Source organism: Aeromonas sp. QDB23 (assembly GCF_027707745.1).
Classification (GTDB): Bacteria; Pseudomonadota; Gammaproteobacteria; order Enterobacterales; family Aeromonadaceae; genus Aeromonas; species Aeromonas allosaccharophila.
This window is the reverse complement of sequence record NZ_JAPCJA010000010.1, coordinates 57672-102039: the sequence shown is the minus strand read 5'-3', so window position 1 is coordinate 102039 and position 44368 is coordinate 57672. Positions and strand designations below refer to the sequence as shown.

The window sequence follows — 44368 nt, the reverse complement described above, 5'->3', positions numbered from 1 at the left end:
AGAAGGATTCGAACCTTCGAAGGCAGAGCCGTCAGATTTACAGTCTGATCCCTTTGGCCGCTCGGGAACCCCTCCACAAGTGCGAGGCGCATACTAACAGATCTTCTGGTTTTGTGAACCCCCAAGCAGGATTTTTCCATTAAAAGAATTGGATTTGTGGCCGATAACCAGTGAAATCGCCATTTTCGAGAGTTATCTCATGCTGCCCAGTTCAATCCGTAATCACCTGCTCGTTGATGAGGGCCAGTTGGGGCAGCGCCTCAACCGTGACCTGCAGCATGGCGATCGGGCGGATTTCCGGTTGCATCTGGCCTTGCTCACCGACGCGGTGGAAGAGCAGCCCTGGTTTGATGCCAAACCGGCGGTCAGTTCCCAGAGCCGTGACTGGCGTCCGCACTTTGACTTGAGACCGGCAGAGGTGCTGGTGGCTGAAGGGGCTGGGAGTGACTGCAGTGCCATCAATGAGCGGTTGCAACAGGGGGGAAGCATGGTGGATGTGCGGCTCTGGCTGGCGCTGCAAACGCCGCCGCTGGCGGTCAAGCAACCGCTGCTGGATGAGGCTGTCTACGACAACCTGTCGCCGCTGGCGCGGGAGCGGTTGCAAGGAAAGCTGGCCGATATGCCACGCCAGGAGGATCCGTTGGTACTGTTGCCGATCCTCGACCGTTTGCAACAGGGGGTGGATACCCGGTTGCACTGGCTCAGTTGATGGCGCCTGCTCACTGGTGTAACGCGGTGCTTATCGGGCAAATCACAGGCAACAAAAAGGCGGGTAACCCCGCCTTTATGCTCGCTGAATTTTTAGCCTTGCGGCATGCTATCAAGCGTCGGCTTCATCCGGTTGCGGCTGCTCTTTGAGGGCGGCGTTGGCGCGACGGGCAATCGGCTTCTCGGTGTGACGATTGAGTTGGCGCTCCAGCTTTTGACCCAGTTCGTTGATGGCGGCGTAGAGATCCTCATGCTCTGCCTGGGCAAACAGTTTGCCGTTGGGGATGCCAGCACTGGCTTCGACAGTGAACATCAGACGCTCTTTGGAAACAATCACATGGGGTGTGATGAGAGGCACCTGAAGACGTTCGAGCTTTTCAAAACGGGATTCGATGCGCTCGCGGATAGCCGGGGTGATGTCGATGATTTTGCTGGTAATTTCGATTTTCATATTGGCCCCCTTCGGGTCGTCTTGCTTGTGTCTTCACCTTCAGATTACTCATTGGTAAAGATTGAAATGTGATCTATGTCACATAACATTCCCTTGGCTATTCAGCAACTTATAAATTGTGATCTTTTCCGGTTTCGTGCCAAAAACAGCTTGAGCTCCATGAAACTGGCAGGCAGTATGACGGGAATAGGATCGTTTCTGTCCCTTCTTGGCAGCACTTCGTGTCGACCTCATGTCCGGTTTCCACTGCTTGATATCGCATGTTTGTACTCTTCCCTCGCAACCGCTGATCTGATGAGTGGATGCAGGGGGCGTTGCTGTGCCCGATGGGACATCAAACGTGGTTGGTTGTTGTGTTGGAGTGGTAAATGAAGCAGCAAGCCACGCAAGTCATGTGGTTTTTCGATCGGCAATATGATCAGTGGAGTCTCTCTGATCAGGGGGCCTACCAGCAGTGGCAAGGGGAGGGCAATCATCCCTGGGCCGCTCGCCTGTTACCGGAAGATGAGGCAGGCTTTGCCGACTTTCTCGTCCGGCTTCATGAATCACATCTGCCAGAGCAGTTCATCGGTCATCTGAAAGATGATCAGGGGCAGCTCAACCATGTGCTCTGGAGCGGTCAGTTTGTGCCCACCCAGCAGATCTGCTGTGGTTGGCTGGCCCCGCTCGATACCGCCAACAGCGCGGTCTCCTCCCTCAATCTCTCGCTGCCGTTGCTGCAAACCACCCTGCTCACCCAGCTGGCGCAGGCGCTCTCTGCCCGCACCGGGCTCGACTTCTTCAATACCCTGGTCAGCCAGCTGGCTCATATCCTCAAGGTGGATGCGGTCTGGGTGGGTGAGCTGTGCGGTGCCGACCGGGTCAGGGTGCTGGCTGCCGACGGGCTGGCGCAGAAGGACTACCCGCTGGCGGGCTCCCCCTGTCAGGAGCTCTACAAGCAAGGTGCCATCTGTTTCGAGGTGATCGACGAGTCGCAGGAGTATCAACCCTGGCTGGCGGCCGGGCAGACTTACTATGGTCAGCCGCTGTTTGATGCCAGAGGTCAACTTCTGGGTCATCTGGCGCTGCTCTATTCGGCCCCGGCAGATACCAGCAACCTCACCTCGGTGCTCAATACCTTCTCGGTACGGATGGTGGCCGAGCTGGAGCGGCTGCAATCCGATGCCCAGATGCGGCTCTCTGCCGTTGCATTCGAGACCCACGAAGGGATCATTATCACGGATCCGGGGTTCAAGATCCTGCGGGTCAACAACGCCTTCAGCCAGATCACCGGCTTTGACAGCCAGTCGTTACTGGGCCTGCACCTGGAAGAGGATCTCTGGCCCAATCTGGGGGGACTGGGCTACGAGCTCAACACCCTCAGCCGCTGGCAGGGGGAGACCCAGCGTCGCCACGTCGATGGTCACACCTATCCCCAGTGGGAGATAGTGACGCCGGTGCAGGATGAGAAAGGGGTGATCAGCCACTTTGTCATCTGCTTCGAGGATATCTCAGAGCGCAAGGCGGCCGAGCGGCGCATTCAGGATCTCGCCTATTACGACGAGCTGACCGGATTACCCAATCGCCGTCAGCTGCACGAAACCCTGGTGCAGACCTTCAACGAGTCGGTCCGCGACGGCCTGATTGGTGCGCTGCTCTTTATCGATCTCGATCACTTCAAGACCATCAACGACTCCCTCGGCCACGCCACCGGTGACTGGCTGCTCAAGGAGGTCGCCGCTCGCCTCAAACGGCTGGTGCGCCAGGGGGATTGTCTGGCACGCCTCGGCGGTGACGAGTTTGTGCTGTTGCTGCCGTCGCTCTCGGCCAGCCCGCCCCAGGCGGAGATGCAGGCCGATATTATTGCCGAGCGCCTCATCACCGAGATTGCCGCTCCTTATACCTATGTGGGACAGGTGCTGCACATCGGCGCCAGTGTCGGCATTACCTTGTTTCCGGATCGGGAGCAGGGGGTCGATGATCTGCTCAAGCAGGCAGATACCGCCATGTATCAGGCCAAGTCCGCTGGCCGCAAGACCCGTCGCTTCTTCGATGCCTCGATGCAGCAGCAGGCGGATCGCCGTCTGCTTATTCACAACGAACTGCGCAACGCCCTCAGCCAGCAAGAGCTGACCCTCTACTATCAGCCCCAGCATATGGTCGATGGCGGCGATATCATCGGCGTCGAGGCGCTCATTCGCTGGCAGCCTGCCGGTCGCTCTCTGGTCTCGCCGGCCGAGTTTATTCCCATCGCTGAGGAGACGGACCTGATTGTCGATATCGGCAACTGGGTGCTGCACGAGGCGTGCGCCCAGTATGTGCTGTGGGAGGAGAACGGCATCCATATTCCGCAGATCTCGGTCAACGTCAGTGCCAAGCAGTTCCATGCCACCGACTTTGTCGAGCGGATCCACGATGTGCTGGCGCAAACCGGCATGGATCCGGCTTGCCTCAATCTGGAGATCACCGAGTCTGTGGTGCTGGGTCACGCCGAGGACACCATCAGCAAGATGACCGAGCTCAAGGAGCTCGGCATCAGCTTTGCCATCGACGATTTTGGCGCCGGTTACTCCTCCCTGAGCTACCTCAAGCGGCTACCTGCCGATGAGCTCAAGATCGACCGCTCCTTCATTCAGGACATCCCGAAAGATGGCGACAACATGGCCATCGTCGAGGCGGTGATCGCCATGGCGCGCCATATGGGGTTCAACGTCACGGCGGAAGGGGTGGAATCCCGTCAGCAACTGGAGTTTCTCAAGGCGCAGGGGTGCAGCTTCTATCAGGGCTATCTTGCCTCCAAGCCGCTGCCGGTGCCCTATCTGGAGAAATATGTACAGCGGCTGACCAGACCGGAACCGCTGCGCGAAATGCAGCTGAGCAGTGCAGAAAAATAGTCCCTGCTCCCCGCTGTAGCGCTGCCCGGCAACGGGTAGAATGAGAGGCAGTAGACCCACCGCCATCGGGCGGTGTATTGCCCTCAATGGAGATGTTCAGTGAAAGCTGTATGGGGAATTGTTTTGTCGGCGCTGTTCGTGCCGACCCTGATGGCGCAGACTGCCGACCAGACGCTCTACCGTCAGGCGTATGACGCCGTACGGGCCAATGATCAGGCCCGTTTCCAGCAAATTCGTGCCCGGTTGACCCATTATCCGCTGCTGCCCTATCTCGATTACTATCAGCTCGCCTTTCGTCCGGGGGCGGCCGATTACAACGATGTGACCCGCTTTATCCGCCAGCATGGAGATACCCCCCAGTCCAACCGGCTGGAGCGCAGCTATCTGACCTATCTGGCCCAGAGCCAGCAGTGGTCGCAGTTCCTGCGTTTCTATCCGGCCAAGCCGAGCTCCACCGATCTGCTCTGCATGCACTATCAGGCGCTCTATTACACCGGCAAGCCGAAAGAGGCGTTGCAGGGGGCGGGCAAGATCTGGATGAGCGGCCAATCGCGCCCCGATGCCTGCTCCCCGCTGTTCCAGCTGTGGCAGGTATCCGGTCAGCGTACCCAGGAGAAGATCTGGCAGCGGATGACGCTGGCGTTCGAAGCGGAAAACCCCAACCTGATCCGCCACCTTGGCGCGACCCTCGGTAGCGGTTTGCAGAGCTATGGCGATCAGATGGTGACCCTGTTCGAGCAACCCGCCAAGGCGATGAACCCGGCCTATTTCAGCAGTAACCCCTATTCACGTAAGCTGCTCTCCCTGGGTTTGACTCGCTATGCCAATCAGGAGCCGGAGTCGGTGCTGCGCCAGCTTGCGCTGTTTCGTAGCCGTTTCGGCCTGACCCAGGCCGAGGTGAAACCGGTGGAGCGTGCCATTGCCCGCCGCCTGCTGCTGGATCGCGCTATTGCCCAGCGCAGCTGGGTCGATAGCACGGTGAAAAAACTGGCGGATCCCGACATTACCGAGCTGCGGGCGCGACTGGCCATCTGGGAGCAGGATTGGCGTGGCCTCTCCGGCTGGGTGAAGATGATGCCGATGGCCCGTCAGAAAGAGGATCGCTGGCGCTACTGGATGGCGCGCTCCCTTGAGGTACAGGGACAGCAAAAACCGGCGCGAGATCTCTATCTGGAGACCGCCAACCTGCGCGGTTTCTACGGCTTTATGGCGGCCCAGCGCACCGGCGTGCCCTATCGCATGAAGAATCAGAGCGTCAAGCATGTACCGGACTGGCGTACGGCCAGCCAGCGCTGGCCCTTCCTGTTGCGGGTGCGCGAGCTGTTGTCGATGAACGAGATTGCAGCGGCCCGCTCGGAGTGGATCCACAACATGGATCGCAACCCGGTAGCCCAGCGCATCGAGTTTGGCCATATCGCCCTCAATCAGGGGTGGCACGAGCTGGCCATTCTCGCCAGCATTCGCGCCGAAGCGTGGGATGCCCTCGATTTGCGCTTCCCGCTGCCGCTCAAGCGCACCTTCTCCCAGATGGCGCAAGAGCGCACCATGAACACCAGTCTGCTCTATGCCATCTCCCGTCAGGAGAGTGCCCTCTATCCGCTGGCCCAGTCGCCGGTGGGGGCGCGCGGCCTGATGCAGCTGATGCCGGCCACCGCCAAGGAGACCGCAGGCAAGCTGGGGGTGCCTTATCGCAACGAGCAGCAACTGTTTGATCCGGCAATGAATATTCGCCTCGGTAGCGCCTATCTCAAGCGCTTGCTGGATGTCTATGACGGCAACCGGATCCTGGCGGCGGCCGCCTACAACGCCGGGCCGGGCCGGGTAAAACGCTGGCGTGATCAGAGTGATAACAAGCCGATGGATGTGTGGGTCGAGAGCATCCCGTACAAGGAGACCCGCAACTACGTCCAAAACGTGTTGTCGTTCGATCTCATCTATCAGCACAAGTTGCAGCAGCCGCTGCGCTTCATGTCGGAGCGGGAGCTCAATCACGCCTATTGAGTCGGGGGCCGCCCGCGGCCCCTGTTTTCAAATTTTTCTGACGCCGGGTATCATCGGGTAAGGTTCTGTTACCAAAGGAAACATGCCCGGTGACCTGGCTCAGGGAATTACATCAGGCCGCAGGGTATACTCAGGCGTCGGCACCGACAGGTTCCCCCACAATAAAGGAATGGATAGTGGCAACGATTAAAGATGTTTCTCAGCTGGCAAATGTGTCTATCTCCACCGTGTCGCGCGTTATCAACAACACGGCACAGGTAGCACCGGAAAAGCGTGAGGCCGTATTGGCGGCCATGAAGGAACTGAATTTTCGACCCAACAGTTTTGCTCAGGCACTGGTCAGCAAGCGTTCCAACTGCATTGGCGTGCTGGTCGGCGACCTCTGCGGTGGCCCCTTCTTTGCCCAGATGATGCGTGGCATCGAGACCATGGTCGATCAGGCCAACAAGTTCACCATCGTCATGTCTGGCAACCATGATATCGCGCGCGAGCGTCATGCCATTCAGGCGCTGCTGCAGCGCCAGTGCGATGCGCTGATCCTCCACAGCAAGGCGCTCCCTGACGAGGAGCTGAGCGAGCTGGCGGCAGGCTCTACCCCCATTGTCTTTATCAACCGTCAGGTACCCGGGGCCGAAGATCGCTGCGTCTGGCTGGACAATAAGGCCGGGATCACCACCGCGTGCCAGCACTTGCTGGATGCCGGTCATCGCAAGATCGCCTTTATCACCTCCGATGATGAAGAGTTTGTCGATGGCTTGCAGCGGATGGCGGGCTATACCCAGACCCTGGCCAGAGCCGGAATTCCTCTGGAGTCCGCATTGATTGGCCGTGGCTTTGCCGACGAGAACGGCGGTTATGTGGCGATGTGCGAACTGCTGGCGCGCGGCGTCGAGTTCACTGCCGTGCTCGGTTTCAACGATGCCATGGTGGCGGGGGCTATCTCCTGTCTGCTGGAGCGCGGCTACAAGATCCCGCAGCAGGTGTCGGTGGTGGGGTTCGACGATATCCCCTACGCCCGCTACATCTATCCCAAGCTCACCACGGTGCGTTACCCCATCGAGGAGATGGGCAGCCGCGCCGCCGAGTTGGCGCTGCGCCTGCTCGATCACAAGCCGGTTGACGGCCTGGCGCTCAAGTTTGAAGCCCAGCTGGTGGAGCGTGAATCGGTCGCCTGATGAACGTCAAACCGCGAATAACAACGTGGCCCCAATGGGGCCACGTTTGTTTTTGCTTGTTGTCTGCCTGTCGGCCAGTTTAGAAGCGGGCCGAGCCGCTGACGTAGTAGCTGCGACCCGGTTCGACGTTCTGGAAGACGATATCTTTCTCTTGCAGGCGCACGTCGGTCAGGTTGTTGATCCCCAGTCGCAGGTCAAAGTTCTCGGTGACCTTGAAGCCGGTGCCCAGATCGAAGGTTTGATAGCTGGGCAGCTTGTGCAGTACGACAACCTTGTTGACGGTCTGCTCGGCAAACTGGGTACCGGTGTAGGTGGTGCCGACAAAGGCATTGACCCGCTCGGTGGCCTGCCAGGTGATCTTGGCGTTAGCCTTGTGCTCCGGCCGCTCGGGCAGAGCCTGACCCTGATCGCCCTCAGCCTTGAGATAGGTGTAGTTGGCGCCGAGGTTGATATCGTCGGTCAGATCGAGCTTGCCGGTCAGCTCCAGTCCCTTGGTGGTGGCCTTCTCCAGGTTGTACCAGGTGCGGTCAGTGGAGTTCGGCAACGGCTTGAAGGTGAGCATGTCGTCGATGTCGGAGTAAAACAGGGTGGCGCTGGTTTCCCAGATCCCTTCTCCTGCGATCACTCCCAGCTCGTAGTTGGTGCTGGTTTCCGGCTTGACCTTGTCGCTGCCATAGATGCGGCAGCTGCCGCCGCAGCTCTCGATGCTGTAACCGTTGGAGTACTGGTGTGGTGCCGGTGCCTTGAAGGCCTGGCTGACACCGCCCTTGACGGTCACCAGCTCGTTCATCTCATAGACCAGATAGCCGCGCGGGGTGAAGTGGCTGCCGTAGATCTCGTGGTGATCGTAACGGCCACCCAGCGTGAAGGTCAGGCTGTCGGTCAGGCCAATTTCGTCCTGAGCGAACAGCGCCTCCTGAGAGTGACTCTCCTTGCCGCCGATATCCTTGTAGCTCACCGCATCCACCAGCTCCCGATCCAGATATTCACCACCCAGCGTCAGGTAGTGGTTGGCCAGCGCCAGGTTGGTATAGCCCTTGAGGGTCAAGGTGTTCTCTTCCAGCTCCCGCTGCTGCGGGGCTGAGTAGCTGGTGTTGAAGTCGTCGATCTGGGAGGTCTCGTAGTTGGCCATGACGGTGGTGTCACCCCAGCTCCAGTTCCCCTTGTGGGTCAGACCAAACAGGTTGCGATCGTTCTGCTGCTGGCGGCTGTGCACCTTGTTGCCGGTCTTGCGGAAGATATCGAGGGGCCGCTCATCCTGATTGTAGAGATAGTCAAACTCGAAGCGCTGCTGCTCATCCACCAGCCAGCTCAGGGTAGAGGCGAAGTTGCGGGTCTGTTTGGCTTCGATAAGGGGGATGCCGTCAGCAGCTTCGATGGGGGTCCAGGCTTGACGGTCATACACCTCGCCGTTCATCCGGATCAGCAGGTTGTCGGTCAGCGGGCCGGTAAAGCCCAGGTTGGTTCTGTGCTGATCGCCGCCATCCTTGCCCTCGATGGCCTTGAAGTCGGCATCGGCCGCCCCTTGCCAGGTTTTGCCCGGCTGTTTGGTGATGATGTTGATGACACCCCCGATGGCATCAGAGCCGTAAAGTGCCGACATGGGGCCACGGATCACCTCGACCCGCTCGATCATGCCAAGGGGGACAGGGGTATTGTCGAAGTTGCCGCCGCGCCACAGGGCATTGGAGGAGGAGAGGCGTTTGCCATCCACCAGCACCAGGGTGTACTTGCCGGACATGCCGCGAATGCCGATATCGCTGCGGCCATTGGTGTCAGCTTCAGCCTGAATGCCCACTTCGTGGCGCAGCAGGTCGGCAAGGTCATTGACCGGCGCGGCGGCGATCTGTTCGGCCGTGATGACAGAGATAGAGGCCGGTGCCGAGCGGGTATTGTGCGCCGTGGTGGTGACGGTGATCACCTCATCGGCTTGAGGGGCGTTGTTGGCGGCAATTGCTTGCTGGGTCAGCAGGGTGACTATGGTGGTGGCCAGCAGGCTGGGAGCGATAAAACGAGAGGCTGAGAATTTCATTATTTACATCTTCCATAATATTCAAATGATAAGCATTATCATTATCTCGGCTATCTTGTTCCGTTCGCAACACTTTTTTACTGACGAGCTGACGAGGCGGGTGCGGTGTAATGGCAACCAACACCCGTGATCGATGGCTGAGACGGGGGGGGGGAATGGATCTGGCCGCGATAACTGATGTCATCAATAAACGCGAGAAGCTGGTTGTTATGGTGGGCAAGAGCGAGGAGATAAACCTGATGCCGGGGATAGCGCAGGAAAGTGAAAACGTGGTCAGAGTAGTCGCCATGACTCCGATAGACGCCATCCGGGAAGCCTTGCAGGCGGGCAAGCTGGTGGGGCTGGGGGAGCCGCATTGGCACCCCGATTTTATCCGGCGCCAGCACGCCTGGCTGTGTGATCCGGCGCTCTGGGGATTCATGACCGATCTGGTGCTGGAGTGCGGCAATCGCCGCCATCAGGGCTTGCTTGATGCCTGGCTGACGGGGCAGGAGAGCTGGCAGGGTGAGCCGCTCACGCTGGTGCGGCTCTATCCGGTCTGGCTCGACTCCTGCGCCTTTCCCGCCTGGATGGCCCCCGAGTTTCCGGCTCTCTTTTCCGCTCTGCGCCAGAGCAATCTGGCGCGCCCCGAACATGTGCGGCTGCGGGTGCATCTCTGCGAGCCCTTATTCGAGTGGCAGGAGATGAGCCCGGAGCTATGGCAGCAGCACAACAGGGGGCGGGATCAGGCGCTGGCCGACTATCTTCTTGCACTTCCCGCCCGCGGCGTGGTGGTGCTGGCGGGGGCGCGCCATCTGCTCAAAGTCGCAGGGGATCCCCACTTTGCGCAGCCGACGCTGGGCCAGTTGCTGGAGGCCGCACGGCCGGGTTGGCTGCAGGTGCTTCACCCTTGGCCAATGGCTGATGGAAAGGGAGATGAGGAGGAGGAGCGAGTGTGCGAGCTGGCCGGGATCGCGACTGCCGACCTCTATCCCCACTGGCCGACGCATCCGCCGCTGGAGACTCTTATCGACAGGTTGGTGCGCGTGGCTGACCGGGGACGGGAGATGCGAATTTGCCCGACCTTGCTGGCCGAGCCCTGGCGCAGCCGCTTGCTGAGTCGCGCTCACTTGCTGCCAGCTGGCATGGCCAGCCAGCTGCAACACTGGCTGGCGTAACTGCTGGTTGGAGTAACGGCGGACCGAAGTAACAGCTAACTGAAGTAACTGCTGACTTGAGTAACTCAATGGGGGAGCCAGGCTCCCCTTTTTCACATTTTGCATCCTGCATTCAGCGCTGCAAAGTTGCACCATTTACGGCATACCTTGCCACTCATCGCCGAAAATTCAGCTCCTTCGCTACTTTAAAGAAGTTTCTACTGGTCTTACCTGAGTAAATCCCTTTGCTTTTTATTTAACAAGGTATTTACATCTAGGTGTCACCAGCATCGGCGACGCTCACAACGGCAAGGAGCCAGTTATGACCCATGTCGACATCCCTTTCCTTCGTTACCTCGATGCGGAAGGGTGCCCGGTCGCCACCTTACCGACCTGGCTGGACAAGGCGATACTGCACACCTTCTACCGCAATATGGTGATGGTGCGCAGCTATGACAAAAAAGCGATTGCGCTGCAACGAACCGGCAAACTCGGTACTTTTCCCTCCCATCTCGGCGCAGAAGCCGTGGGGATTGGCATCGGTCTCGCCATGCAGCCGCAGGATGTCTACGTTCCCTACTATCGGGACATGCCCACCCTCTATGTGCGGGGCGTGCCGATGGAGAAGAACCTGCAATATTGGGGCGGTGACGAGCGGGGCAGTTATTTTCTCAAACCCGATGGGACTCCCTCTGAAGATCTCCCCATCTGCGTCCCTATCGCCACCCAGATCACCCACGCCTGCGGTATTGCCTCTGCCTTCAAACTGCGTAATCAACCGCGGGTTGCCGTGGTCACTATCGGCGACGGCGGCACCTCCAAGGGGGATTTTCTGGAGGGGCTCAACTGCGCCGGTGTTTGGCATCTGCCGATGGTCATCATCGTCAACAACAACCAGTGGGCCATCTCGGTGCCACGCAAGCTGCAATCGAGCGCCCCAACGCTGGCCCAGAAGGGGATTGGTGCCGGGGTGCGCAGCCTGCAGGTGGATGGCAATGATGTGGTGGCGGTCTACGATGCCGCTCGCAGTGCCATCGAACGGGCCCGCAGCGGCAAGGGGCCGACTTTGATCGAGGCGGTCAGTTATCGTCTAGGGGATCACACCACGGCCGACGATGCCACTCGCTACCGCGATGGGGCCGAGGTCGAGGCTGCCTGGGCCAAGGAACCGGTCAAGCGGCTGCGCCAGTTTATGCACAGCAAAGGGTGGTGGGACGAAGAGCAGGAGCAGAGCCTGCTGGTGGAGGCCGCCCGAGAGGTAGAGCAGGCGGTCGCCCGTTATGAGGCGATGGCGCCCCAGCCTCCGGAGGCGATGCTCGATTATCACTACGCCAGCCTGCCCGCCGAACTGTTGCCCCAGCGCGAGCGAGTGATTGCCAAGGGGATGAAGCAGGAGGTTGGCCATGAGTGAGATCAGTTTGCTGGAAGCGGTCAACATGGCCCTTCACTACGAGATGGAACACGACCCGGATGTGGTGGTACTAGGCGAGGATGTGGGAGTCAACGGCGGGGTATTTCGCGCCACCGTGGGCCTGCGCGACAAGTTCGGTTTCAAGCGGGTGATCGACACGCCGCTGGCTGAAGGGTTGATCGCCGGTGTGGCGGTCGGCATGGCGACCCAGGGGCTCAAGCCGGTGGCCGAGTTCCAGTTTCAGGGCTTTATCTTCCCCGGGATGGAGCAGATCATCTGTCAGGCGGCGCGGATGCGAAACCGTACCCGTGGCCGCCTCTCTTGTCCCCTTGTCTATCGCTCTCCCTATGGCGCGGGCATTCATTCGCCGGAGCACCACAGCGAGAGCGTCGAGGCGCTGTTTGCCCATATTCCGGGGCTGCGAGTGGTGATCCCCTCCAGCCCGAGACGTGCCTATGGTTTGCTGTTATCGGCCATCCGCGATCCGGATCCCGTGATGTTTTTCGAACCGGATCGCATCTATCGCTCGATGAAATCCGAGGTGGTGGATGACGGTGTCGGCCTGCCGCTGGATGTCTGTTTCACCCTGCGCCCGGGCCGCGATATCACGGTCGTGGCTTGGGGTGCCTGCATTCAGGAGGTGATGCGGGCGGCGAACCTGTTGGCCGAGCAGGATATCCAGTGCGAGGTGCTGGATCTGGCCACTATCAAGCCGCTGGATATGGCGACCATCCTCACCTCGGTGCGCAAGACTGGGCGCTTGCTGGTGGTGCACGAGGCGTGTGGCAGCTTCGGGGTCGGGGCCGAAATTGTGGCGCGGGTGACCGAGCAGGCACTTCCCAGCCTCAAGGCGCCACCCAGGCGGCTGACCGGCGTGGATGCCGCCGTTCCCTACTATCGCAACGAGGCGTATTACCTCATCACCGAGCAGGATATCGCCGATGCAGCTCGCCAGCTGATGGAGAACCAGTGGCTATGAAATTTTTCAAATTACCGGATCTGGGTGAAGGGTTGGCCGAAGCCGAGATCGTCGAGTGGAAGGTGAGTGCCGGTGATACCGTTGCGGTCGATCAGGTGCTGTTGTCGGTGGAAACGGCCAAGGCGTTGGTGGATGTGCCCTCTCCGGTGGCCGGGGTGATTGCCCGTCTCTGTGGCGCCGAGGGGGATATCCTCCATATCGGCGCGCCGCTGGTGGAGTTCGAGGGGGGTGAGGATGATGGCACCGTGGTGGGCAAGGTGAGCGCCCATCAGCAACATATCGAGGATCACTTCGTGGTAGGGGCCATTGCCCCGGGTGGTGCGCTGGTACAAGCCATGCCAGCGGTGCGGCTGCTGGCGCAGAAGTTGGGTCTGGATATCGAACGGATCAAGGGAAGTGGCAGCGGCGGCATGGTGACCGAGCTGGATGTGCAGCAGGCGTTCGAGGTTCAGCAGAGCAGCGGCAACGAGTTCCTCAAAGGGTCGCGGCGGGCCATGGCCAAGGCGATGGAGCTCTCTCATCAGACGGTGGTGCCGGTCAGCATCACCGACGAGGTGGATTTGCGTCACTGGCGCTCTGATGAGGATGTGACGGTGCGCCTTATCAAGGCCATTGGTGTGGCATGTCGCGCCGAGCCGTCGATGAACGCCTGGTTTGATGGCGAAACCCTGTCAAGGCGGTTGTTCAAAGAGGTCAATGTGGCCATTGCGGTGGATTCCAAACATGGTCTCTATGTGCCGGTGATGGAGAACGTAGCCGAGCGCGAGGGGGCAGATATCCGGCAGGGGCTGGATCGGATGATCGCCGATGTGAAGGCGCGCGCTGTGCCTCGCGAAATGTTGCAGGGGGCGACCATTACGCTCACTAACTTCGGTGCTATCGCGGGCCGCTATGCCAGCCCCATCGTCACGCCGCCGCAGGTGGCGATCATAGGAGCAGGCAAGCTGTTCGAAAAAGTGGTGTTCATCCATGGGGAGGCGCGCCCCGTCAGGGCATTGCCACTGTCGATGACATTTGACCACAGGGCATGCACGGGCGGGGAGGCGGCCCGTTTTCTCAGAGCGCTGGTCGAAGCGTTGGAAGCGGCCACCTTATAACGGTTTGCGCCCTGTCATTGGCAGGGCACAAATTTGTTTGCGTAATCTACAAAGCCACGTATAATCCAAATCAGCTTGAAAGGGCGATAGTTATGTCAATGAATACGATGTTCTGCATCTTGTCCTGTTGTTCATAAGTTAATCCCGTTTTTTGAGCTTTACCCGCTGAAAAGCATAAGTAATTATTTTGAATACAGGTTTAAAGATATGTCTAACATGATCACCGGTACCGTTAAGTTTTTCAACGAAACCAAAGGTTTTGGCTTCATCCAGCAAGAAAACGGCCCGGACGTTTTCGTTCACTTCAGCGCTATTCAAGGTGCCGGTTTCCGCACCCTGGCTGAAGGTCAGCGCGTACAGTTCTCTGTGACCCAAGGTCAGAAAGGCCCGCAGGCTGAGAACGTAACTGCTCTGTAATTCTTACAGAATTTAAGAAAGCCGTGGTACCTCTGGTGCCACGGCTTTTTGTTTATCTGGCTCCCGCTACTGACTCACATGTGCTGAATCATGCTGCTATCGCTTCTGCTTGTTGCCACCCTTACTCCGATCTCTGACGCGCCGGTACCGGTTCAATCCGCGATGGAAGTGCAGGCTATCTGCCAGCAATTTGTCCAGGTCAGGATGGGGGCTGCTCTACAGCCCTATGAGGTCCATGCACGACTGGTGCCTGAAAGGGAAGGGGAGTGGCTGGTGGATGGCAAAGTAAAAGGACCCGAAGGTCCTTTGCTGTTTGCCTGTCATCTTCGCCAGGGGCCACATTGGGAGCTACTTAATTTTTCACTCTGGGCTCCACAGCCCATCAAAGCGGTTTGAGTGCGACCAGCAGGTGCTGCAGGTGTTCAACCATGGTCATGCCAAACGGGGTGAGATAGCCGCCATCTTCTGCGCTGATCAGTCCCTGCTGATGCAGACGAACCGCAGCTTGGCACAATTCATCAGACATATCGCTGCGTAATTTAATCCCTAGGCTCATGTTGGCCGGATCAAAGCATGCCAGTATTTTCAAATCGTTTACAAAGTCGTTAGAAACCTGGTCGATCCCAATCATGGATTTACTCCTTACGCTAAAGATGTATGCAAACTAGCATCCCCGGATCCACTTTAGTGGGCGCTGGCTCAAATTATTGATCTTTGGCTGGATGCTGCGTTTCAAATGCTGTTTTTTTCGGCGTAATCAGATGGTTGGCTAACAGCTTCGTCAAGGGCCGAGCCGGACCAAACGTGATAGGATAGGGCACTTATTTATATCGGACGGTCTATTGGTGGCTGTTCGCCCTGTTCAAGGTATCGCTCATGGTCAAGATCACTCTGGTATCCCTGCTGCATTCACTTTGTGCCCGCTTTCCTGTTTACCCCGCAGCTTCGTTGACGTCCCTGCTGGATGCCCATCAGGGCGAGGTGTGGTTGCCTGCCCGCAAGGGGGCCGACATTGCGCTGTTGCGCAAGCATGCCAAGGGGACTCATGAGCTGGCGTCACTTGATGCGGGCTGGTGTGATTTTGCCGCCAGCGACAGTGGCGAGACGCCCGAGCTGGATGCGCTTGCCAACTACGACAGCGAGATGATGGATAATCTACTGATGTACTGGCACAGCGCCGCCAAGATCAACAGCCCGATCACCGATAACCTGTTCGAGCTGCGCCGCGAAGTGGTGGATGAGGCCCATGGGGCCAAACTCGCTGCCGCCTGGGAGCAGCAACAACAGCTGCGTTTTGAACAGCTGATGGCGATGGCGGCCAAGGGCCGGGATCTGCTCTGCTTTGTCGAAGTGGAGTCTGCCTATTGGCTGCGGCAAAAGCTCAGCGAGCAGCCTGATGTGGAGCTGATCACACCTGCGTTGTAAACAGGGCAATATGACGGCTGGCGGTCTCGCTATCGAGGAGGCTGCTCTATCCTTATGGGCGTCATTGTCTGCCCCATCCGGTGCCAAGGGGCTACAAGCTGGACAAGCTGCCGACAAGATGTGAACATGGCGCCCTTTATCGAGAGAGAGACTTGGCCAATGAGCTATGAACTGAGCGACACCGAGCGCAATGCCGCGCTGCAACTGAACGCTGATTACCGTTACGAACACTTCATCAGCAAGCTGGTCGAGCATGAAGAGCTGTTTGTGCTGACTGACGAGCATGGCGTCATGATGCTGACCACCGACGATGAAGATTGCATCCCGGTATGGCCGCACCCGGAGTACGCCAAGGCGTGGGCCGAAGGCGAGTGGGCCGATTGCAAGCCACAGTCCATCACCCTGAAGGTATGGCTGGAGCGCTGGGTTGACGGTATGGAGCAGGACGAGCTGTGTGTTGCCGTGTTCCCGACCCCGGATCAGGAAGGCATCGTACTGGAGCCGGCCGACGTGGCTGACGCCATTGCCGAGAAGCAGGCCAAGCGCAGCTAATTGCCTCGTTTGCTTGCAAGCAACCCGGTTGCAAAACAAGACCCCGCCATTGTGCGGGGTCTGTCGTTTTTGGGGCAACCATCCTGTGCTCGCTGGAGCAGAGGAGGGCGGCCAAAATTACGGTTGCCGATAAGTGGTGTCAGTCAGGAGCACGACCGGGAACGTTTTGTCGGCCTTGATGGCCGCTTTGGTCTGTGTCTTTGCCTCTTCATCAATCCACAGCAGTCCACCGTAGCTGTAACCGCTGTTGTCGCCACCGAGGGGCCAGTAGAGCTGCTCGCTCTTGGGGGTTGCGGGCACCTTGGGCAGTTTTATCCAGCGCCATGCCCCTTCCCGGGTGTAGGGCACCTGATAGGCAGGGACGAAGCTGGCCAGCTCGTAGAGCCGCTGCTGGATCTGCCGTGACAGGGCCGCCTTTTTGGCAAAGTCGAACTCCTTGTCGTACTGCTCCACCAGCGCCGTGATGGCGTCATCATCGATGTTCATGATGTTGTTGGTCTGGGGTTTGTTGGCGTTGACCTTGTGGAAGAACTCCCAATAGGCGGGGTAGCGGCCGCCGCTCCAGGCCATCCAGGCGCTCTGATGCTTTTTCTCCAGCATGGATTTGAACCCGGCCGAGGCATCCATCAGGTTGAGCTCCAGATTAAGCCCCGCCTTCTTGGCCTCTTCCCGCAGCAGCGTGAGCCGCTGGGCGTGTTCTGCGGTGGTGTAGGTGATGGCGAGGGTCAGTGACTGCCCCTTGTCGTTTTGCAAAATCCCCTGCGGCCCCACCTTGTTGAAACCGGCCTTGGCAAAGTATTCCCGTGCCAGTTTGGGATCGAACGGACGGGCCTTGATGTCGCTGTTGGTAAACTCCCCCTGACCGGCGCCATAGCTGTTGAGGCGCTGGTAATCCCCCCGCAGCAGGGTGGTGAGCATCTTGTCGAGGTTGAGGGCGTGCTGGATCCCGAGCCGCACATCGAGATTGCTCAGCAGCGGATCGGCGGTGTTGAGATAGAGCCCCATCGGCGATTGCGGGGTCTGGTTGTAGAACCAGATACGCGAGATATAACCCTTTTCGAACTCCGACGTTTTGGTCTTGTCGTGCCACCAGTTGGGCATCACCAGCGGGAAGGTGTCGAGATCGCCGCGCAGGAAGTGCTGCCAGGCGATGTTCAGATCCCTGAGCACCTTGATCTCGATCCGCGCGGGATTGAAGCGATGCTGGAAGTAACGCTCGTCATCCCCCCACCAGTTTTCAATCCGCTTGAAGGTGACCGACTTGCCCTTTTTCACCTGATCGAGCTGATAGGGGCCGGTGACCGGCAACACCTTCCAGTTGTACTCCTTGACCCAGTTGGCGGTGAGCGTGATGGCGTGGCTCGGCTCCGGGCTGATGGGCAGTGATTCGAGCAGATCCTGCCGGCTCTTTTCGGTGCCGCTGGTGATGGCCAGGGTGTGATCATCAAACTTGGTGATGTCGGCTATCTGGGTGCTGTAGTAGTTGTTGTACCAGGGGTCGTTGATCTCCTTGCTGCGCATCATCTTGAGGGTAAAGAGCCAGTCATCGGCGGTGACCGGTTGGCCATCTGACCAGCGCGCCTTGGGATTGATGCGAAAATAGAGGGTCTTGTGGTCGGCGCCGAAGGCCCACTCGTTTGCCAGCATCGGCATGGGATTGCCGGTGACGGGATGAGTACTCAGCAGTGGCAGGTTGGTTTCCCGCACGTAACCGGCAAACCCGCCGTTGGAGTCGGGGCCATATTTGCGCAGGGTCAGGGGGAAGCTGGTCATAAAGGTGCGAAAGGTGCCGCCGCGCTTGGCAGCCGGATCGGCATAGAGAGGGTCCGTGTTGTTGCTCTCCCACTTCAAGCCAGCGGGCAGCGTGGCACTCCAGCCAAACGGGCTCCAGCACAGGGTCAGGGTGATGGCGGTGGCGCGAATGATAGGAGGGAGGCTGCGCCCCCCGGCAGTGATGGTCGATGGCATGTCCTTGCTCTCCTGAAAGTCTGCTTCCTGCAGATCACGCTCTGATGACGTCAGTCCCGATGGGACTGGCTCATCATGAAAATTTTATCCTGTCAGGTCAATGAAATAGCGCAAATTGGCAGGCGCTCATCATGTCGCGCTCTGTGGTTTCAACCCGCGCAGTCGGCCACCGAGCAGATGCACCACAAAGCCGAGCAGCACCAGACCTGAGCCCAGCCACTGCATGGCGGTCGGATGTTCATCGAGCAGCAGGGCGGCCGCCACCATGCCGACACAGGGGATCAGCAGGGAGAGCGGCGCCACCTGCGCGACCGGATAGCGCATCAGCAGTCGCCCCCACAGGCCGTAACCCAGCCAGGTCGCGACATACGAGAGGTAGAGCACGCACAATAATCCCTGCCAGCTGAAGTTGAGCAGGCTGCTGACCATCAGCGCCGGCCCCTCGAACAGCCAGGAGAGGGCGAAAAACGGCAGAATAGGCACCAGACCACCCCAGGCGATCAGGCTGGGCAGCGTGGTTTGGTAGCGCAGACCAATCTGGCGGTTGATGACGTTGCCAAGGCCCCAGCAGGCGGCGGCGCACAGCGTCAGCACGAAGCCGATCAGGGTCAGGTTGCCCTCACCGTGGGTGGCGATGAGATAGAGGCCGAGCCCCGCCAAAGGCAGCGCCACCCAGTGGTGGGGTTGCCAGCGCTCCCCCAGCCAGATCATCGCAAACAGCAGGGTGAACACCACCTGAGATTGCAGCACCAAGGAGGCCATGCCCGCCGGCATGCCGAACTTCATGGCACTGAACAGAAAGGCGAATTGACCGAGGCTGATGGCGCCGCCGTAGGCCAGCAGCCAGCGCCAGGGCATGGCGGGCCTGGGCACCAGCAAGATGGCGGGAAAGACCACGCCGATAAAGCGCAGTGCCCCCAGCAGTAGCGGTGGTATCCCCTCCAGTCCCCACTTGATGGCGATGAAGTTGAGCCCCCAGCAGAGGATGACCAGAGCGGCCAGACACTTGTCCTTGGTTTGCATGGTTGAAATCCCTGTCATCAGCAGTGCGGCGCGCGGGTTTACACTGCCCGGCGCGGTCGGCAAGGGTGGGAGCATACCCTTGAGCCGGTGGTGAGTGTCAAGGACAAAGGCCCGTTTGGATATTTCTGGTTGAGAGGCCCGTAGCTGCTTTTTGTTGCAAGGTCAGGGCAGATCAGGCCGTGACGCAGTGCAGCGCAATACCACGGTCGGTGATAGCCGCACGCATGGGGGCGGGCAGGGCATCGTCGGTGACCAGCACGCTGATCTGGCCCGGTGCGCCAAGCTGGCTCGGGTGAATGGCGCCAAATTTGCTGCTGTCGGTGATCACCACATTGGTCATCCCTTTGGCCAGCACGCTGTTGACCACATCGGCCCGCATCATGTCGCGACCGGTAAAGCCCACCTCGGGGTGAAAACCGTCGACCCCGATAAAGGCCTTGGAGAAGTGCACCTGCTCGATACAGAGGCGCGTCAGCGGCCCCACCACGCTTTCGCTCTGATGCTGGAACAGCCCGCCGAGCAGCACTACCTGAGCCGGGGTGTCTTTGAGCAGATGGGCGATATAGCTGCTGATGGTGATGATGGTGACCCGTTTGTGCAGGGCCAGATGGCGCGCCAGCATGGCGTTGGCGCTGCCCCCTTCGATAAAGACCGTCTCGCCATCTTCCACCAGCTGGGCGGCCCGCTCGGCGAGGCGCTCCTTGAGCAGGTAGTTGATGTTCATCCGGGCATCCGGGTCATCGGTCTCCAGCGCCATGGCCGAGCCGTGTACCCGTCTGAGCAGCCCCTGTTTCTCCAGCGCGGTGAGGTCGTTGCGCACCGTCACCTCCGACACGCCGGTGTGTTGGGCGAGCTCACTCACGCTCATCTTGCGAGCCTGATGGACCAGAGTGAGGATCAGTTGGTGGCGTGGATTCATGGTGCGCTCGCATGCAAGGTGGTGGATAGCGGCAAGCCACCCGAGGGTGGCTTGCCAATCATATGACGTCACAGGCGCCATGGGCGCGCCCCGTCAGAGACTGTGCTCGGTGCGGGCGATGATATCATCTTGCGCATCCGGGGATAAGGCGGTGAAGAAGGCCGAATAGCCCGCCACCCGTACCACCAGATCCCGGTACTGATCCGGATTGGCCTTGGCCGCCAGCAAGGTCTCCCGCGAGACGATGTTGTACTGCACGTGCCACCCCTTGTGCACCTCGAAGAAGGTGCGCAGCAGGCTCATCAGCTTGGTCTTGTCCCGCTCGTTCTCAAGGCTCGCCGGGCTCAGCTTCTGGTTGAGCAGTACCCCGCCGAGGATCGCCGCCGTGGGCAGCTTGCCGATGGAGTTGAACACCGCCGTCGGGCCGAGACGATCCGACCCCGAAGAGGGGCTGGCTCCTTCCGCCAGCGGGGTGCGGGCGTGACGGCCATCCGGGGTGGCCATAGTGGCCGCACCAAACGGCACGTTGGCGGAGATGGAGGAGGTGCCGGCATAGTAGGTGCCGCCAATGGGGCCACGGCCGAAGCGGGTGTTGTGCAGCCCCTTGAGCTCGTCGATGTAGCTCTGGTAAGCCTGCACCAGCAGCAGATCGACCTCGTCCAGATCGTTGCCATATTTGGGGGCGGCGTTGGTGAGGCGCTGACGCAACTGCTCCCCTGCCAGCCCGGCAAAGTCTTGCTCCAGCGCGGCAGCCAGCTCGTGCTGATCCACCACCCCCTGCTCGAACACCAGTTTCTTCAGGGCCGCCAGACTGTTGCCGAGGTTGGCGATCCCCACCTGCAGACCAGAGACCCAGTCATAGACGGCCCCCCCCTCCTTGATGGTCTTGCCGCGCTCGATGCAGTCATCCACCAGGGTGCTGCAGAGGATGTCGTGCGCTTGCGCCTCCAGCACGCTGTCGACCACGCAGTCGATCTCGATGGATTTGCGGGTGAAGTAGCGCACCTGCTCATCCCAGCGGGCCATTACCTCGTCAAAATTGCCAAAGGTTCCTTCCCGCAGTGACTGGGGCTGGGGCAGGAATACCTTGCCGGTGGTGGCATCGCGACCGCCATCGAGGGAGGCCAGCAGGATGCGGGCGAAGTTGATAAAGCTCATGCCGGTGCAGCGGTAGCCCCACTTGCCGGGCACCGCGGTCTCGATGCAGCCGATGGCGGCGTAGTGGTGGGCATCTTCCACGCTCACCCCGAGCTTGATGAACTCGGGGATCACCACCTCGTCGTTGTTGAAGGCGGGCATGCCAAAGCCGCAGCGGATCACCTGAATGCAGGCGTCGAGGAAATCCTCGCTCATCCCGGCGTGGTAGCGCACCGACAGGTTCGGCTGGGTGGATCTCAGCTGGCCGCAGGACTCCAGAATCGCGTAGGAGAGGCCGTTGACCGCGTCATGGGCCGCGCCATCCCGCCAGTTCTGGCCACCGATGGTGACGTTTTGATAGAGCGGGCTGCCGGCGGAGGCCTTGGAGTGGGTGCCGGAGCGGATCTTGTTCACCTCCAGCAATTTCAGCCAGCACCCTTGCAGCAGTTCGATGGCGCGGGAGCGTGACAGGGATTCTGACAGTTCCACCTCGCGGCGATACCAGGGGTAGAGATATTGGTCCATCCGGCCAAACGACACCGAGTGGCCGTTGGATTCGATCTGCAAAATGAGCTGGATAAAGTAGCAGAGCTGCAGCGCCTGCCAGAAGGTCTCGGGGGGCTGGTGGGCGATGTGGGCGCAGTTGAGCGAAATGGTCTCAAGTTCGCTTCGGCGTTCGGGGCACGACTCCTGCGCGGCCATGTCACGGGCCATATTGCTGGCGAGAGTGGCGTAGCGCCCGATATGATCGCTGACCGCCTCCAGGGTGATGGCGACGGCGTGCAGGAACTGCTCGCGCTGCAGATCGGCCCAATCCGCCAGATCCAGCCGACTGCGCCGCTCGGCCACCTTGGCCTTGAAGCCATCGAGACCCAGCGTGAGCAGCTCCTCATAGTTGACCGCGAGGTGAGCATCCCCCGAGGTCATGTTGCCCTCGGCCTTGATGATGCCGCTCTCCAGCAGCGCTTTCTGTTCGTCGGTAAAGAGGCCGAAGCAGCGATCCTGCACCGTCTGGCCGCGCCAGAAGGGGGTGAGGGCGTGGATGATCGCCTTGTCGGTTTCGCTGACTGCAAAACCGGCACCGGGTCTGTCCGCCAGCTCGTCGATCTCCTTCTCAATCCAGCTCACCGTGTATTCGGGAAACAGCGGCGCCGCCCGCACCTGACTGGCCTGATTGCCGACGATCAGCTCGTCGTGCTTGATCCAGATGGTGCGCTGCTTGAGGTGATGAGCCAGTGCCAGCGCGCGGCGCACCGGCAGCGGCCGGGCGAGGTGAGCCTGATAGGCCTCGGTGTAGTGGCGGGCCCGCTCGGTGCAGACCGGTGGCTGAACGATGTGGATCAGGCTCTCTTTGTGGGCGCGGATCCGCGGGCTGAGGGTATTGAGGTCGAGCTGGGTCATGATCTTATCCTCTGGTCACAGGGGTCAGCCCCTGACGTTGGGCGTATGCGTGGGCAAAGCGGAGTAAATCGGGATCGTCGAGCGGCGTGTCCGGTGCCTGATAGGGCAGATCCAGCAGGGCATATTTGCCCATCCCCAGCGTGTGGTAGGGGAGGAAGTGGATCTCCTGCACCGTGCCGAGGCTGGCGGCGGTGTCGGTGATGGCTTCGATCGATGCGCGGTCGGCATTGAAGCCGGGAATGAGCGGCACCCGGATCTGCATCGGCACGCCGTGTTCGGCGAGGCGTTTGAGGTTCGCGATGGGCAGCTCCACCTTGCCGCGGGTCCAGTGGAAGAAACGTTCTTTATCCACGTGTTTGAGATCCGCCAGCACCAGATCCAGTGAGGGGAGGCTTGGCTCAATCTGGTGCCAGGGCACATGCAGGCAGCTCTCGACCGCTGTGTGCAGCCCTTCTGCCTTGCAGCGGGCCAGCAGGGCAGCGGCAAAGCTGGGCTGCATAAAAGGCTCGCCACCGGAGAGGGTGACGCCACCGCCGCTGCGCTCGAAGAAGGGGCGATCCCGCAGTATGGTGTCTATCAGGGTGTCCAGGGTGTCATCCCGACCGCACACCTGCAGCGCTTCGCTGGGGCAGAGGCCGCGCAGCCGTTCCATATCGTCGGCCTTGAGGGCAGAACGGCTGAGCTGGATCCCCTCGCTGTCACGCAAGATTGCCGGACAAGCCTGGCTGCAGAGCTGGCATCCCTCGATGCACTGGCGCCGGTCGAGTAGTATGTCCGGCTTGGGAGAGCGGCTCTCCGGGTTTTGACACCACAGGCAAGCCAGCGAGCACCCCTTGAGAAACACCAGGGTGCGAATGCCGGGGCCATCGTGAGTTGAATATCGTTGCAGGTCGAAAATCATACCGCCTCCTTTTGTTTTTTCATTCTATTTGCTTTCATTCGAAAGTTGATTTGATTTCGATCAAGCAATTTGCAGATGTTTTATCGCTAGAATGGCGACATATTGAACATCCCGTTAAGGAGTTAGAGATGGAGCTGTATCTCGATACCGCCGATGTGGCGGCAGTGCGTCGCTGGTCACGGATCCTGCCGTTGGCCGGTGTCACCACCAATCCTTCCATTACTGCCGCCGGGGGCATGCCGCTCTCCGAGCTGCTGCCCGCCCTGCGCGACGTACTGGGGCCCAAGGCGCGCCTGTTTGCTCAGGTGATGGCTAAAACCGACACCGAGATGGTGCGCGAGGCGTTCGCCCTGCGTGAGCTGGACCCGGATCTGGTGATCAAGATCCCGGTATGCGCGGAGGGGCTGGCTGCCATCAAGAGCCTGACCGCTAACGGGGTGCCGACCTTGGGCACGGCGGTCTATACCCCGCTGCAAGGCTGGTTGGCGGCGGTGGCGGGAGCGGAATATGTCGCTCCCTACGTTAACCGGCTGGATGCTCAGGGGGGCGATGGCATCGCCACCGTGCAGGAGCTGCAACAGCTGCTTGAGCTGCACGCCCCGAACAGCAAGGTGCTGGCGGCGTCATTCCGCACTCCCCGTCAGGCGCTCGACTGCCTGCTGGCCGGTTGCCAGTCCATCACCTTGCCGCTCGATGTGGCGGAGCAGCTGCTAAACGTGCCTGCGGTGGATGCGGCGCTGGTGAAGTTTGATCAGGATTGGCAGTGCGCCTTCGGTCGCTGATTGCAGTGACAAGCGGATTGCTGTGATAAAGGGGGGAGGGTGAAGCGCAGGTTGTGGGGATTGACCGACTAGACTTGAAAGAGGGGGCCACGTTCGCTGGCCGCCCTGCAGTTTACCGGAGGTATCCCATGAGCGACCATTTGCTACTCCCCCATGGTGAAGATTTGCGTCGTGCGGTGCTTTGGCTCAGCGAGCATCACTTGCACGATATCTCTGCCATTGAAGAGGCCAGCCTGCGTTTTGATCTCTCGCCACTGGATGAGGAGTTTCTGATCCAGCACTGGCTCGACAGCCAGCGCCAATCATGAATATCTGAGGTGAGGGATTAGAAGAAGTTGGCGAGTTTGATGCCAAACTCTTTGGGATCGACCGTATTTTCAATGCTCTCCTGCACACCCGATTTGGCCAGATCCAGCCACTGCACCTCGAGGTAGTGACGCTGGGTGGCGTGATAGATCACCTTGACCACCGGCTTGAGCGGTTGCTGCTCGTTGCGCTGCATCACGATGGCCAAGCGCTGGTTCGAGAGTTGCACCAGCGTTCCCACCGGATAGACCCCCATGCACTTGATGAACTTGGTCACCAGTTCGGCATCGAAGTGCTGATTGATCCCCTTGAGCAGGATGCGAAACGCCTGGGTCGGCTGCATGCCCGCTTTGTAGACCCGATCCGCGGTGATGGCATCATAGACATCGACGATGCCGCTCATCCGGGTATAGAGCGAGAGCTGATCGCCTTTGAGCCGTTGCGGGTAGCCGGTGCCATCGAGTCGCTCGTGGTGGTTGGCGGCCACTTCCAGCATGGTGGGGGTGATGCCCGGGGTATTGCTGAGGATCTCGTAACTGTGCACCACATGCTGGCGCATGATGGCGAACTCCTCGTCGGTCAGCTTGCCCGGTTTGTTGAGCACCTCGTCCGGAGTCATGATCTTGCCTACGTCGTGCAGCAGGCCACCCAGGGTCAGCTCCTTTAACACGCTGCGTTCCAGTCCCAGATAGCGACCGAAGTTGGCGAGCAGAATGGCCACGTTCATGGAGTGCTCCATCAGGTAGGCATCCTTGGCGCGAATACGGGCCAGACAGAGCATCGCATCGCCGTGGCTGAACATGGTGTCTACCATCTCTTCGGCGACTTCGGCCAGCGGGGTGATGTCGATGGGTTCACCCGCCTTGAGCTGGCGAATGAACTTGCCTTGCAGCTCGCGGGCCTCTTGGTAAAGGCGGCGGATCTTCAGCTCCCGCCCTTCACCGTTGGCACTGGCCCGGCGTCCCGCCTGGGCGCTGTTGGCATTGAGGTCGGGGGAGATAACGGCGTCACTCTCGGCGCTGCCCAGCTTGCTGCGGGCCAGATCGATGCGCACCGTGAGCACCCCCTGGCGTACCAGATTGGCAATTTGTGCCACGCTGGTCACCATGCCCATCTGGGCGATCTCCATCCCACCTGTCTGGCTGGCGATAGCAATCACATACATGCCGGGTTTCAGCTGGTTGACGGGAATGACGGGATAGGATGCTTGAGACTTCATGAGGGCTTCCTGACTTTTATTATTATGAGTATCGTTCGGATGGGTCACACCGGAGAAGTGTAACATTGGATGACCACTTCGTCATAATTGGCAACCCCTTAACAGTGGCGTTGTCGCCCTCGCCCGATATAATGACGCCCCTTTACTTGTTGGACTCCGAGGTTGTGAATGCGGCTTGATAAATTTCTGTGCGATTGTTCCGATTTGACCCGCTCGCTGGCAGGCAAACTGATCCGTCAGGGTGAGGTCATGGTGGATGGCATTGTGGTCAAGCAGCCCGCCTTTCATATCAATGAGCAGAGCCAGATCGAGTTTGACGGCGTGGTGCTGACGCTGGAGCAGCGCAACCGCTATTTCATGCTGCACAAGCCGGAAGGGTATGTCTGCTCCAACGAGGATCCGGATCACCCGACCGTCTTCTTCCTGATGGATGAGCCGGCGATGGGCAAGCTGCACGTGGTGGGTCGCCTCGACCTCGATACCACGGGTCTGGTGCTGGTGACCGACGACGGCCAATGGTCCCACCGCATCACCTCACCGCGCCACGAATGTGCCAAGACCTATCACGTCTGGCTGGCCGATCCGGTGAGCCCGGATGCGATTGAGTTGTTCGCCGAAGGGGTCTACCTGCGTAACGAGACCGATAAAACCCGTCCTGCCCAGCTGGAGATCCTCGGTGAGTGCGAGGCCCGCCTGACCATCCATGAAGGCAAGTACCACCAGGTCAAGCGGATGTTTGCCTCCATCGGCAACAAGGTCGTTGGCTTGCATCGCGAGCGGGTGGGCGGCCTGACGCTGGATGAAGAGCTGGCCCCCGGTGAATACCGCGAGCTGACCGCTGAGGAAATCGCTCTGTTCTGATCAGGGATGGTGCCGGGTGTCAGTGAGTGCTGAAACCCAGCACCAGCGCCGTGCCCAAGGTGGCAATCAGTGCCCCAGCCCAGGCGGCAACGGATGGCCGCTCCCCCGAGTGCCACCACAACAGCGGCAGCAGCAATACCGGCGTGGTGGAGGAGAGAATCGCTACCATGCCCACCTCACCCTGCCGCAGTGCCATCAGGATCAGCGTCATGCCCAGCCCCATCGCCAGAAAACCGTTGGTGGCAATCATGGCGAGGATCTGGCGATTGACCGGTTTGAGCGGCATCGCCAGTGGCAAGCGTCCCAGCCGCAGGACGCAGTGGGCCAGCAGGGCACTGCCCATCCGGATACCCGATGCACTCACCGCATCCACCTCACCACTCATCATCACCGGCTTGGCGATGATGGCACCCACGCTCTGACACAGTGCCGCCGTCAGGCCAAGGCCAATCCCCAGCGCCAGATTGCCACGGATCTGCTCCCACTCGTTGCTGCTACTGCGTCTGCCAAACAGGATCGCCAGCATCACGCCGGCAAAGACCAGCATGGCCCCCAGCAGTCGCCAGCCCGTCAGCTGTTCATTAAAGAGCCAGAGCCCAAGCAGGGCGGAAAACAGCGCATGGCAGGAGAAGAGCAGGGCACTGCGTCTTGGCCCCAGCCGGTTCATGCAGGCAAACAGCGCCGTGTCGCCGATGAAGATGCCGACCAGCCCCGAGATGGCGAGCAGGGGCAGGGCGCTTGCGGTGAGGGTTTGCCAGCCGCCAGTGAGCAGACTCATGGTGCCGAGCATCAGGCTGACCAGAAACATGCGCCAGCGACTGTAGGCAAATGCGCCGAGATGACGGGCCGGTTTGACCGAAATTAGCGCTGCAACTGCCCATAAACTGGCCGATGCGAGGGCCAGCCACTCATAACCCATAAAAACTCCTGAAAAAATTAACCCGAAAGACTCCATCTCCCGGGCAAGCCCGATACAATACGGGGCGTTTTCGGGGATAACAAGAGCGGCATCAGGCATTCATCAGGCGCGCCGTCGGCCTTCCCCTCCTGCAGTGGTTTTATTCGAGGTTTTGTCATGAGGTATGGTTTCTTCCCCAAGCTGGCGCAACGCTGGCTCTCCCCGCTATTGCTTGCCGTGCTGACAGGGCCCCTGGCCCATGCCACCACCGTTGAGCAGCAGCCTCTGCTGGCCGATCGGCAAACCCTGGTCAAGGGCAACGGTGCCGAGCCGGAGTCGCTGGATCCGGCGCTAGTGCGATCCGGTTTTCCGGGGGAGGCGGTACTGGTCGATCTGTTTGAAGGGCTGGTCAGCGATGACGGGCAGGGGCATATCGTACCTGCTCAGGCACTGCGCTGGGAGGTGAGTGACGATGGGCTGGAGTGGCGATTTTTCCTGCGCCCCCAACTGAAGTGGTCCAATGGCGAGCCGCTGGTGGCCGCTGATTTCGTCTATGCCTGGCGCCGTCTGCTCGATCCGGCCATCAATTCCCCTTCTGCCGGGTTGCTGCTGGCGACGGGGATCAACAATGCGCAATCCATCTATGCCGGTGCGCTGGAGCTCGACAATCTGGGCATTGAGGCGCAAAGCGACCAGATCCTAAAAATCACTCTGGAGCGGCCCGCCCCCTATTTTTTGCAGCTCATCAGTCAGCGCCCCTTTGTGCCAGTCAATCAGAAGGCGATAGCCCAGTTTGGCAAGCAGTGGACCGAGCCCGGCAAGCTGGTCAGCAATGGTGCTTATCGGTTGGCAAGCTGGACGCCGAACGAGCGGATCGAAGCCGAGCGCAATATCCACTACTGGGACGACCTGCACACCCGTATCGGGCGGGTCACCTACCTGCCGATCACCTCGCAACATGCGGAGCGGCTGCGTTATGAGGCCGGTGAAATCCAGCTCACCAACAAGGTCTCCCTCGGCTATTACCAGAAGATGAAGCGTGAATCCCCGCAGCGGCTGTGGGGCTTGCCGCTGTTTGGCACCTATCTCTACGCCTTCAATTTGAAGCGCCCGGAACTTCAGGATGTGCGGGTGCGTCAGGCGCTCTCCATGGCGGTTGATCGACAGCAGCTTATTGGGGCAGTGAGCGGGCAGGATGAGCAGGCGGCATGGTCGCTGTTGCCGGAGATGCCGGGTTATCCCCGGGTGGTATTGCCTGTGGCGCTCGAAGATATGCCGACTCGGCAGGCCAAAGCGGCAGCCCTGCTATCTGCGGCCGGGTATAACAGTGCGAATCCACTCAAGCTGAGCATTACCTACAACACTGCCGACACCCACAAGCAGATGGCGATGGCCATTGCCGCCATGTGGCAGAAGCTGGGGGTGCAGGTCACCCTCAACAGTCTGGAGTGGGGCGCCTATCAGGTGGCCAAGGATAGCGGTGATTTTCAGGTGGCAAGAAGCTTCCTGTTTGGCGATTACGTCGAGCCGTCAGCCATGCTGGGCAGCTTCCGTTGTCAGGATCTGCGCAACGAGAGCGGCTACTGCAATCCCGATTTTGATTTGCTGCTGGAGCAGGCGGCCAACACGCTGGACAGTGCGAGCCGGGGTGAACTGTACCGCCATGCCGAACAGTTGCTGCTCGAAGAGGCGCCGATCATCCCCGTATATCATTACAATCAGATGAGACTGGTCGATCCCGCGCTGCGAGGGCTGCCCAGCCAGAATTTGAAAGGGACGATTGCCACCAAGGATCTCTATTTCAGCCCGCAGTGAGGAGCATTTCATGAAACTTGCCATCATTTCCGACATCCACGGCAGCATCATTGCGCTGGAGCGGGTGCTGACCCAACTTGAGCCCTGGCAGCCGGATCACTATCTGCTGCTCGGCGATCTGCTCAACCATGGCCCGCGCAATCCTCTACCGGAGGGGTATAACCCGGCTGCGGTGGCCGATCGGCTCAACGAGCTGGCACCGCAGATCATCGCGGTGCGAGGCAATTGTGATTCCGAAGTGGATCAGATGCTGTTGCGCTTTCCCATTACCGCCCCCTACAACCAGCTGCTGGTCGATGAGCGGCGCTGGTTTGTCAGCCACGGTCATCTTTACCGTCCGGACGAGGTACAGCTTCCGGCGGGCAGTCTGTTCCTGAGTGGCCACACTCATGTGCCGGTGCTGGAGTGGCAGGGGGATCGGGTATTGATGAACCCGGGATCGATCTGTTTCCCGCGCGGCGAGCTGCCTGCCAGTTACGGGTGCTATGAAGACGGGGTGCTACGCGTAAATGCGTGTGAGGATGGGCGAGAGTTGCTGCGACTGGTGTTTTAAAACGGACAGCAAAAATGCAAGGCCTGATAAGAGATGTCAGGCCTTGATACCGTAGGAGCGGGTGCCAGAGCGAGTGTTGCCCTTGGCGTCATAGGTCAGGCTGTTGCGATCTCGCAACTGACTCAGAAAGGTTGCCAGACGACGGTTGGAAACCATGCTCAATTCAAGCAATCGACCGTTGATATCATTTTGTGCCTGGCAGGCATCCAGTTTTGCACGAAGCTGCGCTATCTCGTCGGGATAGGCTGCCAGCTGCAGTGCCAGTTCCGGCATCTCTGCCAGCGTCTTGTCCAGGGTTTCTATCGCAGCAAGCAACTGCTGTTTGCGCTCGGTCAGTGCAGGCAGGGCCAGTGCCTGATGCTGCTCGAGCAAGCTGAACTCCTCTTCCAGAATGCCTTGCATCTGGCTGAGGTAATCATCTTGGGTGTGCAGTAACGAAGGTAAGTCCATCATCCCAGAACTTTGTCCAGATTGGCCTCGAAACTGAACATCTTCTTGGCAACAGCGTTGCTGTTGACCTGATATTCGCCACTCGCGACGGCTTTTTTCAGCCGTTCGACCTTGCTCTCATTGCCGGTCGAGGCGGTATTGAGGTTTTGTTGCATTTTTTGCAATTGTTGCGCCTCACTGGTCAAGGAGACGGAGTCCAGCTTGACAGTAGCCGCTTTGTTTTCGGGCGATGAGGTGACTGACTTGCTGCCTGTTCCCTGGCTATTAGCGGTATTTTGCAACCGATTGTTCGCCAAGTTGTTGATATTGTTGATGGCCATTTTAGTTACCTTCGTCTGCTTTAAGGTTTGCTTACCTGTTTATCGGTGCTGCAGGTCAAAACTTTAGAAAAAAGTTGTCAAGGATCCGAATTTAAAACGTGACCGATACGGCACCCACAGCACTGACTTTACCCTCAACGGTTTTGCCGGAGCGAATATTGACGAGTTTGATGATCTCTCCGAAGCTGCCATCTTGCAAGGCTCGGGCCATGGTTTTGATCTGGAAGTTGCTGTTTTCTGCCGTCAAAGTGACCTGATCCCCTTTACACACTACACAAACCTGGCTCAAACGGATGGGCTGCCCCGGTTTTAGCTCCCGCTTGCTGCGCACCCCGATAAGAGGAGCCGTGTCAGTCAGGTAGTCGCCGCGGATCAGGGTTTGATCCTGATAGGCCAGGACCAGCTGGCTTTCACTCAGCAGATCCCCCTTGGCAATGGGGTTGGCCACCGTGACATAGGGTTTTTGAATGCTGACCCGCACCGGGAGATAGACGTCCCAGGGTTTGTCTTCCTCACATTTAAGGTAAACTGTTGTATTGCGGCGAATTTCCATTTTTGCTGGTAAGCTGATAGTGAGCAGATCTTCGCAGCGGGTCAGTGGGAGCCGTTCATCCAGCGTGGCAGGGGTAACCTCGGCTCTGGCATCCAACGGAACATCCAGCTGGCTGTAAACGAACTCTTGTGCCCTTTCTTGCAGATAAGTAGTGACGTCCGAGGCGTAGCTGGAAGATATGCTGCTAAAAAAGAGGCTGATGAGTAAAAGTCGGTTAATCATTTTCGCTCGTTGGTCGATAAGTTGTTCACGCATATCACCATATTTAACTATGATTGCTTCAGAATCTGTTCGTTGTCACATCGATAGTCTGACGCAATCCATCACGCATGCATGATTAATGCCAAGCGTTTTTAGGGAGTGTTTATGGCCAGTATTCTGGACTCGGTCAACCAGCGTACCCAGCTCGTGGGACAAAACCGGCTGGAGTTGTTGTTGTTTCGTCTCAACGGACGTCAAAGATTTGGCATCAACGTATTCAAAGTGCGTGAAGTGTTGCAGTGCCCCCCCTTGACCGTGATGCCCAAACTGAACTCCTGCATTCGCGGGGTCGCCCACATTCGTGGCCAGACGATTTCGGTCATCGATCTCAGCATGGCGGTTGGCAAGCGTCCGATTGAAGATTTGAGCAAGTGCTTCATTATTATCTCCGAGTACAACCGCTCCATTCAGGGTTTTCTGGTGCATTCGGTCGAGCGCATCATCAATATGAACTGGGAGTCGATCCTGCCGCCGCCCAAAGGGGCGGGGCGCATCAACTATATGACGGCGGTCACCGAGGTGGACGGCGAGTTGGTAGAGATCCTCGATGTTGAACGTATTCTCAACGAGATCTCCCCGGTCTCTACCGAAGTGAGCAAAGAGCTGGTGGAGTCTAGTGTCGACCACCCGACCCTAGGACGTCCTGTGCTGGTTGCCGATGACTCATCTGTTGCGCGCAAACAGGTGCAGCGTGCGCTCGAAGCCATCGGGGTCGAGTGCGTGCTGGCAAAAGATGGTCGTGAAGCACTGAATATGCTGCTGGAAATGGCCAAAAATGGCCCCATCAAGGATCAGATTGCGCTGGTGATTTCGGATATCGAAATGCCGGAAATGGATGGTTACACCTTCACTGCAGAAATCCGGAATAATCCCAATCTCAAGGATTTGCATGTTATTCTGCATACCTCCCTCAGTGGGGTATTCAACCAGGCCATGGTGCAGAAAGTGGGGGCCAACAATTTCATCGCCAAGTTCCAACCGGATGAATTGGCCAAGGCCGTACAAAACGCACTCTAATAAAGAAGAACAGCTGCATGAAGACACTTTCGGACGACTTATACAAACAGTTCAGCAACTTTCTGGCGGTTCAGAGCGGGATCGTGCTGGGTGATAACAAACAGTATCTGGTGAAGAGCCGTCTTTCACCGTTGATGGCTCAGTTTGGCATCGAGAGTCTGTCTGATCTGGTTACCCGTGCAATGAGTGTGCGAGAGCGTGACCTGAAAATGGCCGTGGTGGATGCCATGACAACCAACGAGACCCTCTGGTTTCGTGATACCTATCCGTTTCAACTGCTTACCGACAAGATTTTCCCGGAATTGGGGAAAAGCGGCCGCCCCATCAAGATCTGGTCTGCGGCATCGTCGTCAGGTCAGGAGCCCTACTCCATCGCCATGACGGCGCTGGAGCAACAGATGAAAAAGCCGGGCACCTTGCCCGGTGGCGTCCAGATTGTCGGAACGGATATTTCGACGACTATGCTAAACCAGTGCAAGGAAGGCATTTATGACAGTCTTGCACTGGCTCGCGGGTTGTCACCCGAGCGCAAGAAGATGTTTTTTGAGCCTTACGGCGACAACAAGATGCGGGTAGTGGAGCGAGTCAGAAAATTGACCACCTTCCGGCCGATCAATTTGCTGGAAAGTTACAGCCTGCTCGGCAAGTTTGACATCATTTTTTGCCGTAACGTGCTCATCTATTTTGCGCCGGAAGTGAAATCGAAGATCCTCAACCAGTTTGCTGCCAGCCTCAATCCTGGTGGATATTTGATGTTGGGGGCGTCGGAATCACTGGCCGGATTGACCGACCGGTTCGAGATGATCCGCTGTAATCCGGGGATAGTCTACAAGGTCAAATAGGCCTGATAGCCTTGATATTCTGGGTTCTTGCCAGTTCATGTAAAGAGGGAAGCGATTAGCTTCCCTCTTTCTTTCTCTACAGCTCAATGTCTCTATTTGCCAGCCATTTCCAACCACTGCCAAGATGGTTAACAACCTGAGGTAGCCAGACGTTAGCTGGCTGCGGGAACGAGATACTCCCGTGGTTTCTGGTCTGCAATGTACTCATCCCCAGATCATCGAGTTGAGTGATTCGCTTATGGCACACCTCTTGCAAACAAAATATACCAAGCAGGAGGTGTGCTATGGCTCTTTCATTTGACAAGGCATTCGGTGTTCATCAACACACGATAAGCGTTCGCGCCAAGCGTGCTGAAGTGCTGTCCAGCAATATTGCCAACGCGGATACCCCGGGTTTCAAAGCCAGAGATATCAACTTCGCGCAGGCGTTGCAGGAGGCCCAGTCGCATCAGGGTTTTGGTCTGGCAACGACCAGCGAAAAGCATTTTGCCTTGAATATGGACGCTCCGGGTACCGTGCAATATCGCAACCCGCTGCAACCGGATACCGGTGACGGCAATACGGTCGATGTGCAGCAGGAGCGCAGCGAGTTTCTGCGCAATAGCCTCGAGTATCAAACCTCCCTTGAATTTATGAATAGCAAGATCAGTGGCCTGCTGAAGGCCCTGAAAGGAGAGCAGTGATGAGTTTGTTCAAGGTCTTCGACATAGCAGGCTCGGCTATGAGCGCACAGTCGGTGCGGCTCAACACGGTTGCCAGCAATATGGCCAACGCGGACAGCGTCAGCTCCAGTGTGGAAAATACTTACCACGCCAGGCGGCCAGTCTTTGCCGCCCAGCTCGATCAGGCGATGTCTGACAAGCAGGGCTCGGTCGGGGTTGAGGTGAAGGGGATTGTCGAGAGCAAGGCGCCACTGCTTAAAGAGTACAACCCCAACCACCCGATGGCGGACAAAGACGGCTTCATCTTCAAGCCGAACGTCAACATGGTTGAAGAGATGGCCGACATGATCAACGCCTCGCGCAGTTACCAGACCAATGTCCAAGTTGCAGATTCGGCCAAGAAGATGCTGCAGCAGACGCTCCAGCTTGGCAAGTCCTGATAGGAGGGATGCAGCATGGTCGATACAACCAATAATGTGAACGGTATCAGCCGTACCACGACCCAGACGACAGGCACCACAACGGCGCCGAAGAAAGAGCTGGATCAGGCTTCATTTATGAAACTGCTGACCATGCAGCTGTCATATCAGGATCCCTTCAAGCCGGTCGACAATGCCCAGATGCTTTCCCAGATGGCCTCCATGTCTACGTCGGAGGGGATCAGTAGTCTGTCTACCCAGATGGGCAAGCTTAATGACCAGATGATATCCAGCCAGGCTCTGCAAGCATCCTCCTTGGTTGGTCAAAATGTATTGCTGAACAGCAATATGAGTTATTTAGACAAGGAGGGGGGATTTTCCGGTGTAGTAGCTGTTGGCACTACCAATAAATACGCGAATATCAAAGTTACCATCGAAGATGAAAAGGGCCAAGTTATCAAAGAGTTTCCTCTGGAAGGAGACCAAAAAGGTAACGTTGAAGTGGCTTGGGATGGTACAGACAAGGCTGGTAAACGGGTTGCCGCAGGAAAATATGTCATCAAAGCCAGCGGCACTCTCGATGGCAAGTCTGAAAGTATTGGTGCATATGCCTATGCCAAGGTGGACAGTGTTGCCTTGGGTAATGCTGCTAATCCTACTCGCCTCAATTTGAGAGGCCTTGGTAGCGCGTTTTTGCAAGATATTCTGCAGATTTCAGGAAGCAATTCAAATCCGACGGTTACACCGTCAAAAACCACGTCGACAGCATCGATCTAAGGAGCTGGATATGTCATTTAACAATGCCTTGAGCGGTGTCAACGCGGCACAAAAAGACTTGAACGTCACCGCCAACAACATTGCCAACGTTAACACCATGGGCTTTAAAGAGTCCCGTGCCGAGTTTGCGGATGTCTACGCCAACTCCATCTTTGTCAATGCCAAGACCCAGGTCGGTAACGGTGTGGCAACCGGCGCGGTTGCCCAGCAGTTCCATCAGGGGGCGCTGCAATTCACCAATAACGCACTGGACCTGGCGATTCAGGGTAATGGCTTCTTTGTGACCTCTGACGGTCTGACCAACCTGGATCGCACCTACACCCGTGCCGGTGCCTTCAAGCTCAATGAAAACAGCTATATGGTCAACAATCAGGGGCATTATCTGCAAGGTTATGAAATTAATACTGATGGTAGCCCGAAAGCAGTTAGTATCAATGCAACCAAGCCGATCCAGATTCCGGATCGTGCAGGTGAACCGGTGAAGACGACTAAAATAGAAGCAAGTTTCAACTTACCTTCAACTTCAACAACCAAACCGCAATCATTCAATCCTTCAACATTTGATCCAAAAGATTCAAAAACGTATTCGTCATCCACCTCTGTGGTTATTTATGATTCTTTGGGAGAACCTCATACTATTACTCAATATTTTGTCAGGGATGCGGATACCGTTGATCCGACCAAACCAGCAGACCCACCTGCTTGGCGCATGTATCTTTATCAGGGTGACAAGCCTATTGATATCGACAATGGAACCGCCCCGACGATGGCTGCTGGCCTGAACCCAGCACCCAAAGCAGCCCAAATTACCTTTGGGTCTGATGGTAAAATGACGGGAATGATCCCTACTACGCTCAAAACTGAACCACTTGGGACTGTCGGTGCAACTGGTGCGGGCATTATTACTAATGGTGCCGACCCGACTCAGCAGATTGATATCAGTCTTGATTCGGTGACTCAATATGCTTCACCTTTTGAGGTCAGCAAATTGACACAGGATGGTTCTACTGTCGGCCGTTTGACCAAGGTGGAGATCACCCCGGATGGCATTGTGTCTGCAACTTACAGTAACGCTACCACCATCAAGGTGGCGATGGTTGCCATGGCCAAGTTTGCCAACTCGCAAGGGCTGACTCAGGTTGGCGATACCTCCTGGCGACAATCTCTGCTCTCTGGCGATGCTTTGCCGGGGACACCCAACTCGGGCACGTTTGGCACCATCAAGTCATCGGCGCTAGAGCAGTCCAACGTGGATTTGACTTCCGAACTGGTTGATCTGATCACTGCCCAGCGTAACTTCCAGGCCAACTCCCGTTCGCTGGAGGTCAACAGTTCGCTGCAGCAGACCATCCTGCAGATCCGTTAATCGCGCAATCCATGATCATGAGAGGGGGCTTTGCCCCTCTCTGTTTCTGTCGTATTCCCATCCTCCTTATCCCCCCCATATTTCTGCTGTTGGCACTCTAATTGCATTTCTCCTGTCAGAGTCATCTGTTTGACGGAGAATTCCATGGATCACCTGCTTTACATCGCCATGTCCGGGGCCAAAGAGACCATGAACAGCCTGGCTGTTCGGGGCAACAACCTCGCCAATGCCAATACCACCGGCTTCAAGTCCGATTTCGAGCAGGCCAGGAGCATGCAGGCGTTCGGTGAAGGCTTGCCAAGCCGGGTGTTTGCCATGGCAGAGCGTCCGGGTCAGAACCTGCAGCATGGCATGCTGATGACCACCGGACGGGATCTGGACGTGGCGGTGGATGGTCCGGGCTGGATTGCCGTGCAGGATCCCAAGGGCGGTGAAGCCTATACCCGCATGGGGAATTTGCAGGTCAATGCGACTGGCAACTTGCAAACCTCGACCGGCCTGAATGTGGTGGACGACGGGGGTCAGCCTATCGTGCTGCCGATGCCGATGGAGAAACTCGAGATCAATCGGGATGGCACCATCAGTGGTCGACCGGAAGGGGCTGCCGCCAACTTGCCGGAAGATTTCCAGCGGATCAAGCTGGTCAACCCGGCCGCCGATGCGGTGGAGAAGGGGCAAGATGGTCTGTTTCGCCGCAAGGATGGCCAGAATGAAGCCGCCTCGGCCAATGTCGGCCTGATTGCCGGCTCCCTTGAGGGGAGCAACGTCAATGTGGTGGATGAGATGACCAACCTGATCCGGCTGCAACGTCAGTTCGAAACCCAGGTCAAAATAATGAAGACGGCCGAAGAAAATGATGAAGCTCAAACCCAACTGCTGCGAATCAGCTAATCAAGGAGTTACCTATGAATCCCGCACTCTGGATCAGCAAGACCGGGTTGGATGCACAGCAGACCAATATTTCGGTCACCTCGAACAACTTGGCGAACGCCAGCACCGTGGGCTTCAAAAAGTCACGGGCCATCTTTGAAGATCTGCTTTATCAAAACATCAACCAGCCCGGTGGCCGCTCCTCTGCCGATACCGAGCTCCCCTCCGGCTTGATGCTGGGTGCGGGTGCCAAGGTGGTCGCGACCCAGAAAAACCACAGCCAGGGCAACGTGCAAACCACCGACAACTCGCTGGATTTGATGATCAGTGGCCGTGGTTACTTTGAAATTCAGCTGCCGGATGGCAGTGCAGCCTATACCCGTAACGGTCAGTTCACCCTCAACGATGAAGGGACCATAGTGACGCCGGGCAACGGTTACACCCTGCAACCGGAAATCCAGATCCCGGAAAACGCCCAGAGCGTCACGGTGGGCGAAGATGGCCAGGTCTCGGTGCAGCTCAAGGGCGATGGCGCATCTCAGGTGGTCGGGCAGATCACCTTGTCAGACTTTGTCAACGCCAGCGGCTTGCAGCCGATGGGAGAGAACATGTTCGTCGAGACCCAGTCCAGCGGTGCCGCCATTCAGGGCAACGCCGGTGCCGATGGTCTGGGGGTGGTCAAGCAGGGGATGCTGGAGACCTCCAACGTTAACGTGACCGAAGAGTTGGTGAACCTCATTCAGGCTCAACGGGTCTACGAGATGAATTCCAAGGTGCTCTCCGCTGTGGACGGCATGATGTCCTTCCTGATCCAGCGTACCTAATTAGGAGGCGCATGATGAAAGCCGTATGGATGCTGGGATTGCTGGTGCTGGGAGGGTGTAGCAGTACTCCCAATACACCCAAGCCTGATGATCCCGAGTTTTCCCCCGTTTATGGGGAGTCGGAGCCGGTCTCGGTGCGGCCGACAGGGGCGATTTTCCAACCGGATCAGGTCAATGGCATCTATTCGGATATCAAGGCGCACAAGGTGGGTGACATCATCACCATCGAGTTGGCGGAATCGACCTCGGCCTCGAAAAAAGCCAATACCCAGAGTGGCAAGGATAACAAGTTCAATCTGGACCCGGTCAAGTTGGGTGGCGTGCCCGTGACCGCCAGCCCCTATGATCTCTCGGCTTCCATTGCTCAAGACAGCGCGTTCAAGGGCCAGGCTAAGGCGGATCAGAGCAACAGCCTGCAGGGCAATATTTCGGTCAGCGTGGCCAAGGTTCTGCCCAACGGCAATCTGGTGGTGCGCGGCGAGAAGTGGATCATGCTCAACAATGGCAATGAATATATCCGGATCACCGGCCTTATTCGCCCGGAGGATGTGACGTCTGACAACAGCGTCTCGTCCCAGAAGGTGGCCAATGCCCGCATTTACTACGGTGGTACCGGCGATCTGGCCAATAGCCAGGAGCAAGGGTGGCTGACCAGCTTTTTCAATGGCCCCTGGTGGCCGCTCTAGGAGATGTTATGAAGTCACTCCGTCTTGTCACTCTGCTTTGCTGTTTGCTCCCTCTGGGCATGGCTAACGCTGCCCGGATCAAGGACATCAGCTCGGTTGAAGGGGTGCGCAACAACCAGCTGATTGGTTACGGCCTGGTGGTGGGGCTGCCCGGTACTGGCGAGAAGAACAACGCCTTCACCGAGCAGACTTTCCGCACCATGCTCAACAACTTTGGCATCAAGGTGCCGGATAACATCAAGCCCAAGATAAAGGATGTGGCGCCGGTGGCGATCCATGCCGACTTGCCACCCTTCTCCAAACCGGGCCAGACCATTGATGTCACGGTTTCTGCCATCGGCGAGGCCAAGAGCCTGCGCGGCGGTACCCTGCTGCAAAGCTTCCTGAAAGGGTTGGATGGTCGGGTTTATGCAGTCGCGCAGGGCAGTCTGGTGGTCGGTGGTCTGGGGGCCGAGGGGGCTGATGGCTCCAAGGTGGTGGTCAATACCCCGACCGTCGGGCGGATTGCCAACGGTGCCACCGTGGAGCGGGAGGTGCCCAACTCCTTCAGTCAGGGGGACACCATCACTTTCAACCTTAACCGGCCCGACTTTACCACTGCGCGCCGGCTGGCCGATGTGGTCAACGATCTGGTGGGGCCCAATACCGCTCAGGCGCTCGATGCCACATCGGTCAAGGTCTATGCTCCGCGGGATCCGGGTCAGCGCGTCTCCTATCTCGCCACCATCGAGAATCTGGAGGTGGATCCGGCCAATGAGGCGGCCAAAATTATCGTCAACTCCCGTACCGGCACCATCGTTATCGGCAGTCAGGTCAAGCTCAAACCGGCGGCCATCAGCCACGGCGGGCTGACGGTGACCATCGCCGAGAATAAGCAGGTCTCCCAGCCCAACCCGCTATCGGGGGGAGAGACGGTGGTGACCAACAACTCGACCATCAATGTCCAGCAAGAACCGGGGCGGATGTTCAAGTTTGATACCGGTGCGACCCTGGACGATCTGGTCCGCGCGGTCAATCAGGTCGGGGTCGCCCCCGGTGATTTGATGGCCATCCTCGAGGCGCTGCAGCAGGCAGGCGCCATCGAGGGGCAACTGGTCATATTGTAACAAGCGGCAAGTGGTTGCCACGGGTGGCAATGAGGTAAGCAAAATGGCGGAGTTTGACACCAACAGCGGCATGAATCTTGGGATGGTACAGGACATCAAGAACCTGGACCGTCTGCGCCAGATGAGCCAAAGCAAAGAAGGGCAGGCCGAAGCGCTCAAGAGTGCATCGCGCCAGTTCGAGTCAATCTTTACCCAGATGCTGTTTCAGAGCATGCGTCAGGCCAACGGGGTGTTGACTCAGGACAACCCGATGAACAGCAGCTATACCCAGTTCTATGAAGGGATGCTGGATGAGCAGCGGGTTGCCGACATGTCGAGCAAGGGGGGGCTGGGACTGGCTGACATGGTGGTCAAGCAGCTCTCTCCCGAGACCTTTACCCATCAGGATGGGCGGGTGCTCAAGATGCCGCAGCGTACCGAACGGACCTACAAACCCTATCAGCCACCCACGGCGGCGGCCGACGATTTGATCGCTGTATCAAAAGTTGGCAAAGATTTTGCTGAGAAAGAGATGGCGGAGGGGGCCAAGGAGAGCCACGGGCTCACGATGCCCCATCGACCACACCGCAGCATACCGCCCATGGGGCAGGTTGTCAGCGAAGAGGGCAGTGCCAGCGGGAGTGGGGGCAAGGAGTTCGATACGCCGGAAGAGTTCGTCAATCGCCTGATGCCGCTGGCCAAAAAAGCGGCCGACAAGCTGGGGCTAAGCCCGGCGGTACTGGTCGCTCAGGCGGCACTGGAGAGCGGTTGGGGCAAGCGGGTGATCAAGGATGGCGAGGGGCAGGTGACCCATAACCTGTTTGGCATCAAGGCAGATCCGCGCTGGGAAGGGCCCAAGGCGGTGGTCAGCACGCTGGAGTATGAGCAAGGCGTTGCCTCCCGTCAGAAAGCGGCATTTCGCTCCTATGAGTCGTTTGAAGAGAGCTTCAATGACTACGTGGACTTCCTCACCTCCGGCTCTCGCTACAAGGGGGCCCTGGCGAAGGTGGATAGCCCGGACCGCTACTTCGAGGCGCTGCAACAGGCGGGTTATGCCACCGACCCGCACTACGCCAGAAAACTGAAACAGGTATTGCGCAGTGATGCCATTGCCCAATACAACGAGATGGAGCTGTAACATATGGCAAGCGACCTGCTTGGGATTGGTTCATTGGGCGTGCTGGCGCAGCAACGCCTGCTGCAGACCACCAGTAACAACATAGTGAACGTCAATAGCCAGGGCTATGTGCGTGAGCGTACGCTGGTGTTTACCAATTCCATCGGGCTTGGTACCGGTGATATCAAGACCCAGCGGGTGATCAACGACTATATGCAGGGGGAGGTGCGCCGGGATACCTCCGCCTATCACGCCTCTGTGACCCATTACGAACAACTTGCGGGTGTTGACAGCTTGCTGGGGGATACCAGCAACAGTGTGGGGGCGGCCATTACCTCCTATTTCAAATCATTTCACTCTGCCAATGAATCGCCCGCCGAGATCGGTGGTCGCAAGGTGGCGATGACGGAGTTGAGCGGTATGGTCAACCGCTTCCATACCCTCTCGGCGCAGCTCGACAAGCAGAGCGATACTCTCAACACACGCATCGAAGATGAAACCAAGCAGGTCAACAGCCTGCTCACCAGCATCAATGATCTCAACCAGGCCATTATCCGCACCCAGGGCTCACCCGAAGAGAACCTGATGCTGTTTGATCAGCGGGATGAGGCGATCCGCCAACTGTCTGAGAAGATGGACATTCGCACCGTTGCCCAATCCAACGGCAGCATGCTGGTCAATATGAGCACTGGCCATTCGTTGATCCTCGATGGGGGCGTCGCCCAGTTCAAGCTGATTGCCGGGGATCCTGACTCCCGGGATCAGGAGCTGCAACTGACTCTGGGGGATAATCAGGCAACCATCGATCACGATACATTTGGTGGGGCCATGGGCGGGCTGTTCAAGGCTCGTACCGACCTCGAGCCCACCAAGCGCGAGCTGGGGCAGTTGGCCGTGGCGATGACTGATGCCTTGAACCAGCAGAACCGCCTAGGGATGGATCTGGATAACGAGATTGGCGGCGATATCTTCACCCTGCCGACCAGCAAGGGATTGCCATACGGCAGTAATACCGGGACGGTCGGGGCAAATGTCAGCTTCGTGCCGGGCAAGGGGACGTCAGTCACGCCATTTGATTACGAAGTGCGCTTTAGCAGCGCAACCGGTTATGAGGTGTTCTCGCTGGACAAGTCGGGCAATCGCACCTCTGTAGCGACTGGCACCACCCCTCCTGTAACGTTTGAACTCACCGGTCACGGTATTTCAATCGACCTCACCGGTACTCCGGCTGCGGGTGACAAATTGTTGTTGCAACCTACCAAGAGTGCTGCGGCGGGCCTTGGCCAGCTGATCACCCGGCCGGAAGATCTTGCTCTGGCTTCTCCGCTGAAAGCCGAGAAGACGACCAATAACATCGGCAGTGCTGATATCAAGCTGGGGGGGGTGTTCAATACAGGGGCGGGATCTGGCTTTGGCACCAATACGCTTGATCCCGCGGCACCTCAGGTGGTCAAAATAAACAACAGCGGCGACTACGAGGTCTATGACCAAGTGGGTACGTTGATGGGAGTAGCACCAGCAGCCAGCAAGGGCCAAAATTTGATGGCCGCCTTGCAACTCCCTCCACCTGCCATTGGGCCTGTCTACTCTAATCCCCAAAAGATCCCTGGCTACGAGTTCAGTATCACCGGAACGGTGAATGCTAACGATAGCTTCAAGCTCAGTTACAACAGCAATGGCTTTGCCGATAACAGCAATGGTCTGGCATTGGCCGAATTGCAAAACAAGGATCTGGTGCGCAAGAGCACCAATGGTGGGACTACCAACGACAAGATGACCTTTAATCAGGCCTATTCCGGGTTGGTGATGGAAGTCGGTAACAATACCAGTCAGGCAAAAACCTTGCTCAAGGCCAATGAGTCCAAGCTTATCCAGAGTACCGGTATCTTTGAAAGCGTGTCAGGGGTCAATCTGGAGGAGGAGGCAGCCAATCTGATCCGCTTTCAGCAATCCTATGCTGCTTCTGCTCAGGTGGTCAGCACGGCCAAAACCATTTTTGATACTCTGCTCTCGTCCGTGAGGTAACGTCATGCGCATCACCACCAACATGATCTATGACCGGAATATCTATTCCCTCAACAGTGCCAATGAGCGGTTAGACAAGGCGTATCAGCAGCTGCAAACCGGTAATAAATTTCAGACTGCCGGCGAAGATCCTGCGGGGATGAGCCAGAAGATGGCGTTGACCAAGGAGATCGACCTGTTCAAGCAGTATGGGGTCAATGGCAGCTTGCTGGAAAACAGCCTGGGACATGAAGAGACGGTATTGGATTCTCTCAATACGGCGATGCTCAGTGCCCAGACCCTGATTCAGAAATCCAATAATGGCGCGGTCAGTGACGATGATCGCAAGGCTATTGCCAGCGAATTGGAAGGGTTGCAGCAGCAGATGTTCGACCTGATGAATAGCAAGAATTCCTCGGGTGAATTCATCTTTGGCGGCAATCAGAGCAAGACCCAGCCTTATATCAAAGACGCCAACGGAAAATATATTTATCAGGGCGATCCTGGCCAGCGAAATATTCAGGTATCACCCACAGTGCAAATTGCTGCCAATGATTCGGGACAGGATCTGTTTGAAATTGTGGCGACCCGAAGAACCGCCAGTGCCACCACCGCGAATATCAAGGTCGGGATCGGCGATCAGGGTAATTTTGATAATTTTTTCAAATCCAATTACAACTCGGCACTGCCCAGCAACACCTATACCGTATCAACGACAATCGGTCCACCGGATACCTATGATATCAAGGATAGCGGTGGCAATACCCTGCAAACGGGTAACTATACTGCCGGTACCAAGATCCCTTTCAATGGTCTGGAGTTGACCATTGATCTGCCAGCCGGTGGCGCGGCTCAGCAGTTTGACCTCAATCCACCGAAAAATGACAATATATTGAACGGTATGTCGGATTTTATTACGGCTCTGCGCGATCCCACTATCTCTGCCGAGACGTTCGAGCAGAAAATAGCCGATGCCACCGTCCATATGAAAAATGCCCGCCTGAATATCGATCATGGATTGGGTGAGCTGGGTGGCCGGATGAACAGTCTGGAGCAGGTTATGGGCTCCAATGAA

Annotated in this window: 43 protein-coding genes (1 of these 43 running past the window's edge); 30 read left to right on the top strand and 13 right to left on the bottom strand. The window is 58.0% G+C overall.

The genetic code is table 11. The features are described from left to right. Positions 1 to 199 precede the first annotated feature (199 nt). On the top strand, positions 200 to 709 hold the full coding sequence (locus PG888_RS07065; RefSeq protein ID WP_042657154.1) for a VC2046/SO_2500 family protein: 510 nt from the start codon (positions 200 to 202) through the stop codon (positions 707 to 709). A 111-nt stretch (positions 710 to 820) separates the two neighbouring features. Here PG888_RS07065 and hpf read toward each other — a convergent pair whose 3' ends face one another. Next, positions 821 to 1159 (bottom strand): ribosome hibernation-promoting factor, HPF/YfiA family, encoded by a 339-nt coding sequence (gene hpf, locus PG888_RS07060; RefSeq protein WP_005334257.1) that lies wholly within the window; start codon positions 1157 to 1159, stop codon positions 821 to 823. Positions 1160 to 1527: 368 nt separating this feature from the next. Between hpf and PG888_RS07055 the strand changes: the two genes are divergently transcribed. The 3 genes from PG888_RS07055 (at position 1528) to PG888_RS07045 (ending at position 7208) form a co-directional block, all read left to right on the top strand. Further along, positions 1528 to 4032 (top strand): putative bifunctional diguanylate cyclase/phosphodiesterase, encoded by a 2505-nt coding sequence (locus PG888_RS07055; RefSeq protein ID WP_270693024.1) that lies wholly within the window; start codon positions 1528 to 1530, stop codon positions 4030 to 4032. Positions 4033 to 4131: 99 nt separating this feature from the next. Next, positions 4132 to 6033 carry a transglycosylase SLT domain-containing protein gene (locus PG888_RS07050; protein WP_182939298.1) on the top strand — a complete coding sequence of 634 codons (1902 nt, stop codon included), beginning with the start codon at positions 4132 to 4134 and terminating at the stop codon, positions 6031 to 6033. A 176-nt stretch (positions 6034 to 6209) separates the two neighbouring features. After that, on the top strand, positions 6210 to 7208 hold the full coding sequence (locus tag PG888_RS07045) for a LacI family DNA-binding transcriptional regulator (protein ID WP_182939299.1): 999 nt from the start codon (positions 6210 to 6212) through the stop codon (positions 7206 to 7208). A 79-nt stretch (positions 7209 to 7287) separates the two neighbouring features. Here the strand turns inward: PG888_RS07045 and PG888_RS07040 are convergent, their stop codons facing one another. Then, the gene (locus PG888_RS07040) at positions 7288 to 9240 is read right to left on the bottom strand and encodes a TonB-dependent receptor domain-containing protein (RefSeq protein ID WP_270693028.1); all 1953 of its coding nucleotides are present in this window, start codon (positions 9238 to 9240) and stop codon (positions 7288 to 7290) included. 155 nt (positions 9241 to 9395) lie between these two features. Here PG888_RS07040 and PG888_RS07035 point away from each other — a divergent pair, with 155 nt between their 5' ends. The 6 genes from PG888_RS07035 to PG888_RS23155 all read left to right on the top strand — a co-directional run bounded on the left by PG888_RS07035 (position 9396) and on the right by PG888_RS23155 (position 14676). Continuing rightward, positions 9396 to 10397, top strand: coding sequence for a hypothetical protein (locus tag PG888_RS07035; protein WP_232093625.1), 1002 nt, complete (start codon positions 9396 to 9398; stop codon positions 10395 to 10397). A 301-nt stretch (positions 10398 to 10698) separates the two neighbouring features. Continuing rightward, complete coding sequence (pdhA, locus tag PG888_RS07030; RefSeq protein WP_182939300.1) at positions 10699 to 11787, top strand: pyruvate dehydrogenase (acetyl-transferring) E1 component subunit alpha; 1089 nt, start codon at positions 10699 to 10701, stop codon at positions 11785 to 11787. After that, complete coding sequence (locus tag PG888_RS07025) at positions 11780 to 12766, top strand: alpha-ketoacid dehydrogenase subunit beta (RefSeq protein WP_182939301.1); 987 nt, start codon at positions 11780 to 11782, stop codon at positions 12764 to 12766. Before pdhA ends, PG888_RS07025 begins: the two co-directional genes overlap by 8 nt. Beyond that, a complete protein-coding gene (locus tag PG888_RS07020; RefSeq protein WP_182939725.1) occupies positions 12763 to 13863 on the top strand; it encodes a dihydrolipoamide acetyltransferase family protein in 1101 nt (366 codons plus the stop codon). Before PG888_RS07025 ends, PG888_RS07020 begins: the two co-directional genes overlap by 4 nt. 207 nt (positions 13864 to 14070) lie before the next feature. Further along, on the top strand, positions 14071 to 14280 hold the full coding sequence (locus PG888_RS07015) for a cold-shock protein (protein WP_075112094.1): 210 nt from the start codon (positions 14071 to 14073) through the stop codon (positions 14278 to 14280). A gap of 90 nt (positions 14281 to 14370) precedes the next feature. After that, positions 14371 to 14676: a hypothetical protein gene (locus tag PG888_RS23155; protein WP_320657502.1), complete on the top strand. Its 306-nt coding sequence runs from the start codon at positions 14371 to 14373 to the stop codon at positions 14674 to 14676. Here PG888_RS23155 and PG888_RS07010 read toward each other — a convergent pair. Beyond that, the gene (locus tag PG888_RS07010; protein ID WP_033136857.1) at positions 14663 to 14911 is read right to left on the bottom strand and encodes a TIGR02647 family protein; all 249 of its coding nucleotides are present in this window, start codon (positions 14909 to 14911) and stop codon (positions 14663 to 14665) included. The two genes, PG888_RS23155 and PG888_RS07010, sit on opposite strands and share 14 nt — an antisense overlap. Before the next feature lie 245 nt (positions 14912 to 15156). On the opposite strand from PG888_RS07010, the gene PG888_RS07005 reads away from it, so the two are divergent. Beyond that, positions 15157 to 15705: a hypothetical protein gene (locus PG888_RS07005; RefSeq protein ID WP_182939302.1), complete on the top strand. Its 549-nt coding sequence runs from the start codon at positions 15157 to 15159 to the stop codon at positions 15703 to 15705. Between the two features lie 159 nt (positions 15706 to 15864). Next, positions 15865 to 16257 carry a DUF2750 domain-containing protein gene (locus tag PG888_RS07000; protein WP_182939303.1) on the top strand — a complete coding sequence of 131 codons (393 nt, stop codon included), beginning with the start codon at positions 15865 to 15867 and terminating at the stop codon, positions 16255 to 16257. 117 nt (positions 16258 to 16374) lie between these two features. Here the strand turns inward: PG888_RS07000 and PG888_RS06995 are convergent, their stop codons facing one another. From PG888_RS06995 to PG888_RS06975, 5 genes are all read right to left on the bottom strand, one after another. Then, positions 16375 to 18225, bottom strand: coding sequence for an extracellular solute-binding protein (locus PG888_RS06995; RefSeq protein WP_182939304.1), 1851 nt, complete (start codon positions 18223 to 18225; stop codon positions 16375 to 16377). Positions 18226 to 18354: 129 nt separating this feature from the next. Continuing rightward, on the bottom strand, positions 18355 to 19248 hold the full coding sequence (locus PG888_RS06990) for an EamA family transporter (protein WP_182939305.1): 894 nt from the start codon (positions 19246 to 19248) through the stop codon (positions 18355 to 18357). Positions 19249 to 19420: 172 nt separating this feature from the next. Continuing rightward, on the bottom strand, positions 19421 to 20167 hold the full coding sequence (locus tag PG888_RS06985) for a DeoR/GlpR family DNA-binding transcription regulator (RefSeq protein WP_182939306.1): 747 nt from the start codon (positions 20165 to 20167) through the stop codon (positions 19421 to 19423). A 93-nt stretch (positions 20168 to 20260) separates the two neighbouring features. Next, entirely contained in the window at positions 20261 to 22705 is a 2445-nt protein-coding gene (locus PG888_RS06980; RefSeq protein ID WP_182939307.1) for a formate C-acetyltransferase/glycerol dehydratase family glycyl radical enzyme, read from the bottom strand. 4 nt (positions 22706 to 22709) lie between these two features. Next, on the bottom strand, positions 22710 to 23606 hold the full coding sequence (locus tag PG888_RS06975; RefSeq protein WP_182939308.1) for a glycyl-radical enzyme activating protein: 897 nt from the start codon (positions 23604 to 23606) through the stop codon (positions 22710 to 22712). A gap of 128 nt (positions 23607 to 23734) precedes the next feature. Between PG888_RS06975 and fsa the strand changes: the two genes are divergently transcribed. Together fsa and PG888_RS06965 are read left to right on the top strand one after the other, a co-directional pair. Further along, positions 23735 to 24388, top strand: a complete 654-nt coding sequence (fsa, locus tag PG888_RS06970) for a fructose-6-phosphate aldolase (RefSeq protein WP_182939309.1) — start codon at positions 23735 to 23737, stop codon at positions 24386 to 24388. A 128-nt stretch (positions 24389 to 24516) separates the two neighbouring features. After that, entirely contained in the window at positions 24517 to 24696 is a 180-nt protein-coding gene (locus PG888_RS06965) for a hypothetical protein (protein ID WP_042657126.1), read from the top strand. Between the two features lie 17 nt (positions 24697 to 24713). Here PG888_RS06965 and PG888_RS06960 read toward each other — a convergent pair whose 3' ends face one another. Next, complete coding sequence (locus PG888_RS06960) at positions 24714 to 25913, bottom strand: HD-GYP domain-containing protein (RefSeq protein WP_182939310.1); 1200 nt, start codon at positions 25911 to 25913, stop codon at positions 24714 to 24716. A gap of 168 nt (positions 25914 to 26081) precedes the next feature. On the opposite strand from PG888_RS06960, the gene rsuA reads away from it, so the two are divergent. Beyond that, a complete protein-coding gene (gene rsuA / locus PG888_RS06955; protein ID WP_075112075.1) occupies positions 26082 to 26774 on the top strand; it encodes a 16S rRNA pseudouridine(516) synthase RsuA in 693 nt (230 codons plus the stop codon). A gap of 19 nt (positions 26775 to 26793) precedes the next feature. Here the strand turns inward: rsuA and PG888_RS06950 are convergent, their stop codons facing one another. Continuing rightward, complete coding sequence (locus PG888_RS06950) at positions 26794 to 27693, bottom strand: DMT family transporter (protein ID WP_182939311.1); 900 nt, start codon at positions 27691 to 27693, stop codon at positions 26794 to 26796. A gap of 156 nt (positions 27694 to 27849) precedes the next feature. Between PG888_RS06950 and PG888_RS06945 the strand changes: the two genes are divergently transcribed. Then, positions 27850 to 29487, top strand: a complete 1638-nt coding sequence (locus PG888_RS06945) for a peptide ABC transporter substrate-binding protein (RefSeq protein ID WP_182939312.1) — start codon at positions 27850 to 27852, stop codon at positions 29485 to 29487. A gap of 10 nt (positions 29488 to 29497) precedes the next feature. Next, positions 29498 to 30040, top strand: a complete 543-nt coding sequence (gene yfcE, locus PG888_RS06940) for a phosphodiesterase (RefSeq protein WP_182939313.1) — start codon at positions 29498 to 29500, stop codon at positions 30038 to 30040. Positions 30041 to 30076: 36 nt separating this feature from the next. On the opposite strand, the gene PG888_RS06935 is transcribed toward yfcE, so the two are convergent. From PG888_RS06935 to flgA, 3 genes are all read right to left on the bottom strand, one after another. Then, the gene (locus PG888_RS06935; RefSeq protein WP_042657130.1) at positions 30077 to 30493 is read right to left on the bottom strand and encodes a flagella synthesis protein FlgN; all 417 of its coding nucleotides are present in this window, start codon (positions 30491 to 30493) and stop codon (positions 30077 to 30079) included. Continuing rightward, on the bottom strand, positions 30490 to 30810 hold the full coding sequence (flgM, locus tag PG888_RS06930) for a flagellar biosynthesis anti-sigma factor FlgM (RefSeq protein WP_139734022.1): 321 nt from the start codon (positions 30808 to 30810) through the stop codon (positions 30490 to 30492). The genes PG888_RS06935 and flgM overlap by 4 nt, the downstream gene beginning before the upstream one ends. Before the next feature lie 91 nt (positions 30811 to 30901). Further along, positions 30902 to 31585 carry a flagellar basal body P-ring formation chaperone FlgA gene (gene flgA, locus PG888_RS06925; RefSeq protein WP_270693056.1) on the bottom strand — a complete coding sequence of 228 codons (684 nt, stop codon included), beginning with the start codon at positions 31583 to 31585 and terminating at the stop codon, positions 30902 to 30904. Between the two features lie 144 nt (positions 31586 to 31729). On the opposite strand from flgA, the gene PG888_RS06920 reads away from it, so the two are divergent. From PG888_RS06920 to flgL, 13 genes are all read left to right on the top strand, one after another. Further along, positions 31730 to 32641, top strand: coding sequence for a chemotaxis protein CheV (locus PG888_RS06920; RefSeq protein WP_058053723.1), 912 nt, complete (start codon positions 31730 to 31732; stop codon positions 32639 to 32641). A gap of 17 nt (positions 32642 to 32658) precedes the next feature. After that, entirely contained in the window at positions 32659 to 33483 is an 825-nt protein-coding gene (locus tag PG888_RS06915; RefSeq protein ID WP_042657132.1) for a CheR family methyltransferase, read from the top strand. Positions 33484 to 33767: 284 nt separating this feature from the next. Further along, positions 33768 to 34166: a flagellar basal body rod protein FlgB gene (flgB, locus tag PG888_RS06910; protein ID WP_005334169.1), complete on the top strand. Its 399-nt coding sequence runs from the start codon at positions 33768 to 33770 to the stop codon at positions 34164 to 34166. Next, positions 34166 to 34585 (top strand): flagellar basal body rod protein FlgC, encoded by a 420-nt coding sequence (flgC, locus tag PG888_RS06905; RefSeq protein ID WP_005350658.1) that lies wholly within the window; start codon positions 34166 to 34168, stop codon positions 34583 to 34585. The genes flgB and flgC overlap by 1 nt, the downstream gene beginning before the upstream one ends. Positions 34586 to 34600: 15 nt before the next feature. After that, the gene (locus PG888_RS06900; RefSeq protein WP_058053724.1) at positions 34601 to 35341 is read left to right on the top strand and encodes a flagellar hook assembly protein FlgD; all 741 of its coding nucleotides are present in this window, start codon (positions 34601 to 34603) and stop codon (positions 35339 to 35341) included. A 10-nt stretch (positions 35342 to 35351) separates the two neighbouring features. Further along, positions 35352 to 36707 (top strand): flagellar hook protein FlgE, encoded by a 1356-nt coding sequence (flgE, locus tag PG888_RS06895; RefSeq protein WP_182939314.1) that lies wholly within the window; start codon positions 35352 to 35354, stop codon positions 36705 to 36707. 144 nt (positions 36708 to 36851) lie between these two features. Next, on the top strand, positions 36852 to 37598 hold the full coding sequence (gene flgF / locus PG888_RS06890; RefSeq protein ID WP_042012589.1) for a flagellar basal-body rod protein FlgF: 747 nt from the start codon (positions 36852 to 36854) through the stop codon (positions 37596 to 37598). A 14-nt stretch (positions 37599 to 37612) separates the two neighbouring features. Next, the gene (gene flgG / locus PG888_RS06885) at positions 37613 to 38401 is read left to right on the top strand and encodes a flagellar basal-body rod protein FlgG (protein WP_042657135.1); all 789 of its coding nucleotides are present in this window, start codon (positions 37613 to 37615) and stop codon (positions 38399 to 38401) included. A 14-nt stretch (positions 38402 to 38415) separates the two neighbouring features. Next, positions 38416 to 39087, top strand: coding sequence for a flagellar basal body L-ring protein FlgH (gene flgH / locus PG888_RS06880; RefSeq protein WP_042057417.1), 672 nt, complete (start codon positions 38416 to 38418; stop codon positions 39085 to 39087). A gap of 8 nt (positions 39088 to 39095) precedes the next feature. Then, on the top strand, positions 39096 to 40193 hold the full coding sequence (locus tag PG888_RS06875; protein ID WP_111806608.1) for a flagellar basal body P-ring protein FlgI: 1098 nt from the start codon (positions 39096 to 39098) through the stop codon (positions 40191 to 40193). Positions 40194 to 40236: 43 nt separating this feature from the next. Beyond that, the gene (flgJ, locus tag PG888_RS06870; RefSeq protein ID WP_182939315.1) at positions 40237 to 41310 is read left to right on the top strand and encodes a flagellar assembly peptidoglycan hydrolase FlgJ; all 1074 of its coding nucleotides are present in this window, start codon (positions 40237 to 40239) and stop codon (positions 41308 to 41310) included. A gap of 3 nt (positions 41311 to 41313) precedes the next feature. Next, a complete protein-coding gene (locus tag PG888_RS06865; protein ID WP_182939316.1) occupies positions 41314 to 43314 on the top strand; it encodes a FlgK family flagellar hook-associated protein in 2001 nt (666 codons plus the stop codon). Positions 43315 to 43318: 4 nt separating this feature from the next. Further along, positions 43319 to 44368, top strand: the 5' portion of a protein-coding gene (gene flgL, locus PG888_RS06860; protein ID WP_182939317.1) for a flagellar hook-associated protein FlgL. 159 nt of this gene lie beyond the right edge of the window; the window shows 1050 of its 1209 coding nt (coding positions 1-1050); it begins with the start codon at positions 43319 to 43321; its stop codon lies beyond the right edge, outside the window.

Bases quoted from the DNA above. Each gene is read 5' to 3' on its own strand.
- PG888_RS06950 (WP_182939311.1), bottom strand. From the start codon at position 27,693: ATGGGTTATGAGTGGCTGGCCCTCGCATCGGCCAGTTTATGGGCAGTT.
- PG888_RS06975 (WP_182939308.1), bottom strand. From the start codon at position 23,606: ATGATTTTCGACCTGCAACGATATTCAACTCACGATGGCCCCGGCATT.
- flgA (WP_270693056.1), bottom strand. From the start codon at position 31,585: ATGATTAACCGACTTTTACTCATCAGCCTCTTTTTTAGCAGCATATCT.
- flgE (WP_182939314.1), top strand. From the start codon at position 35,352: ATGTCATTTAACAATGCCTTGAGCGGTGTCAACGCGGCACAAAAAGAC.
- hpf (WP_005334257.1), bottom strand. From the start codon at position 1,159: ATGAAAATCGAAATTACCAGCAAAATCATCGACATCACCCCGGCTATC.
- PG888_RS23155 (WP_320657502.1), top strand. From the start codon at position 14,371: ATGCTGCTATCGCTTCTGCTTGTTGCCACCCTTACTCCGATCTCTGAC.
- PG888_RS07040 (WP_270693028.1), bottom strand. From the start codon at position 9,240: ATGAAATTCTCAGCCTCTCGTTTTATCGCTCCCAGCCTGCTGGCCACC.
- PG888_RS06865 (WP_182939316.1), top strand. From the start codon at position 41,314: ATGGCAAGCGACCTGCTTGGGATTGGTTCATTGGGCGTGCTGGCGCAG.
- PG888_RS06990 (WP_182939305.1), bottom strand. From the start codon at position 19,248: ATGCAAACCAAGGACAAGTGTCTGGCCGCTCTGGTCATCCTCTGCTGG.
- PG888_RS06915 (WP_042657132.1), top strand. From the start codon at position 32,659: ATGAAGACACTTTCGGACGACTTATACAAACAGTTCAGCAACTTTCTG.
- PG888_RS07025 (WP_182939301.1), top strand. From the start codon at position 11,780: ATGAGTGAGATCAGTTTGCTGGAAGCGGTCAACATGGCCCTTCACTAC.
- PG888_RS07035 (WP_232093625.1), top strand. From the start codon at position 9,396: ATGGATCTGGCCGCGATAACTGATGTCATCAATAAACGCGAGAAGCTG.
- PG888_RS06945 (WP_182939312.1), top strand. From the start codon at position 27,850: ATGAGGTATGGTTTCTTCCCCAAGCTGGCGCAACGCTGGCTCTCCCCG.
- PG888_RS06985 (WP_182939306.1), bottom strand. From the start codon at position 20,167: ATGAATCCACGCCACCAACTGATCCTCACTCTGGTCCATCAGGCTCGC.
- flgG (WP_042657135.1), top strand. From the start codon at position 37,613: ATGAATCCCGCACTCTGGATCAGCAAGACCGGGTTGGATGCACAGCAG.
- PG888_RS06995 (WP_182939304.1), bottom strand. From the start codon at position 18,225: ATGCCATCGACCATCACTGCCGGGGGGCGCAGCCTCCCTCCTATCATT.
- flgC (WP_005350658.1), top strand. From the start codon at position 34,166: ATGAGTTTGTTCAAGGTCTTCGACATAGCAGGCTCGGCTATGAGCGCA.
- pdhA (WP_182939300.1), top strand. From the start codon at position 10,699: ATGACCCATGTCGACATCCCTTTCCTTCGTTACCTCGATGCGGAAGGG.
- PG888_RS06900 (WP_058053724.1), top strand. From the start codon at position 34,601: ATGGTCGATACAACCAATAATGTGAACGGTATCAGCCGTACCACGACC.
- PG888_RS07015 (WP_075112094.1), top strand. From the start codon at position 14,071: ATGTCTAACATGATCACCGGTACCGTTAAGTTTTTCAACGAAACCAAA.
- PG888_RS06965 (WP_042657126.1), top strand. From the start codon at position 24,517: ATGAGCGACCATTTGCTACTCCCCCATGGTGAAGATTTGCGTCGTGCG.
- PG888_RS07020 (WP_182939725.1), top strand. From the start codon at position 12,763: ATGAAATTTTTCAAATTACCGGATCTGGGTGAAGGGTTGGCCGAAGCC.
- PG888_RS07010 (WP_033136857.1), bottom strand. From the start codon at position 14,911: ATGATTGGGATCGACCAGGTTTCTAACGACTTTGTAAACGATTTGAAA.
- flgM (WP_139734022.1), bottom strand. From the start codon at position 30,810: ATGGCCATCAACAATATCAACAACTTGGCGAACAATCGGTTGCAAAAT.
- PG888_RS07000 (WP_182939303.1), top strand. From the start codon at position 15,865: ATGAGCTATGAACTGAGCGACACCGAGCGCAATGCCGCGCTGCAACTG.
- PG888_RS06960 (WP_182939310.1), bottom strand. From the start codon at position 25,913: ATGAAGTCTCAAGCATCCTATCCCGTCATTCCCGTCAACCAGCTGAAA.
- flgF (WP_042012589.1), top strand. From the start codon at position 36,852: ATGGATCACCTGCTTTACATCGCCATGTCCGGGGCCAAAGAGACCATG.
- PG888_RS07055 (WP_270693024.1), top strand. From the start codon at position 1,528: ATGAAGCAGCAAGCCACGCAAGTCATGTGGTTTTTCGATCGGCAATAT.
- PG888_RS06935 (WP_042657130.1), bottom strand. From the start codon at position 30,493: ATGATGGACTTACCTTCGTTACTGCACACCCAAGATGATTACCTCAGC.
- rsuA (WP_075112075.1), top strand. From the start codon at position 26,082: ATGCGGCTTGATAAATTTCTGTGCGATTGTTCCGATTTGACCCGCTCG.
- fsa (WP_182939309.1), top strand. From the start codon at position 23,735: ATGGAGCTGTATCTCGATACCGCCGATGTGGCGGCAGTGCGTCGCTGG.
- yfcE (WP_182939313.1), top strand. From the start codon at position 29,498: ATGAAACTTGCCATCATTTCCGACATCCACGGCAGCATCATTGCGCTG.
- PG888_RS06920 (WP_058053723.1), top strand. From the start codon at position 31,730: ATGGCCAGTATTCTGGACTCGGTCAACCAGCGTACCCAGCTCGTGGGA.
- flgJ (WP_182939315.1), top strand. From the start codon at position 40,237: ATGGCGGAGTTTGACACCAACAGCGGCATGAATCTTGGGATGGTACAG.
- flgH (WP_042057417.1), top strand. From the start codon at position 38,416: ATGAAAGCCGTATGGATGCTGGGATTGCTGGTGCTGGGAGGGTGTAGC.
- PG888_RS06875 (WP_111806608.1), top strand. From the start codon at position 39,096: ATGAAGTCACTCCGTCTTGTCACTCTGCTTTGCTGTTTGCTCCCTCTG.
- PG888_RS06980 (WP_182939307.1), bottom strand. From the start codon at position 22,705: ATGACCCAGCTCGACCTCAATACCCTCAGCCCGCGGATCCGCGCCCAC.
- flgB (WP_005334169.1), top strand. From the start codon at position 33,768: ATGGCTCTTTCATTTGACAAGGCATTCGGTGTTCATCAACACACGATA.
- PG888_RS07065 (WP_042657154.1), top strand. From the start codon at position 200: ATGCTGCCCAGTTCAATCCGTAATCACCTGCTCGTTGATGAGGGCCAG.
- PG888_RS07005 (WP_182939302.1), top strand. From the start codon at position 15,157: ATGGTCAAGATCACTCTGGTATCCCTGCTGCATTCACTTTGTGCCCGC.